Annotated in this window: 46 protein-coding genes; 16 read left to right on the forward strand and 30 right to left on the reverse strand. The window is 26.7% G+C overall.

Annotation, left to right across the window (positions count from 1 at the left end; all coding sequences use genetic code 4):
• Nucleotides 1–286, forward strand: a 286-nt coding sequence (locus ACW95P_RS03335; protein ID WP_457961818.1) for a transposase, incomplete at its 5' end; no start/stop codon positions are given.
• A 110-nt stretch (nucleotides 287–396) separates the two neighbouring features.
• Entirely contained in the window at nucleotides 397–555 is a 159-nt protein-coding gene (locus ACW95P_RS03340) for a hypothetical protein (RefSeq protein WP_457961819.1), read from the forward strand.
• A 153-nt stretch (nucleotides 556–708) separates the two neighbouring features.
• Here the strand turns inward: ACW95P_RS03340 and nrdE are convergent, their stop codons facing one another.
• From nrdE to ACW95P_RS03405, 13 genes are all read right to left on the reverse strand, one after another.
• Entirely contained in the window at nucleotides 709–2,880 is a 2,172-nt protein-coding gene (gene nrdE / locus ACW95P_RS03345; RefSeq protein WP_457961820.1) for a class 1b ribonucleoside-diphosphate reductase subunit alpha, read from the reverse strand.
• Between the two features lie 22 nt (nucleotides 2,881–2,902).
• On the reverse strand, nucleotides 2,903–3,364 hold the full coding sequence (gene nrdI, locus ACW95P_RS03350; protein ID WP_457961821.1) for a class Ib ribonucleoside-diphosphate reductase assembly flavoprotein NrdI: 462 nt from the start codon (nucleotides 3,362–3,364) through the stop codon (nucleotides 2,903–2,905).
• Nucleotides 3,364–4,386, reverse strand: a complete 1,023-nt coding sequence (nrdF, locus tag ACW95P_RS03355; RefSeq protein WP_457961822.1) for a class 1b ribonucleoside-diphosphate reductase subunit beta — start codon at nucleotides 4,384–4,386, stop codon at nucleotides 3,364–3,366. The genes nrdI and nrdF overlap by 1 nt, the downstream gene beginning before the upstream one ends.
• A gap of 408 nt (nucleotides 4,387–4,794) precedes the next feature.
• Entirely contained in the window at nucleotides 4,795–5,805 is a 1,011-nt protein-coding gene (locus ACW95P_RS03360; RefSeq protein ID WP_457961823.1) for a substrate-binding domain-containing protein, read from the reverse strand.
• Nucleotides 5,805–7,526, reverse strand: a complete 1,722-nt coding sequence (locus ACW95P_RS03365) for an ABC transporter permease (protein WP_457961824.1) — start codon at nucleotides 7,524–7,526, stop codon at nucleotides 5,805–5,807. Before ACW95P_RS03365 ends, ACW95P_RS03360 begins: the two co-directional genes overlap by 1 nt.
• A complete protein-coding gene (locus tag ACW95P_RS03370; protein WP_457961825.1) occupies nucleotides 7,519–9,024 on the reverse strand; it encodes a sugar ABC transporter ATP-binding protein in 1,506 nt (501 codons plus the stop codon). Before ACW95P_RS03370 ends, ACW95P_RS03365 begins: the two co-directional genes overlap by 8 nt.
• Nucleotides 9,024–9,449, reverse strand: coding sequence for a D-ribose pyranase (gene rbsD, locus ACW95P_RS03375; RefSeq protein ID WP_457961826.1), 426 nt, complete (start codon nucleotides 9,447–9,449; stop codon nucleotides 9,024–9,026). The genes ACW95P_RS03370 and rbsD overlap by 1 nt, the downstream gene beginning before the upstream one ends.
• Nucleotides 9,442–10,362, reverse strand: a complete 921-nt coding sequence (rbsK, locus tag ACW95P_RS03380; protein ID WP_457961827.1) for a ribokinase — start codon at nucleotides 10,360–10,362, stop codon at nucleotides 9,442–9,444. The genes rbsD and rbsK overlap by 8 nt, the downstream gene beginning before the upstream one ends.
• Before the next feature lie 99 nt (nucleotides 10,363–10,461).
• Nucleotides 10,462–11,271 carry a MurR/RpiR family transcriptional regulator gene (locus ACW95P_RS03385; protein WP_457961828.1) on the reverse strand — a complete coding sequence of 270 codons (810 nt, stop codon included), beginning with the start codon at nucleotides 11,269–11,271 and terminating at the stop codon, nucleotides 10,462–10,464.
• A 287-nt stretch (nucleotides 11,272–11,558) separates the two neighbouring features.
• On the reverse strand, nucleotides 11,559–12,851 hold the full coding sequence (locus tag ACW95P_RS03390; RefSeq protein ID WP_457961829.1) for a hypothetical protein: 1,293 nt from the start codon (nucleotides 12,849–12,851) through the stop codon (nucleotides 11,559–11,561).
• A 60-nt stretch (nucleotides 12,852–12,911) separates the two neighbouring features.
• Nucleotides 12,912–14,222, reverse strand: a complete 1,311-nt coding sequence (locus ACW95P_RS03395; protein WP_457961830.1) for a hypothetical protein — start codon at nucleotides 14,220–14,222, stop codon at nucleotides 12,912–12,914.
• Nucleotides 14,223–14,605: 383 nt separating this feature from the next.
• A complete protein-coding gene (locus ACW95P_RS03400) occupies nucleotides 14,606–15,133 on the reverse strand; it encodes a 3'-5' exonuclease (protein WP_457961831.1) in 528 nt (175 codons plus the stop codon).
• Nucleotides 15,134–15,136: 3 nt separating this feature from the next.
• On the reverse strand, nucleotides 15,137–16,750 hold the full coding sequence (locus tag ACW95P_RS03405) for an ABC-F family ATP-binding cassette domain-containing protein (protein WP_457961832.1): 1,614 nt from the start codon (nucleotides 16,748–16,750) through the stop codon (nucleotides 15,137–15,139).
• Nucleotides 16,751–16,892: 142 nt separating this feature from the next.
• Here ACW95P_RS03405 and ACW95P_RS03410 point away from each other — a divergent pair, with 142 nt between their 5' ends.
• The gene (locus ACW95P_RS03410; protein ID WP_457961833.1) at nucleotides 16,893–18,458 is read left to right on the forward strand and encodes an MATE family efflux transporter; all 1,566 of its coding nucleotides are present in this window, start codon (nucleotides 16,893–16,895) and stop codon (nucleotides 18,456–18,458) included.
• 10 nt (nucleotides 18,459–18,468) lie between these two features.
• The gene (metK, locus tag ACW95P_RS03415) at nucleotides 18,469–19,593 is read left to right on the forward strand and encodes a methionine adenosyltransferase (protein ID WP_457961834.1); all 1,125 of its coding nucleotides are present in this window, start codon (nucleotides 18,469–18,471) and stop codon (nucleotides 19,591–19,593) included.
• 4 nt (nucleotides 19,594–19,597) lie between these two features.
• Here the strand turns inward: metK and ACW95P_RS03420 are convergent, their stop codons facing one another.
• From ACW95P_RS03420 to ACW95P_RS03475, 12 genes are all read right to left on the reverse strand, one after another.
• A complete protein-coding gene (locus ACW95P_RS03420) occupies nucleotides 19,598–20,251 on the reverse strand; it encodes a winged helix-turn-helix domain-containing protein (protein WP_457961835.1) in 654 nt (217 codons plus the stop codon).
• Between the two features lie 75 nt (nucleotides 20,252–20,326).
• Entirely contained in the window at nucleotides 20,327–21,799 is a 1,473-nt protein-coding gene (locus ACW95P_RS03425; RefSeq protein ID WP_457961836.1) for an ABC transporter substrate-binding protein, read from the reverse strand.
• Between the two features lie 31 nt (nucleotides 21,800–21,830).
• Nucleotides 21,831–23,552 carry an ABC transporter ATP-binding protein gene (locus ACW95P_RS03430; RefSeq protein WP_457961837.1) on the reverse strand — a complete coding sequence of 574 codons (1,722 nt, stop codon included), beginning with the start codon at nucleotides 23,550–23,552 and terminating at the stop codon, nucleotides 21,831–21,833.
• An 18-nt stretch (nucleotides 23,553–23,570) separates the two neighbouring features.
• Entirely contained in the window at nucleotides 23,571–24,488 is a 918-nt protein-coding gene (locus ACW95P_RS03435) for a carbohydrate ABC transporter permease (protein ID WP_457961838.1), read from the reverse strand.
• Nucleotides 24,488–25,342, reverse strand: coding sequence for a carbohydrate ABC transporter permease (locus ACW95P_RS03440; protein WP_457961839.1), 855 nt, complete (start codon nucleotides 25,340–25,342; stop codon nucleotides 24,488–24,490). Before ACW95P_RS03440 ends, ACW95P_RS03435 begins: the two co-directional genes overlap by 1 nt.
• A 163-nt stretch (nucleotides 25,343–25,505) precedes the next feature.
• Nucleotides 25,506–25,973, reverse strand: a complete 468-nt coding sequence (locus ACW95P_RS03445; RefSeq protein WP_457961840.1) for a hypothetical protein — start codon at nucleotides 25,971–25,973, stop codon at nucleotides 25,506–25,508.
• A gap of 119 nt (nucleotides 25,974–26,092) precedes the next feature.
• A complete protein-coding gene (locus tag ACW95P_RS03450) occupies nucleotides 26,093–27,292 on the reverse strand; it encodes an ABC transporter ATP-binding protein (RefSeq protein WP_457961841.1) in 1,200 nt (399 codons plus the stop codon).
• A gap of 3 nt (nucleotides 27,293–27,295) precedes the next feature.
• Nucleotides 27,296–28,234 (reverse strand): sugar ABC transporter permease, encoded by a 939-nt coding sequence (locus tag ACW95P_RS03455; protein WP_457961842.1) that lies wholly within the window; start codon nucleotides 28,232–28,234, stop codon nucleotides 27,296–27,298.
• A gap of 1 nt (nucleotide 28,235) precedes the next feature.
• Nucleotides 28,236–31,328, reverse strand: a complete 3,093-nt coding sequence (locus ACW95P_RS03460; RefSeq protein ID WP_457961843.1) for an ABC transporter permease subunit — start codon at nucleotides 31,326–31,328, stop codon at nucleotides 28,236–28,238.
• Between the two features lie 6 nt (nucleotides 31,329–31,334).
• The gene (locus ACW95P_RS03465; protein ID WP_457961844.1) at nucleotides 31,335–31,760 is read right to left on the reverse strand and encodes a hypothetical protein; all 426 of its coding nucleotides are present in this window, start codon (nucleotides 31,758–31,760) and stop codon (nucleotides 31,335–31,337) included.
• Between the two features lie 74 nt (nucleotides 31,761–31,834).
• Nucleotides 31,835–34,144, reverse strand: a complete 2,310-nt coding sequence (locus ACW95P_RS03470; RefSeq protein ID WP_457961845.1) for a type 2 periplasmic-binding domain-containing protein — start codon at nucleotides 34,142–34,144, stop codon at nucleotides 31,835–31,837.
• A gap of 25 nt (nucleotides 34,145–34,169) precedes the next feature.
• Nucleotides 34,170–34,562 carry a hypothetical protein gene (locus tag ACW95P_RS03475; RefSeq protein ID WP_457961846.1) on the reverse strand — a complete coding sequence of 131 codons (393 nt, stop codon included), beginning with the start codon at nucleotides 34,560–34,562 and terminating at the stop codon, nucleotides 34,170–34,172.
• Nucleotides 34,563–34,830: 268 nt separating this feature from the next.
• Here ACW95P_RS03475 and ACW95P_RS03480 point away from each other — a divergent pair, with 268 nt between their 5' ends.
• The 4 genes from ACW95P_RS03480 to pgmB are packed head-to-tail and all read left to right on the forward strand — an operon-like array spanning nucleotide 34,831 to nucleotide 41,529.
• Nucleotides 34,831–36,843, forward strand: a complete 2,013-nt coding sequence (locus ACW95P_RS03480) for an alpha-amylase family glycosyl hydrolase (RefSeq protein WP_457961847.1) — start codon at nucleotides 34,831–34,833, stop codon at nucleotides 36,841–36,843.
• Nucleotides 36,844–36,847: 4 nt separating this feature from the next.
• Entirely contained in the window at nucleotides 36,848–38,476 is a 1,629-nt protein-coding gene (locus ACW95P_RS03485) for an alpha-amylase family glycosyl hydrolase (protein WP_457961848.1), read from the forward strand.
• A gap of 18 nt (nucleotides 38,477–38,494) precedes the next feature.
• Nucleotides 38,495–40,849, forward strand: a complete 2,355-nt coding sequence (locus ACW95P_RS03490) for a glycosyl hydrolase family 65 domain-containing protein (protein WP_457961849.1) — start codon at nucleotides 38,495–38,497, stop codon at nucleotides 40,847–40,849.
• Nucleotides 40,843–41,529 (forward strand): beta-phosphoglucomutase, encoded by a 687-nt coding sequence (pgmB, locus tag ACW95P_RS03495; protein WP_457961850.1) that lies wholly within the window; start codon nucleotides 40,843–40,845, stop codon nucleotides 41,527–41,529. Before ACW95P_RS03490 ends, pgmB begins: the two co-directional genes overlap by 7 nt.
• A gap of 189 nt (nucleotides 41,530–41,718) precedes the next feature.
• Here the strand turns inward: pgmB and ACW95P_RS03500 are convergent, their stop codons facing one another.
• Nucleotides 41,719–42,564 carry a MurR/RpiR family transcriptional regulator gene (locus ACW95P_RS03500; protein ID WP_457961851.1) on the reverse strand — a complete coding sequence of 282 codons (846 nt, stop codon included), beginning with the start codon at nucleotides 42,562–42,564 and terminating at the stop codon, nucleotides 41,719–41,721.
• Between the two features lie 147 nt (nucleotides 42,565–42,711).
• Here ACW95P_RS03500 and ACW95P_RS03505 point away from each other — a divergent pair, with 147 nt between their 5' ends.
• From ACW95P_RS03505 to ACW95P_RS03540, 8 genes are all read left to right on the forward strand, one after another.
• Entirely contained in the window at nucleotides 42,712–43,320 is a 609-nt protein-coding gene (locus ACW95P_RS03505; protein WP_457961852.1) for a hypothetical protein, read from the forward strand.
• A gap of 137 nt (nucleotides 43,321–43,457) precedes the next feature.
• Entirely contained in the window at nucleotides 43,458–43,979 is a 522-nt protein-coding gene (locus tag ACW95P_RS03510) for a hypothetical protein (protein ID WP_457961853.1), read from the forward strand.
• Complete coding sequence (locus ACW95P_RS03515; RefSeq protein ID WP_457961854.1) at nucleotides 43,969–44,271, forward strand: hypothetical protein; 303 nt, start codon at nucleotides 43,969–43,971, stop codon at nucleotides 44,269–44,271. Before ACW95P_RS03510 ends, ACW95P_RS03515 begins: the two co-directional genes overlap by 11 nt.
• A gap of 3 nt (nucleotides 44,272–44,274) precedes the next feature.
• The gene (locus ACW95P_RS03520) at nucleotides 44,275–44,721 is read left to right on the forward strand and encodes a PTS sugar transporter subunit IIA (RefSeq protein ID WP_457961855.1); all 447 of its coding nucleotides are present in this window, start codon (nucleotides 44,275–44,277) and stop codon (nucleotides 44,719–44,721) included.
• Nucleotides 44,722–44,994 carry a PTS sugar transporter subunit IIB gene (locus ACW95P_RS03525; RefSeq protein WP_457961856.1) on the forward strand — a complete coding sequence of 91 codons (273 nt, stop codon included), beginning with the start codon at nucleotides 44,722–44,724 and terminating at the stop codon, nucleotides 44,992–44,994.
• A gap of 21 nt (nucleotides 44,995–45,015) precedes the next feature.
• Nucleotides 45,016–45,588: a PTS transporter subunit IIC gene (locus tag ACW95P_RS03530; protein ID WP_457961857.1), complete on the forward strand. Its 573-nt coding sequence runs from the start codon at nucleotides 45,016–45,018 to the stop codon at nucleotides 45,586–45,588.
• Nucleotides 45,519–46,574: a PTS transporter subunit IIC gene (locus ACW95P_RS03535; protein ID WP_457961863.1), complete on the forward strand. Its 1,056-nt coding sequence runs from the start codon at nucleotides 45,519–45,521 to the stop codon at nucleotides 46,572–46,574. The genes ACW95P_RS03530 and ACW95P_RS03535 overlap by 70 nt, the downstream gene beginning before the upstream one ends.
• Nucleotides 46,564–48,516: a transketolase-like TK C-terminal-containing protein gene (locus ACW95P_RS03540; protein ID WP_457961858.1), complete on the forward strand. Its 1,953-nt coding sequence runs from the start codon at nucleotides 46,564–46,566 to the stop codon at nucleotides 48,514–48,516. Before ACW95P_RS03535 ends, ACW95P_RS03540 begins: the two co-directional genes overlap by 11 nt.
• A gap of 62 nt (nucleotides 48,517–48,578) precedes the next feature.
• Here ACW95P_RS03540 and ACW95P_RS03545 read toward each other — a convergent pair whose 3' ends face one another.
• The 4 genes from ACW95P_RS03545 to ACW95P_RS03560 all read right to left on the reverse strand — a co-directional run.
• The gene (locus ACW95P_RS03545) at nucleotides 48,579–49,805 is read right to left on the reverse strand and encodes a hypothetical protein (RefSeq protein WP_457961859.1); all 1,227 of its coding nucleotides are present in this window, start codon (nucleotides 49,803–49,805) and stop codon (nucleotides 48,579–48,581) included.
• A 22-nt stretch (nucleotides 49,806–49,827) separates the two neighbouring features.
• Complete coding sequence (locus tag ACW95P_RS03550; RefSeq protein ID WP_457961860.1) at nucleotides 49,828–51,096, reverse strand: hypothetical protein; 1,269 nt, start codon at nucleotides 51,094–51,096, stop codon at nucleotides 49,828–49,830.
• A gap of 295 nt (nucleotides 51,097–51,391) precedes the next feature.
• Complete coding sequence (locus ACW95P_RS03555) at nucleotides 51,392–52,672, reverse strand: hypothetical protein (RefSeq protein ID WP_457961861.1); 1,281 nt, start codon at nucleotides 52,670–52,672, stop codon at nucleotides 51,392–51,394.
• A 51-nt stretch (nucleotides 52,673–52,723) separates the two neighbouring features.
• A partial coding sequence (locus tag ACW95P_RS03560; protein ID WP_457961862.1) for an aspartate--ammonia ligase occupies nucleotides 52,724–53,603 on the reverse strand: 880 nt, incomplete at its 5' end.

A 53,603-nucleotide genomic window follows, 5' to 3' on the forward strand; every position in this document is an offset into this window, starting at 1 on the left:
TCAAGGCTGACAATATCAAATGAAAAAATATCAAAATGCTTTAGAAGAAAAAGGGATTATTCAATCAATGTCAAGAAAAGGGAATTGCTTAGATAATTCAATTATGGAAAACTTTTTTGGAATCCTAAAAAGAGAAATGTTTTATGGACATGAACATGAATTTGAGGATATTGAAGATTTAATTAAAGCAATAGAAAACTACATTGAATATTATAATAACCAAAGGATATCAATTAGATTAAATAAAATGACCCCTGCAGAATTCAGGGATCATTCAAATACTTAAAATTTATAAGTCCAACTTTTGGGGCGCATAGCAAAACTCATAATAAAAAAATAGAAAAAACAAATAAAAATATAAAAAAATATATTAATACATTTTTAGCATTTTTATCTGTGATTCTTCCGGCATTAATTGCAGTTTTTTCATTAATTCAATTAGGTAAAGAAGTAGAAGTCTGACAAATATTTTTAGCTGCCTTAGGGTTAATTGTTGCAGTTTTTGGGTTAGTTATGCTAACTTTTTGACTTTACAATAAAGAAACAAAAAAATAAAAATATTATCATATAAAGTAAAAATAAACTAGGGTAAAAAGTGAACCATAAAAGATTAAACACGCCTGAATATTGAGGCGGGCGAAACTTGGAGGTTCACTTTTTTTGTCCTAGTTTAAAACCTCATTATGAGGTTTTTCATTTATTAATTTTTTAAACTACACAAGATTCACATTCATCATATTTTTCACTATCTTCTAAAATGTCTTGCCTTACCCGAACATAATAAATTGAAGAACATCCTTGTTTGAAAGCATTAATATAAGCTCTATTTAAATCACGAGTTGTTGCAGTGTCTTTCATAAATAAAGTTAGCGAAATTGCTTGATCGACATGTTGCTGTGCAGCAGCTGCAATGTTAATAATTGGATCCGGCCCTAATTCATAAGCGCCTTCTGCATAATATCCCATATTATCTCAATTAATTTTATAAGCCGGAACATAAACTCTTCCTAATTTCCCCTCTTTACGCACTTCAACTGGTGCTACAACCGGTTGTAAGCTTGGGGTACATGAACTTAAGTAACTAATTGAACCCGTTGGAGCAACTGCCATAAGATGTGAATTAGCTAAACCGGTTTTTTTAATTTCTTCAACAAGCTTAATTCAATCTTGTTGTGTTGGAATTTCAACATTGTACTGTTTAAATAAAGTTTTAATTTTTTCGGTTGCAAAAGTTCATTTATCTGGTGCTACTTTTGTGTATTTATCAAAGTAACTTCCATCAGCATAAGTTGATTTATTAAAGTTGGCATAAACTCCAACTTTTTTAGCTAATTCATTTGATGAACGGTAGGCATGATAAGCTACAGTATAGAAAAACATATTTGTGAAATCAACTGCTTCTGGTGAATTATAAAAAATGTGATTTGTTGCTAAAAATCCATGTAAATTCATTGCTCCTAATCCAATAGCGTGATTTAAACGATTTCCTTTTTCAATTGAAGGCGAAGAAGAGATATCTGTATATCTCGAAATTCTATCAAGCGCATAAACAGAATCCTCAATTAATTCACCAAATTCTGCGCCACTTTCCATAGCTTTTGCTATATTTAAACTTCCTAAATTACAGCAAATATCTTCTCCTGTTTTAGTAAAACTTAAATCTGTTGAATATTCTGAAGGTGTTGAAACTTGCACAATTTCACTACATAAATTTGACATCACAATTCTTCCGTAAGGATGAGGATTTCTTTTATTAACTGTGTCATCAAATAATAAATATGGGTATCCACTTTCAAAGTGTAATTCTGCAATTGTTTGAAATAATTTTCGAGCATTAATTCAAGTTTTTTTAATTTTTGGGTTGTTGACTAAATTGTAATATTCTTCAGTAATTGAAATATCACTCATTGCTTTTTTGTATTCTTTTTCTACATCATAAGGACTAAAAAGTGCCATATCTTCATTATTTTTAGCTAATTGAAAAGTAATATCAGGAATTACAACTCCTAAAGATAAAGATTTAATACGAATTTTTTCATCAGCATTTTCACGTTTAGTATCTAAAAAAGTCATAATTTCAGGGTGGTGAACATTTAAATAAACGGCTCCAGCACCTTGTCTTTGACCTAATTGATTTGCATAAGAAAATGAATCTTCTAAAATTTTCATAACAGGAACAATTCCTGTGGCTTGATTTTCAATTTTCTTAATTGGGGCACCAAATTCACGTAAGTTAGTTAAACATAACGCTACTCCACCACCACGTTTTGAAAGTTGTAATGATGTTGTAACTGCTCTACCAATTGATTCCATGTTGTCTTCAATTCTTAATAGATAGCAAGAAATAAATTCTCCACGTTGTTTTTTACCGGCATTTAAAAAAGTTGGTGTGGCAGGTTGGTAGCGTCCTAACATAATTTGTTTTAAAACTTTTTGAGCTTTATCGAATTCACCTTGAGCTAAAAATAAAGCATTCATCACACAGCGATCTTCAAAATTTTCTAAATACTGCGAATCATCAAACGATTTTAAAGCATAAGCATTATAAAACTTTAAAACTCCCATAAAGCTTGGAAAAGTATGGTTGTAGCTTTTGGCTTGATTTCAAATTTCTTTTAATTGCTTATCTGAATATTTATTTAAAACATTTTGGTCATAGTAATCATTTTCAACTAGATATGCTAGTTTTTCTTTTAATGTTTCAAAACGTTTTAAACGCGGTAAAACATGATTATGTAAATATTTATCCACTGCTTCTAAATCTAATTTTAGATTATTTTCATCAGCTAAAAACATTTTAGCTTTAGCATTTAATGCAATGTATTCATCATTACCAAATTGGCTTTCAGTTGTGTTTTTTACTAAATCTTTTTCTTTCATTTTGAGCTCACTCTCTTGATTATTATGCTTCTTTTGCTCAGAATTTTTTTAAAATGTTCTGAATATTTTCAACATCAGCTTGTGTTCCTAATAATTCAAATTGGAATAAAAGCGGAACGTTTAATTTTTTTGATAGAATTGGTCCGGCAATTGCAAAAGTATTGCCAAAATTAGTATTGCCAGAAGCAATTACTCCCCGGCACAATTCACGGTTGTTTTTATTATTTAAAAATTTAATTACTTGCTTTGGTACAGCACCAGAAGTGTGCTCGCCACCACCGCTATAAGTTGGCACAATTAAGACATATTCTTTATTAACTTTTAAATCTTGGTCAATATCATAAGGGATTCGCGCATTTTCAAATCCTAATTTTTGGATAAAACGATGTGTATTATTTGAAATTGAAGAAAAATAAACTACAAATATTTCTCCAGAAGGTTTTATAACTTGATCATCACTAATTTTAATAACATCATGATGCATTAGAATTCTCAATCCTCATCTTCGGTTTCTTCAGTTACACCCATAATATATGAAGAACCATTACCTGAAAAGAAATCGTGATTTTCATCAGCGCGAGCTGAAAGTTGAGCAAAAATTTCTGGTTGAATTCTTGTTTCTTCTTCAGTAAAAGGTGAATCATAACCTAAATTTTGTAAGAATTTTCCAGCATTGTAGACACTAAAACGAATTGCATCTTCAGCAATTCCGAAGCCATCATATAACTCATACAAATAAGCTTTTTCTAGATCAATTAATTTGTATAACAAGTCAAAAACAAATTCTTTCATTTCTGCTTGTTCTTCGGGGCTTAATTTTTCAACCTTTTTTTGGAACTTATAGCCACTATAATAGTTATGAATGACTTTATCACGCAAGATCAATCTTATAATGTCAGAAGTATTCGGTAATTTTCCTCTAGCTGATAAATAAAACGGCAAGTAGAATCCACCATATAACAAAAATCCTGGCATTAAAGCTGCAGCAACTTTAGATTTTAAGGAATTTTTTTCAACATAGTAAGGAATTAAAACATTTGCTCTTTCTTGCAATGTTTTAGTATTAATTACTCATTCATGAGCTTCTTCAATTTGTTCACTTGAACATAATGTTGAAAAAATTGTTCCATATGAACGGGCATGTACTGCCACCATAAAGGCAAAATTAGTGTAAATAACTTGTTCATGATCAGTTAGTGAAAATGGGATTTGAGCTACATCTCCTACAGTTGCTTGCACCGTATCTAACAAAGTTAGTCCAGTAAAAGTTCTTGTAATTAACTGTTGTCATTCAGGAGTTAATGTTTTTCAAGACATTAAATCATTTGATACAGGAATTTTTTCTGGTAATCAAAAGTTTTGCGTAATTCGGTTTCAAACTTCTAAATCTTTAGGATCATTAATTACGTTTCAATTAACTGAACGCATTTTACCTTTAAAGCCATTTAAAGCATATTCTAGTGGGGAAACAGATTCATTATAGTATTGATTTTTAACTTTAGACATTAGTGCTCCTTTGATAAAAATTAAGTTTGGCTTTTTATTATACTATTTTTAAAAACTAAAAAAACAAAATATAACACTTGTATAACAGTTTATTTTTTAGCTGTTTTTTTAGTTTGTTAAATTAATATATAACATTTTTAAAATTCATAAAGCAAAAAGTTTTTTTGTTGCAAAATTTTCAGTTTTATTCAAATAAAAAGCTACTAATTAACCAGAAGTTCCTAATAAAATTTTATAAATTTGAATTCTTAATAATATTTTCTCTTTTATTTTATAGTGATGCTAAACACATATATTTAATTGTAAATATTTAAAATATTATTTGGCAGTTTTAATAAAAAACACATTCATTAGTTTATTTAAAAACTTTTGAATGTGTTTTTTTATTTAATCATTATCTTTGAAATTTTATTTCAAATATTGATCAATATTTTCAATTGAAACTACAACTGTGGCGGCATCTACTTTATTTAGTATTTCTTTACCATTTAAAATATCAAGCACACTTTCTACAGCAATTTTGCCCATTAATGCTGGTTGTTGAATAACCGTTGCTGCCATTTTGCCCTCTTTAATTAGTTTTAAAGCATCCTCTGTTCCATCAAATCCTAAAACATAATATTTTAGTGGTTTGGGATCATAGGGCTTGGTATTAATTGCTTCATATTTTTTAGCTTCAATAGCATTGATAGCACCAACAGCCATTTCATCATTATCAGCAAAAATTATATTAAATGCTTCAGAGTCTGAAGATAAAATGGTTCCAGTTTTTTCAATTGCTTGTGCCCGATTAAAGTTAGCAATTTGATTTCTCCAGTAAGGTTTTCCAAATCCTTGCTCAAAACCAGCTTTTCTATCAATTGCAGCTTGTGCTCCAGCTACTCCTTCAAGGTGAAAAACATTTGAATTTTCTGAACCAACATATGTTTTTTTAAATCATTCAGCAATATCTTTAGCGCCTAAAACATTATTAGAAGCAATTGTTTGGTTAATTTTAACATCATCCCCTGAAATGACGCGGTCAACAGCAATTACTGGGATATTTTTTGACACAGCATCTTTTAACCCGCCATTTCAAGCTGTTTGTGAATTAATTACATTAATAATGATCGCTTTTGAATTAAGTGCAATTGCATTTTTAATATTTTCAGTTTGCTTATTATCATCTTCTTGTGAATCTAAAACATTTAGTTCATATTCGTTATTATCTGCCAATTCTTTTCTAGCAGCATTTTCAATACTATTAAAAAATGGGTTAGTTCTTGTTGATAAAATTAATGAAATTACTTGCTTTTGTTGTGGTCGATTTGCAATAGCGATACCCGCCCCAATTCCTGTAATAATGGATAAAAAAGCTATTACAAATAAACCGCTTTTTCAAAATTTATTTCATGATTGACTAAGTCTAATTTTTAGCATTAGTACCCACGCACCCTAGTTAAAATATTTACAAATTTACTTTTTACATTAAATTGATTATCAAATAATACAGCAAGCAAAATAATTACCCCACGAAATACAAGTTGCATATTTGAATCAACTCTTAAGAAAACAAGAGCATTATTAAGAATGCTAATTAATAATCAACCAATAATTGTTTTGCCAATACTTCCTTTACCGCCACTTAGTGAGGTTCCTCCTAAAACTACTGCAGCAATTGCAGAAAGCTCATACCCAACACCAGTTTGTGGTTCAATAGATTTAACATTTCCAATGTATCCTAGCGAAGCTAGAAATATCATTAATCCAGAAATGCCAAATACACTTGTGATAATTAGTTTAGTTTTAATCCCGCTTGCTTTTGATGCAACTTTATTTGTTCCTGTTGCATAAACATATCTTCCAAATTTTGTTCATTTTAAAATAAACATTAAAATTAAAGTCACAATTATAAAGATAAATACCATTGAAGGAATTGCTAAAATTGTGCCATTACCTAAAAAATTAATAAATTCATTTCCTCTTATTGAAACTGGCTTTCCTTCTAAAACAACATTTAAAATCCCTCTAAATACTAATAAACCAACAAGAGTTACAATAAATGATTGTAATTTGCCATAAGAACTTAAAAATCCCATTGCTAAACTTAAGGCCAACGCAATTATTAACCCTATAATTAATGACAATCCCAATGATAATTCATTAGTTGTATGTAAGTATAATGCTATACCACCCGAAAGTGCCATTGTTGATCCAACAGATAAATCAATTGACCCTGTTAAAATAATGAATGTCATTCCAATAGCAAGTAAACCAACAACAACATTTTGTTGCAAGATATTATTTAATCAGTTTTCTAAGTAAAAAAACCTTGGATAAATTGAACCCACAATTAAGGCAAAAATTAAAATTAAGAAAATTAGTTTATTTTTAAATATTCAATTTAAAAGCGAATTATCTACTTTTTTATAAAAAGCAATATTTTTAAAATTATTTAAATAATTTGAAGTTTTTACTGGTTGTAAAAGTTTATTTTCTGTTTTTTGATGTTGTAATTTTAGTTTATTTTCTAAACCATCATATTTGTGATTTATTAATAATAATTGTTTTGAAAAAATTAGTGAATCTTGTTTTTTGATGGCATTAATTTCTTCTGTTTTTTGATTATGTAAATCTTGCAAAGCTTTTTGATATTGCTCATTATTTTGTGCTATTTCTAATTTTAAATTTTTATATTTAATGTTTTGTTGCTGCAAAATTTGCTCATTTTTTTCAGTGATTTTTTGAGCTAATTGTATTTCTTTGTTTTGAGCATATTTTTCAAAAATTATAATTTGTTGCTTAATTTTTTGACTATAATTTTGCAACTTAGTTTCTAAAATTTTTTCCTGTTGTACTAGTTTAGTTTTTAGTTTTTCAGCTTTAGTTTTATAACTTAATGTAGTTTCAGCAATTGCACTTTTTGTTTGATTATCTAAAAGCATTTTAGCTTGAATATCAATTATTTTATTTTCTAAATTGTTAATCTTGTTTTTTAAATAATTGTTTTTGTCTTGATATAAAACTGCTCTTTTACGAACTTTATCCAGATGTTTTTCAATTGTGATTTGATTTTCGAATTTTAAATCTTTTAGGCGTTCTTCATTTTCATGAATTGGCTTATAAATTAAATTATCAATATAATCTAATGATTTACTCATTTGCACCTTCCCTTAAACCTAATGCATAATTCATAATTTGCTTTTGATTTAATTTTTCTTTTGTATCTACTTCTATTTTTCCTTCGTGCATAACTATTAAACGATCAGCTATCCCAATGATTTCTGGTAAATCAGATGAAATTACAACAACAGCTTTTCCAGAATTTTTCAATTGCTCAATAATTTCATAAATTTCTCTTCTAGCGCCTACATCCACTCCGCGTGTTGGTTCATCAAAAATAATTATTTGAGGGTCTGAAAGTAATGCTTTTGAAATTGCTACTTTTTGCTGATTACCACCAGAAAGGTTTTTAACAAGTTGATTTAAAGAATTTCTTTTTACTCGTAATTGATTATTAATATTTTCATTAACTATTTGTTCACGATTAGGATAAATAAACAATCCTTTAGCTAAACTTATTTTATCAATTGCAGAAATTGAGTCATTAAAACTAATTGATTTTTCTAAAAATAGTCCTTCTTGCTTACGATCTTCGGAAATGTAGTAGATATGGTTTTTAATTGCTTCACTTGGAGAATTAAAAACTATTTTTTTATTATTTAAATAAATCGATCCTGAAGTTATAGGTTCGTATCCTAAAAGTGCTTTAAATAATTCAGTTCTTTTAGCTCCTACCAATCCGGCAAATCCCAAAATTTCATGAGTGTTAATTTCAAAATTAATATTTTTAACATTTTTATTATTTAAGTTTTGAATTTTCAAAATTGGAATTTTTTCAAAAGTGTTATTTTTTAATGGAAATTGACTTTCCAATTTTCTTCCAACCATCAACTCAATTATTTCGGAATTTGTAGTTTGTAAATAAGACATTTCTTGGATATATTTCCCATCTCGATAAACAGTTATGTAATCACCAATTTTTTCTAATTCTTCCATTCTGTGGGTAATATAAAGAATTGCAATTTTTTCTTTTTTTAATTTTTCAATAATTTCAAAAAACTTAATTGTTTCCTTTAATCCAATTGAGGAAGTAGGTTCATCAAAAATAATTACTTTCGATTTTTGTGATAAGGCTTTAGCAATTTCAACAATTTGTTTTTCTGCAATGGTTAATTTTTCAGCTTTTGTTCTAACATCTAATTTGGGATCAAGTTGATTAATAATTTCTTGAGCTAAATTATTAATTTCTGAATAATTGATGATCCCGAATTTATTAGTTTTTTCACGCCCTAAAAAAATATTTTCTGCAATTGTCAAAGTATCAACTAATTTAATTTCTTGATGCACAATTGCGACTCCCATTTTTTGAAATTCTTTAATTCCTTGAGCTGTAACTTTTTTGCCTTCGAAAAATATTTCTCCTTGATCTGGGGCTAAATTACCAGAAATAATATTCATGATAGTTGATTTACCAGCTCCGTTTTCGCCCATCAAAATATTAGCTTTACCAGCATAAGCTCTGATTTCTACTTTATCTAAGGCCAAAACTTTGCCAAAAGCTTTTTTAATGTTTTTAGCTTCTAAAATAACATTCATTAGAAATTAACTCCAGCAACTAAAATTGCATTAGCATAAGGTGTTGTTTCGCCAGTTCTAATAAAAGCTTTTGCTTTTTTAGTTTGTGTTTTAAAATTTTCGTGATTTATTTTTTCTAGCTTGATTTCAGGATAATCCTGTAATGCTTCTTTCATTTCATTAAAAATGCGGTTTGAATCATTTGAATGATTAAACATTTCACTAGCTACAACAATTTTTTCAACTGCCATGTATTCCACAACAGCTTGAAAAACATCAATAAATTCAGGAATTCCCGGAATTAATGATAAATCAATAATTTGAGGGTTATTATCTTTAGGAATTGGTAATCCAGCATCGCAAATAACAATTTCATCAAAATGCCCCAATTGCGCAATTAAGTGATTAATTGCTGGATTTAAAATAAAGTTTGGATATCTAAACATTTTTTATAACCTCCTCATAAATTGGAATTGATGTTGCAGCACCTTGGCGAGTTATTGAAATGCTTGCTGCACTAATTCCAAACTTAATTGCTTCTTCTAGTGTAGATCCAAGTGATATTTGTGATAAAAATCCACCAATAAAACTATCACCAGCACCAGTTGTATCAACTACATTAACATTCTTTTTAGCAGGCACGTTAACTAATTGTTTTTCTGAATTAATATAGTAAACGCCTTTAGCTCCAAAAGTTACAATTAAATTTGTGTGCGGGTGTGTTTTTTGAGTTTCTAAAAGTAACTGATGAATTTCTTCTTCACTACCCACAGGCTCCCGATCAAAGATTGTTGCTAATTCTGTTTCATTTGGAATTATGTAATCGCATAATTGCAAAATTTCATCAGGAATTTTTTTAGCAGGAGCGGGATTTAAAATCACTTTTTTACCATATTGTTTTGCTAACTGAATTAAATCAAAAACAAATTCATGATTAATTTCTAATTGAAATAGTAAATAATCATAGGGTTTAATAATTTCTACTCATTTATTTCAATCTTGATTGACAAAATCGTGGTTAGCTCCTGGCATCAACACAATTGTATTTTCGCCATTAGCTGAAACATAAATGGAAGCAATTCCAGTTACATTATTAGTTTGTTCGATGTGATTAATATCAATACCGTGTTTTTGCAATTCAGTTAAAGCAAAATTGGCTTCTTGGTCTTTTCCTACTTTGCCGATGAAATCAACTGTTGCATTAAGTTTTTTTAACGCAATTGCTTGATTAGATCCTTTACCACCCAAAAAAGTTTTTTTATTAGACGAATAAATAGTTTCCCCATTTTTTGGAAAGTTTTTCATTTGCAAAACTTGATCTACATTAACTGACCCAACAACTAAAATTTTTGATTGCATAATTTCACCTCATATTAAATTTATATAAGTAAATTATTATGATTTTTGTGCAAAATTTAAACTTAAAGAAAAAAAATAACATTTTTTATTTTTAAAATGTTATTTTTTTTCTTTTGTATTTCATTCATTAATTGTGGTTTTACATTCTTTAAAATTAAGTTTAACTTTTAAATATTCAACAATTACATCAATGATATAGTGCTGAGAAATAGAGTTATTAATTGAATTATTAACTCAAATGTCATTTATTTCATAGATTAAGACTCATTTATTAGTTTTAATTAATTCTGGGTTTGCAGTAATCAAAATAAAATCAATATTTTTATTTTTTAAAACATCTATTAAAAAATCAATTTCTTTACTTTTTCCTGAATGAGAAAATAAAATAAATAATTCTTGTTGTGAAAGGTGATCAATTTTTGCTAATAAATTAGAAAAATCTTGTTCTACAATTGCAGTTTTTCCAATTGATTCTAATTTTAAATTTAACAATTGACAAGAAATTAATGATTGTTTATTGCCATATAAACGAATTACTGAAGCTTCAATGATTCTTTGAATAGCATCAACAAAAATTTGATTATTCAAATTTTCAACAATTTTATTAATAGCATAAATATAAGTGTTAGTAATTTTTTGAGCAAAGTTTTTTGGCGTTTTTGATTCAACTTCTTCATTAATAAAGTTATTTGTTATAACTTTATAATGCACATAAAATTGCATGTCGCGCAATGAATTAAAGCCAATTTTTATGTAAAGCCGCGAAATAACTCCGGAAGATACTGCGCAAACATCAGCAATTTTATTAATAGAAAAATTAACAAAATCCATTGGTTTTTTGTTAATAAATTCAATGACATCTTTTTCATAGTTAGTTAAAATATTGTATTTGTCCTCAAAAAATTTCATATTTAAATTATAGTTCTTAAAAATTTTATCTATTGAAAAAACTAAAACAAAAAAATTTAACGTTTTTGAATAGTGTAAGCATCTTAGCGATTTTTGGTGGCGATTTAAAATTAATTGAATTAACTGTTTTTATATTAATTAATGTATGTTTTTATTTGTTTTAAAATCTTGATAAGTAAAGGGATATCAATAAAACTTAATTATTCTAATAGTTTTGGATATTTTAACATAATAAAAAAGCAAACTTCTCATTTTTAAGGGCTTGCTTTTTTAGTTATATTTAATTTTTATCTATTGAGAAATCAATTAAATTTTTGATTTATTTCTCTAATTTTAGAAAATAATTTTTCATAAAATATAGCTTTATTTTTATCATCATAAAAACGAGAAACATTAGCAGGAATTATAATTTTGTAATAAGGTTTTTGAAAATTTCTTTGATCTCAAATTAAAATTGGTCAATCAATGATTTTGCTTATAATAATATTTTCTTTAAAGGCAAATTCTTTTGAGTTTTCATAATAATTAACATGCTCAACTTCTGAATCATATAAATCATTAATTTTGTAATTATTTTTTAAATGCTTTTCATTTTTTTGAAATAAATTTTCAATTTCTAAATATTTTTTAGTTAGCACAAAATATTTTAAATACTTAGAATTTTCATCATTTCAAAAAGCATAAAAAGGTTTAGTAAAATTTAACTTAATGTATTTTCAACCTTTTTTGTGATAATAGTTTTGCTCTTTAATTGTTGAATCAGTGTTTATTTTACTTAAATTAAACAAAAAGTCATTGTCAATAAAATCTTCACTAATTTTTCTACAATAATTTCTTTTTAATTTTAAAAAATTAATTTGTTTTAAATTATTTTCTTTAACAAATTTATTAAATAAAATTTCAATATTAGCAAAATTATTTTTTCATTCATTGCTTTTAAAAATAATGGAATCATTATTGTAATTAATGATTGGCCAACCAAAAATTTTTTTAATAAATTTTTCAATTTTACTTGCATATAAATTTTGTGTTGAATCGAATTCACCATATACCACACTTCAATATTCGGAATTTTTAAAAAAGAATTGCGCTTTTGAGTTCACCGGCTTATTTTTGACTAAAATTAATGTTTGTTTAACTTTATCCAAGTAATACTGGGTATCAAAAAAAGGATATTCAATATTTGAAATATCATAATTATCAAAAATATTAATTTTATAAGAATCAAAACCGAAATATTCATTTTTTAAAATGTATAAGTCATAATCTTCATCGAATTCATCAAAATTCTTATATTTAGAAAATTCTTTTTCAGGAAATATTTCATAGTTATTATTAATATTTTCTAAGTTAAATTCTTTTTCATAACCATCGCATAATTGTCCTCAATCTTTTTCAGAAAAATTAAAAATTGAAACTTTATCAGCGAATGATAATTTTTCATTATTAATAATTTTTTTAGAGCCGCTTGTTTTATTTAAATAAATTTCACTAAAATTAATTTTGCTTAATTTAGTTTTAACTAAATTAGAATTATTTAAATTGGCTATTACTTTATCGAAATTTTTTTTGCTTATCATATAATCTTCTACATTTATAGACACATGTTAGTGTAATTTATATTTTAATTTATGATTATTTTACTCATTAAAAATAGTTCAAAACAACTCAAAATAATTGTTAACTTCTTTTATTTTTTGAAGCGCTTTTTCAAAAAATTTTTTAGAATCGTTTTTATTATAAAAATTATTTATGCTTAATGGAAAAATAAATTTATAAAATGGTTTTCTGAAATTTCTTTGATCTCAAACTAAAATAGGTCAAATTATATTTTTAGTAAAAATGATATTTTTTTCAAAAGCTAATTGTTGTAATTCTGTTTTGTAAGCGAAATGAAACTCATAAGAAAAATCATGTTTAGAAGGATTAAATTTTTGTTGCAAATGCTTAACATTTAAAAAATCTTCATCTAACTTAAAAAATTTTAGATATGGTACATCGCTATCTTTTCAAAAATTATAATATTCATGATTTTTTTTCGTCAATGGATAATTTTTGGACTCATTTAAAAAATATAGTTTTATTTCACTAATATCTTTCATTAGATTTCCTTCCTGATTTCTTATGCCAGTTATTAATGGATTATAAATATTCATTTCAGGATAGTCTAACACAAGATTTTTTCATTCAATATATTCAGAAGGATAAATAGAATAATTATTTAAAATAAATGAGTAATCAATTTCTTGCAAATCATTTTTTTTAATGAATTTTTCAAATGATGTTTCACCATCCGATAATGAATATCTTCCAATATCATATGAATTTTTTTCGAAAAAACGATAGTTAATAATAGGTCAACCAAAAATTTCTTTAATTATTCCCTCAATTTTATTAATAAAAGTTTTTGTTTTTGGAGTTTCCCCATAAACAATTTCGCAATAATTAGAATGTTTTACATAAAATTCTGCTTTGCCATTATTTGGTGTATTTTTTACTAAAATAAAAGTTTGTTTAAATCCTTTATAATTATTCATTTCAAAAATAGGGTATTTTAAAAACTCTTTTTTACCTAACTCTAAAAATTCTATTTTGCTAGAATCATATCCAAAATGCTCATTTTTTAAAATATAGAGATCATATTCACTATCAAATTTTTTGGAATCATCATCATACATATAATTTTCAAAAAAAATATTAGTAGGGTATTCAGAATTAAAATTTTCATAAGGTGTTTCACCATCATTTCAACAAACTTCATAAGGAGTATCGTAAAAATTAAATAAATCTAATTTTTCAGAAAAATAAAATTTTTCTGCATTAGTTTCAAATGGCAAATCATCTAGATTTAAATAAATATCTTCAAATTTTAATTTTCCTAATTTAGTTTTTTCTAATTTGTATTTTTTTAAATTCTCAATTACATCATTGAAATTTTTTTCACTTATCATGCTACTCTACTTTGATTTTAATTCTTTTCACATTTGTAATTAAAATTAGTTTTCCCATACAAAATATCATTTTTTTTCTTACATTCCATTTTAAAATCCCTTTTTATATTTGAAATCACTAATAAAATTATAATGTAAAATTTATATCTGTGTTTTAAACTAAAGAATTATAGAATTTTAAAATAATAATTTTTATAAGATTAAAATTTATATATAACTAAATAAATCTTAATATTGCTTGACTAATTATAAGTTCAAAAATATCTAAACTTATGCAAATATATAAAAAAATAATATTTAAAAATTTTAGTTCAATTCAATATTCAAACAAGTTAAAATTAGATTTTTTGTGGCCTTTTAAATTTTTTGTTAAAAATATATTATTACTTAGCTATTTTTAAAATTGATTTGAAAACTTCATTTGTGGTTCAACAATCACCTAGTGCACGGTGTGCATTAGGATTGCTAATATTTAAATTTTTAGAAACTGTTTCTAATCTATAGTTACTAAGACTAAAAAATTTTCTAGATAAAACTAGTACATCTATAGTTTTGAAAGAAATTTTTTTAGATAAGTGTTTTTCAATATTATATATTAAAAATTTTTGATCAAAATTAGTAATGTTGTAGCCAACTATTCGGGCATCGCCGATGAAATCTAGAAACTTTTGCAAAACTTCTTTAGGGTGCGGAGCATTTTGAACCATTTCATTAGTTATTCCAGTTTTTTTTAAAATAAAATGTGGAATTAGTGATGTTCCGGTATTTAATAAACTACTAAATCTTGCTGCTTCTTCACCATTAACATATTTGATAGCGCCAATTTCTGTGATTTTATCTCTTGAAGGGTCTAAACCTGTAGTTTCGATATCGACAACAACATATTCTTGTAAATTATATTTGTTTCACATTATTTAGTATCCCATTGCTTCTTCATATTCATCTAATGTTCCTTTAAAGATGAATGAAGAATCTGTTTTAATTTCCAAAATTACATTTGCTACTTCTTTTACAAAAGCACGGTTGTAAGTTGTAAAAATTACTCCGGAATCATAATATTTTAATCCTTCAATTACAGAATCGATTGATTCTGTATCAAGGTGATCAAGTGGTTGATCAAAAATTAAAAAGTTAGACTCAGTTAGCATCATTCTTGAAAACATTAAACGTGCTTTTTCTCCTCCCGAAGTCACACTTGCATTTTTGAATACAGATTCACCACTAAAAAGCATTCTTCCTAAAAAACCACGCATTCTTTGGTCTGAATTATCCTTATTAGCTTCGGTAGTATTGTAAGAAGGTCATTTGCTAATTCAATCTAAAATAGTTTCTGAAGTTTGAAAATAACTTGTGTTATCAGAAGGGAAATAAGTGGGTTGAATTGTGCTTCCTCATTTTACAGTTCCAGTTGTTGGCTTTTCTAGACCCATTAAAACTTCTAATAATTTAGTTTTAGCAATATCATCTTCACCTAATAGTGCCATTTTTTCACCTGGTGCTAATGTGAAAGATAAGTTACTAAATAATGTTTCACCAGTTTGACTTACGTAACTTAAATTTTCAACTTCTAAAATTTGTTTACCTGGTTTTGGAAAAACTTCAAATCGAATAAATGGATATTTTCTTGTTGACGGTTTAATGTCTTCTAAAACAATTTTTTCTAACGCTTTTTTCCGCGAAGTAGCTTGTGAAGATTTTGAAGCATTAGCTGAAAAACGCGCTACAAAAGCTTGCAACTTAGCAATTTGTTCTTCTTTTTTGGCATTAGCATTTTTGACCATGTCCCGCATTAGTTCTGAAGATTGTTTTCAAAAACTATAGTTTCCAGCAAACATTCTTGCTTCTCCAAAATCAATATCAACAATATCAGTACAAATTTGATCTAAGAAATCACTATCGTGAGAAACAACGATCACAATATTTTCATAATCAATTAAAAAATTTTCTAATCATTTGATTGACTTTAAATCCAGGTGGTTAGTTGGCTCATCCATAATTAAAACATCAGGATTACCAAATAAAGCTTTAGCTAATAAAACTTTAACTTTTTCTGAAGCTTTTAAATCTTTCATTTCTCAGCTTCATTTTTCTTTTTCAATCCCTAAACCTGATAACAAAATTTGAGCATCATTTTCTGCATTTCAGCCACCCATCATTCCAAATTGCTCTTCCAATTCACTTGCACGGGTATAATCATCTTCCGTTGATTCAGGATCCATATAAATTTTATTTTTTTCTTCTTGGATTTTGTATAGTTGTTCATTACCCATAATTACAACATCAGTTACGTTATGATTGTTGTAAATGTTATGATCTTGAGATAATACTGAAATTCTTTGGTCTTTGCCAAGTGCTACTTCACCTGATGAAGCTTCTATTTGACCTGATAGAATTTTTAAAAATGTCGATTTCCCAGCTCCATTAGCACCAATAATTCCGTATGTATTACCTTCTGTAAATTTTAAATTTACATTTTCAAATAATTTTTTATCTGAAAAAATTTTTGATAAGTTTCTAACTTCCAGCATTTTTACCTCATATATATAAAAAAATAATTATTTTTATTATAATTTAAAAAATTTTTAAATCAAACAAAGGTTTAAAACAAAACTAAGTTAATTATTATTTTTGATATTATTTCACATTAAAAAACATTAGAAAAGAAAATTTATGTCGGAGAGCAAATCTAAAATTCACAATATTTTTAGCAGACAATCAATTGCTGCTTGGTTTAAAGAACACTTCTTTTTTTCAAAAAGCGAATTCAAAATGTTTTTGTTTTTTACAACACCAATCATTTTGTCATCGTTTTTTTATTCATTGAATGGTTTTATTGATAACTTTATGGTCACTCACATTCCAGGAGGTTTGACAGCATTAAATTATGCTAATGGCTGAACCGGAATTCTTTATTCCATTTACATTGGAATTAACATTGTCGGAAGTATGCTTTATGGGCAATTTAGAGGAATGAATAATGAATCATATATTAAATCATTGACAAGATTACGTTATTTTTTATCCTTTTTTATATCTGCTGTTTTTTGTATTTTTGCATCAATCATGCCTGAACGCTTTATTCATGTTTTTTCAGGTAACAAAGCAGGTCATTTAGATGTTGAAGGAATTGAAAATGGGATTATTTATATCCGTTATATTGCTTTTGTGTGATTAATCACTTCAATAACTTTTGTTAACACTAACATTATGCGTGAAATTGGTGTAAGCAAATTTGTGCTATATGCAATTTTAATTTCTATTACAACTAATGTTGTTCTAAATTATTTATTTATGCATGTGTGAAAATATGGTGTCAATGGTGCTGCGATTGCAACAATAATTTCACAAAGTATTTTTGCTATCACTAATACAATCTTTTTATTTTTTAAAAAAAGATTTTTTCTTGTAAATTTCTTATTAATTTGAAAAATTGATCGTGCTGTTTGAATGTATTATTTAAAAAGAGTTTTTACTGTCGTTATTGCTTCGGCAAGTATCATTTTTGTAGCTTTGCGAACAGCGATTTGATCAAGGGGGTTGCCCGCTGGATCAATTGGTGCTACACAATGAAATTTAGGGGCAGCTGCAGTTTTGGCAATGACATCAACAATTACAAATATTTTGACAGCTTCTTATCCTTCGATCAGCTCTACAATTTCCACTTTTGTAGGTAAAAATTTGGGTAATAATAAATTAGATAAAGCAATGTATAATGCTAAAAAAATTCGGGGGTTTAACTTCATCTTTTCCACATTTTTTTCAATTACATTTATAATTATCTTAATTGTCATCCCCTACATCACATACTTTTCTTCCGGCTTCACAAAAGAAGTGCAGAATAATTTACAAAATACAGGTTTAACTGAAGCGGAAATATCCAGCCAAGTCCAAGAAGCTGGGGATTTTTATATGAAACAAATTCAGTTAACATTAATTCCAATTTTATTTTTTAATCCTTTTTGAATTTGAGTAATTGCTACAAGTCGTATTTTAGGCTCTGGTGGGCAAACTAATAAAATTGCAATTATTGATATGTCATTCAATGGAATTCACTTTTTATTTTTAGTATTTTTATCTTTTGTGGTCGCCGAGCCACTAAAAAATAATGTCGCAAGTGAATCGTTATTACCATTATTAGTTTTTTTCTTTTTTGCATTTGAAGTAGTCTTCAAAACTGTAATTTATGAAATTTTATTCCACAAAATTAAATGAAATAAAAAATTAGAAAATAAATAGGAGAAAATATATGTACAAAAAATTATTTACATCAGAATCCGTAGGAAGAGGGCATCCTGATAAAATTTGTGATCAAATTAGTGATGCGATTTTAGATGCGATTTTAGCAAAAGATCCAGAAGCAAGAGTGGCTTGTGAGGTTTTTGCTTCAAATCACCTTATTGTAATTGGTGGTGAAATTACTACTGTAAGTAAAGTTGATGTTATTGCTGTAGCTTGAGAAGTTTTAGAGTCACTAGGGTATAAAAAGGGTGATTTTGAAATTATCCCAAATATTAATCATCAATCACCTGACATTAGTCAAGGAATCGTTTTAGAAGATGGACAAATTGGAGCCGGAGACCAAGGCATTATGTTTGGTTATGCAACTAATGAAACACCTGAATATATGCCTTTACCAATTGTTTTAGCACATGCCTTAGCAAAAGAGGCCGAAACTTTAAGAAGTAAAAAACAATTTCCTTATGCAAAAGCCGATATGAAAACACAAGTAACAATTGATTATACAAATGCTAAGCCACAAATTCATACTGTATTAATGTCTGTGCAGCATGATGAAAGTTATAATGAAGCAGAATTCAAAGATTTTATTAAAAATAATATTATTTACAAAATTGCTGAAAAATATAATTTAAATAAAAATTTTAGAGTTTTAATTAATCCGACTGGAAAATTTGTAATTGGAGGACCAATTGGAGATGCGGGATTAACTGGAAGAAAAATTATAGTTGATACTTACGGCGGAGCTGCCAAACATGGTGGAGGCGCTTTTTCCGGAAAAGACGCTACCAAAGTGGATCGTTCAGCTGCTTATGCAGCACGATGAGTTGCTAAAAATTTAGTTGCTGCTGGTGTGGCTGATCGCTTAGAAATTCAATTATCCTATGCTATTGGTTGGCCAGAACCGATCTCAATTGCTGTTGATACTTTTGATACAGGAAAAATTAGTGATGAGTGTATTTTAGAAATTATTAATCATGTTTTTAATTTAACTCCTAAAGGTATTATTGAAACTTTAGAATTAAAAAAACCAATTTATAAACACACCGCTTACTTTGGCCACTTCGGAAGAAATGATTTAGATCTTCCTTGAGAAAGGTTAAATAAAGTAGATGAAATTAAAGCATTAATATAAACTATTAATTTAGCGAAAATTCTTGATGAGTGAAGTAAAAATCATCTGGGTGGATCCAGTATCGCCCAGCAATACAAATACCTTCATCATCATAACCATATAAATAAACTACAACCAATTTTTGATACTCAGGTCAAAAATTGGTTTTTTCATATTGTAAATGATAAACTGTATTTTTTAAAACTTTTCTTTTTAAGAAAAATTCAATAATATTAGTTTCTGCAGCAACTTCAGGAAGTGAATATTTTTTTGAGACGAAATATTCAGCATGCATAATTAAAGTGTTTTGCTTAAAATATTTTTTAATATAACTATCATAACCATAAGTAAAAATAATTTTGTGTTTAGCAAATCAATCAGGTTCAGCTAAATCTACTTTTTGAATTTTTGAATTTTCACTATTAATTTTTGCAGAAATAGGTTCAATAATATTGCATAAATTTTCAGCTACAAAACGCCCTTTTTTAGGAACTGTATAAACGTACCCTAATTGCTCTAACTTTTTGTAAGCTGAAATGACAGTAATTCTAGATGAACCAAATTTTTCAATTAAAAAGTTTTCACTCGGAAGAATTTGGTTAGTCTTCACTTTTTTACTTTCAATTAAATTAATTAAATAATTAATAATTTCTTCAACTTTATTGATTTTTTCTTGCATGTTGGATATATTATAGTGTTTTTTGTAAAAATAAAAGCAACTCTAGTATCAGAGTTACCTTATAAGCAAATTAAATTATTTTTTAGCGTCAACAAGTTTTTTGTATTCAGCAATCAATCTATTTAAAGTATCAGTAGCTTCAAAACCACCATTTGTCACATTAACTAGAACTTCATCTCCATTATTAAACCCAGAAACTAAATAATTATCAACAGCAGAAGAAATATCTTCATCATTATAATTACTTGAAGAATTTAACAATGGGTCTTTAATATCAAAGTTTGCATTAGTTGGTACATTGTATGGTGTTGTAAATCCCATTGTATTTGTAGCATATTCTAAACCACTTTTTGTTTGGTATAAAAATCTTAAAAATAATTGCGCTGTTTTTAGTTTAGCAGCATCGCTTGCTAAATTAGTCACTCCTCATCATTGGCTTACACCTTTAAAAATTAGCGCTGTTTCATCATCATTGTCATAAACCGGCATTGGTAAGAAACCAATATTAACATCTTTATTAGCTGCTTTAATTTGCGGTGTTGCTCATGTCCCGTTTTGCGACATTCCAAAAGCTCCCACAGCTACACTTTGCATTGCTTTATCAACTGTATTTGAAATTGCGTTATATGGTTTATTGTGTCCATAAATTTCTAATGCTTTTTTCATACTTTCGATTAATGCTGGAGTAATTACTGAGTTTGGATCCATTAATTTATCACTATCAAATGATAAATTATTTTTCACAGCAATTGTTGCTCCTAAAAGGTGATTTGTAACTGGTCAAATATTTGATCTTGTTGTTTTAGATGTTGTATAAATTGGCTTAACATTTTTTTCTTCTAATCATTTATTTAAAGCTTCATGTCCAGGTCTTTTTAAATCATCTGTGAAAACATATAATTTATTTTCAAAAACAATTGTTCCATTATAGTCTGTAGGTTTTTGTAATCCAACTGGCTTATCTGTTGCTTCTTCAAATTTTTTACCCTCAAAGACAACAATATTTTTTTGGGTAAATAAATCTTTATTGTAAATTAATCCAAATGTTTCTAATGTTGCTGGCATAAATTTTTTGTTATTAACACTAATTTGTTGTTTTACATCAGTAATATTGCTTAATAATTCTTCAACCGGCGAAGATTTCATTTGACTATCAATTTGTCGATAAGCATTTGCGCTACCTGCTCCGACCAGTAAAACATTGCCCGTTCCATTAGCGAATTTAGTAGTTAAAAAAGTTCCATAGTCTTGAGCACCACCAATTTGGGTAAATGATAATTTAGTTCCATAAAATGCATTAAACTCTTCAATTAATTTTCTAGAATCAGCACTAATTTCTTGTTTGTTGGCGATAATTTCCATTGGTTCTGTTGAATATCCACTTAATGTTGTTTTTAATGCAACAGCTAGTGGATCTGATTCCATTGATTTATATAATTCTGATTTTCCAGCTTCTGTAGCATTTGCGCCACAGGCCACCACTGTAGCAATGGGGAATGTTGCAGCAATCGAAAGTAATAATTTTGATTTTATTGATTTTTTAAACATAAGTATTTTCCTTTATTTCTTTATTTAAAATCTATTTTTTAACCTTATTTTTGATCATTTTTATAATTTTTGATAATAACGATTTTCTTTGGCCTTTTTCTTTAGATTTTTCTAAAAGCTTGCGTCGAATTTCAATTTTATCATTTGAGCTAATTCAGTTTTTTAATGCTTGAATTGTTTCTAGATTAAATTCTGAGGATAGCGATACTGTTGTTTCTTGATCAAAAATGTGCATTCTTGATAATATAGGATAAATTGTTACTGTTTGATTAATTTCAAAATCTTCATAAGAACTTGTTATGAATGTAATCTCTTCTCCAAAAGAATTTTCTGAATCTCCCAAAATTTTTGCACGGTATAAATATTCATTCCCTAGCATTTCTTTTTCTTGAGAAATTTTTACCTTTAATGAGTAATCATAAGCTTCTCCGACTTCTTTAATAGTTGAAAAATCAGTTGGACGTAATCCAATAACAATTTTTTGACCTTCCTCTAAATTGTTTGTTTTATATTGTGGAATTTTTATTTTTATCCCTTTATCGCTATGGATATATCCTTTAGAATATTTCCCATAAATTAAGTTAATTGCTGGAGTTCCAACGAATGAAGCCACAAAGATTGTTGAAGGGTTTCTGTAAATTTCATTTGGTGTACCATACTGCAAAACAAATCCGTCTGTCATTACTGCAATTTTATCCGCCATTGTCATTGCTTCAATTTGATCGTGAGTAACATAAATAGTTCCGGAATTAACCTTATGATGCAGACTTCTAATTTCTTTACGCATCGTTGCTCTTAATTTAGCATCTAAGTTAGATAGTGGTTCATCCATTAAAAATAATGTGGGATTACTTACAATAGAGCGACCTAATGCAACCCTTTGTCTTTGACCACCCGATAAGGCTGCTGGTTTTTGATTTAAATAATATTCCAATCCTAAAATTTTTGCAGCTTCAGCAACTTTTTCTTCAATAATCTTTTTATTATTTTGTTCTTTTAATGCTTGCTTCAATTCTGGTTTAAGTTTTGCTATTGACAATTTTAAATTTAAAGCTTTTTTCATATAATCGGGTAAGTCATCTTTGTTGGCAATTGTTTTAGCAATTTTGCGTTCTGAATTTTGAATGAAAGTAGCCATACTAATTGCTTTAATATTTAAATTTTCATACTTTTGCGATTTCGGGTTTACCAACTTTAATTTGTTGTGTAATTTTTCAAGTTTTCGTTGATATTTTTTAATTTTTAAAGCATTTTTATCAATGTTTTTAATTTCAAAAATTCGATTTTTATTAGCTAAAAAATCATTTTCTAAAACCTTAATTTGTCGAAAAATTTCTCCAGCTTTTCCTAGTTTATTTTTATTAGCTTTTAAACCAAAAGCTATATTATTTTTTACACTTAAATGCGGGAATAGGGCATAATTTTGAAAAACCATTGTTAGATTTCTAGCTGCTGGTTCAGAATTAGTGACATTAACATTATTTATTAGGATCTCACCTTGTGATACCTCTTCTAAACCTGCAATAATTCTTAATGTTGTTGTTTTCCCACAACCTGAAGGGCCTAATAATGCTAAAAATTCACCTTTTTCTAATTTAATATTTGTTCCAAAAACAGCTTGAAAACCATTATCATAAATTTTGTCCACATTATTTAATTCCAAAACATAGTTGGAATTATTTTTTTGGATTGTATTTTTTAATTGCCTTTCTAAATCATTAATAAAATCAGGCAATTTTAATTCTTTGCTCATTTTTTGCATTGCTCCTTGTTATTTTACAGCTCCGTTTGTAATACCACTAACAATGTTTTTCTGCATAAATACAAAAAAGACTGTAATTGGAATAATTAAAATTGTTAGTCCTGCCATCAACGCTGTATAATCTGTACCGTATGTTCCAAATAATCCTTTATATAAATTAACAACTGCCGTTGTTCACCCATTAGGATTTGCTTGATAAACTAGATAAGGAAGTAAAAAATCATTTCAGATTGCCATTGTATTTAAAATTATTACAGTTGTAATTATTGGTTTTAATAGTGGCAAAATAATTTTGAAATAAATTCTTAAAGGCCCATATCCTTCTACTTTAGCAGCCTCCTCTAATGAAAGAGGTATGCCCGATAAAAATCCATGCATGATGAAGATTGAAAAACTCATTCCAAACCCTGTGTACATAAAAATTAATCCAGGAATATTTAGTAAACTCATTTTGCCAACAATCACCATAAGCGGCAGCATTAAAGCTTGAAACGGAACAATCATGACTATTAAAAACATATAGAAAATTGCTTTAGAATATCATTTATTCATTCTTGCTAGTTGTCATGCTGCAAGTGATGAAAAGAAAACGATAAAAAAATTTGATGCTACAGTGATTAATAATGTTGTAAAAAAAGAATTTGCAAAATCTAATTCTCTTCAAGCATTTTGATAAGTCACAACTGAATAGGGATTGGGACTTGAAAAAATGCTTTCTGTAATAATCTGTCTAATATCTTTAAAAGAAGTGTTAATCATGAAAGCGAAAGGTAGTAATCAAGCAACGGCAATAATTAAAATTAATAGAAAAGATGAAAATTTTAAACTAAATTTAAAAGCATCTTTTTTTGTAGCTAAACTTAAACGCTTTTGATTTTCAAAATAATTTCTAAAATAATCCATTAGGTTAAATAATTTATTTTTCATTATGACTTAACCTCAAATCTTTTTGCAATATACACCTGTGTAATACCAATTGCTGCAACCAAAATAGTAAATATAAAAGATTTAGCCTGTGCAATTCCCAAGGTTTGCAGCAACGAAGGATTAAAGGCTGCATCATAAATATCGAAAGAAATTAATTTTGAATTATTATGGCCATCAGTTAATGCTAAGTTTTGATCAAACATTTTAAATGCGCCACTGATTGATAAAAATACAGAAATTGTAATTGCTGGCATAACCGAAGGGATAATCACACTACGTAAAATTCTCCATTTACTTGCACCTTCAATTTTAGCTGCTTCTAATAAACTTTTATTTACATTTTGTAAAGCTGCTAAATAAATTAACATTACATAGCCGGCCATTTGTCAAGCAAAAACAATCGCCATTGCTAGCATTGCTTCTCAACGACCAGAAAGCCTTAAAGTTTCTCCTCCAAAAATAGCTTTGAAAACTTCATCAAACATTAATCTTCATAAATAACCTAAGATTAACCCACCGATTAAATTCGGAATAAAGAAAACACTCCTAAAAAGATTTCTCCCTCTAAAAGCTCTTGATAATGCAAAAGCTAATCCAAAACCAATCACATTGACAAAAATTACTGATAAGATGCCAAATACTGCCGTATATCCTATAGATTCTCCAAAACTACCATTTTCAAAAGCGGCTTTATAATTTCAGAAACCAATTCACCCTGAAGAAAACATTTCTTCACCAGTTTTTCAGTCTGTGAAGGATAGCACTATCCCCAATATTGAAGGAACTAAAAGCACTACCGTAAACACAAAAAGTGATGGTAATAAAAGAATAAAAAATCATTTTTTGTTATACATATTTTTTAAAGCTCTTTTCTCATTTAAATTTTTCTTAAATTGTTCCTCTAAAATTATAAAAACAAATAAATTATTAAAAATTTATTTCTTGATATATCAAGAAATAAAAAAACTTTACTAGGTTAAATTTTCCAAGTAAAGTTAGAAAAAACAATTCCAATTTTTATTTTAGAAATGGATTTTTATTTTTGGCTGTTTTTCATTTTGTTAAAAAAATATCTTTCGTTACGTATCCATATTCTCTTCTTGTTAAGCCTGAAAAAAAGAAAATTGTAATCGAAAAAAGAATTATTAATCAACCATAAATATATTTAGCTGGTTCTAAAATTGTTTCTAAAACAAAACCATTTTCTAAGGTTGATTCCTTTGTGCTTTTACCTGGTTGCATCGCAACTAAAGTCATTGTCAAGAAAAAAGGAATAATAGCTAAGTAAGTATTTGCTTTTAAAAATGAATAACCATTATTTGTGTCTTTAATATATTGGATTAATGCCAGCAAGCTAATTATTAAAATTACACTAAAAACTAACACACTTAAACTATTAAAAACTATAAAAATGTTTTTTTGTTCATTTCCTGCCGATTCTTCGATACTCCCTGTAAACTTTATTTCTCTATCAATAAAATCCAAAAAATTAAAAATTCATAATATTCCAAAAATTATAGACAATAATGATAGAAAAATTGTTAAAAGGATGCCAATTTTTCGCTTAGGATAAATGTTAAAAAAATTTTGAATTTTTAACATAATTAATTAATTCTTTCTTCAGTTTTTTCATCAAAGAAATGAGCTCTTTCATAATCAAAATCTAAATGCACCATGTCATATAAATTAAAATTAATATTATTGAGTGTTGTTGACACAAATTCTATATCCGTATTTACATTCACAATAATAGTTTGATCTTTACCTAAAGGTTCGATATTACTAATCTTTCCTTTTAATAATGATGGATTTTTAGAATCTTGAATAATTTTTACATCTTCACTTCTAAATCCTAGCACTACTTTTTGCCCTTCTTTTACTAATTTAAGCATTTCTGGGCTTAATTTTATTTTTCAATTAAATTCACTAGCATTTCAATGCTTGTTAATTATTTCACCTTTAAATAAATTCATTGTGGGTGAACCAATGAATTTAGCAACAAAAATGTTTTTAGGATGAAAGTATAATTCTTTACTTGTTCCATCTTGTTGGATTTTACTCTCATTAATAACAACAATTTGATCTCCCATTGTCATTGCTTCTAATTGATCATGCGTTACATAAATTGAAGTTGTTTTTAACATTCGGTGAATTTCCACTAATTCACGACGCATTTTTTCACGTAATTTGGCATCAAGATTAGAAAGTGGTTCATCCATTAAAAATGTTGAAGGTTTGCGAACAATCGCACGGCCGATAGCAACACGTTGTTTTTGACCGCCGGATAAATCACGAGGTTTGGAATAAAGGTGATTATCAATTTTTAAAATTTTAGCGACATCTTTTACTCTTTGGTCGATGATGTCTTTCCTTTCTTTTGCAATTTTTAAAGCAAAAGAAATGTTGTTATAAACATTCATGTGGGGATATAAAGCATATGATTGGAAAACCATAGCAATATTACGTTCTGAAGGGCTTAAATTGTTAAATCTTTTTCCGTTAAATAATAAGTCGCCCTTAGTAATTGAATTTAAACCAGCAATCATTCTTAAAATTGTGGTTTTTCCACTTCCTGAAGGTCCTAGAAAAATACAAAATGTTCCAGATTTAATTTTTAGATTAATATCTTCAAGTGTATATTTATCATTTCCTTCATATTTTTTAGAAACATTAACAAGCTCAATTTCTGCACCTTTTTGTTCATTTTGTGCTTTACCAATATTTTGAATCATGTCGTCTAAATTTAAATCATCAAATGTTAGCTCATCAAAATCTAATTCATCATTTTTTATTTTCTCATCCATATCTTATCCTTTGACTGAACCTTCCTGTAATCTTCCTGTAATAAATTTCTGTAAAAACATAAATAATGCAAATGTTGGAATGGAAGCTAAAATCGATCCTGCAGAATAAGCTCCTGCATTCACATCTTTTGGCGCCGTATTAATAAAGGTATCCAATCCCACTGGTAAAGTAAAATCTTTTAAGTCAAATAAAATAAACTTTGGTAAAACTACATCTCCAAATGGTGTTAAAAAAGACCATAAAGCAATAATAGCTAACATCGGCTTTGCAATCGGCAAAATTAAACGTATAAATAGTGTTCAATTATTGCAGCCATCAATCTTGCCACTATCATCCAAATCCCGAGAAATTGTGTCTAAATAACCTTTAAAAATAAATGTGTTTCCAGCTATTGACATTCCAGAATAAATTATCACAAGCATAATTAATGGGCTAAATGAAATCTGTTTACCAATATTAACAATAATATACAACGAAATTAATGATGCAGTTACAGGTATCATTTGGACAACCATAATAAATGATAATGATCATTTTGATCCCCTAAACTTAAATCTTGAATAAGCATAACCATTTAAGGCCACAAAAACAGTGGAAATTACCATTGTAGAAACTGCTATGATAATTGTATTAATGTATCAGTGGCCAAAAAAAGATCTTTCAGAATTAAATAAGTAATCAAAGTTATCTCAACCAAATCTAAAAGGTGTTAAAGTTACAAATCTTGGGTTGAAAATATTAAAAGATGAAACTAAAAGCGAAACAACAGGAAACAAAATAATAAATGATCACATAATTAAAATTAAGTAATTAAAAAATAAAAATAAAACTTCTAAAGCATTTAAGGGTTTTGTATCTAATTCATGAATTTTTATTTTTTGATTTTTTAATTTAGAAAAATCAATTTTAACTTGTTCTGTTTTTAATTTATATGCATTCATTTTATCTGTCTCCTCTAGCTACAGATTTAGCAAATCCGTAAGCTGAAAAACTTATTGAAATTAAGGCTGCCACAATTGTCATTGCTGCTGCAAACCCTGTATTTCCATCAATTTGTGCGATTGATGTTGTCAATTTATAAACTCAAGAAATAAGAATATCTGTTCCACCCTCTAAAAAAGGAGTTGGATCAGCATATGCTGGCCCTCCGCCTGAGAACAAGGAAATAATTGCAAAATTATTGAATGTGAAAGAAAATTGTGTGATTAGAAGCGGCGCTATACCAGCCAGTAATGCAGGTACTGTTAAATATCTAAACATTTGACTTCGCCTCGCTCCATCAATTGAACCAGCTTCATAAATATCTTTTGGAATTGACTGAATGTTACCAGTGACTAATAAAAAGATATAAGAGTGACCCAACCACACTTGAATTACAATTAAAAGTATTCTAATTGTTCAAATACTACTTCATCAGTTAATTGGTTCTTGAATAATTCCTGTCTTTAATAAAATTAGGTTGATTAATGAATCTGAGTCTGCTAAGAAAGCTGATTTTAAAAAAATTATTGTAACAAAAGCAGGAATTGCTCAAGGAATAATATAAATCATTCTGAAAAGTTTTTTCATTTTAATTCTTTGATTGTTTGCCAATATTGCAAATAATGTTCCAACACCTATAACTAGCGGAGTTGTCACTAATGTTCAAATTATTGTTCAAGATAAAACTCTAAATAATGATAAAGCCATTCCCACATCTTTGAATCTTCATCATTTTCCATATTGATTTAACCCTTCTCAATCCACAACCTTACCTGGCGGTTCGTGGTTGAATCCCATATTTGTAAATGAAATTAATAAAGAAGTAACAATAGGTGAAATAACAATAAATACAATCAAAAATCAACCTGGTAATGAAATAATTCATGGAAAGCCATTTGTTTGCAATTGCTTTTTAAAATTACTTCAAACAGAAGGTCTTAATCCTTGAACTAGATCACGTGCTGTTTTATAAGCACCAATTGAAGACACAATATTAAAAGCAACTAACATAGTTAACATAAATACAGAAATTACACCACCAAATAAATAATATCTAGCATCAGGTACAATTCCGGCACTAAAATCATGAATTCCTGCCCCTAAATCAATTAACCCTTGAACTCCACCAATTTTTGTATAAGTTAACCCTAATGAAAAAGGTAAGAATACTGCATATAAAAATACAGAAACAAGCATTAGCATAATACCTTTTTTAAATTGTTTAAAAAATAACAATTCAGAGATTCCTGGTAAAACTAAATTTAAAATTGGAGCAATAAATTTAAGATTTTTGTTCGTTTCTTTAGGAATAGTTTTAGAGCTCTCAGTTACTTTTGATTCATAAATTTTGTAAGCGATTTTTCGTTTAGCTAAATACCTTGGAAGAATTGTTTTTAAAATATTTTTAGTTTTGGTAACTTCATTTTTTATTTTAAGCTCAGAAATACTTTCTTTATAAAGTATTTTTTGATAATTACGAGCATTAATATAAGCTTTTTTAGCTAATTCTTTGTTTTTATAATTATTTTTTAATTTTAAAATTTTGGATTTATATTGTTGTTTTAACTTATGTTTTTCTTCTTTTAAAATCTTTGTTTGATTTTGATATTCATTTCCCGATTTTAGTAAATTTATTTTATTAATTGCTGTTTTAAATTCATGATCATAAATAGCAATATTTTCTTGCATATTCTTTACATATTCATGACCAAACTCAGCCTTATTTTGGTAAAAATCAGAATCATATGAAACATCTTTATATAACTTAGAATAGTGTAAGTATTTTTGATTAGCTAATTTTTTTATAGATAAAGAATATTTATTAAATTTAGAAACTAATTTATAAGGATGAAAGCTTTTTTCAATTTTTTTATTTTTAAAAAGTATTGTTTTTAAATCTTTAAGATCTTGCTTTATTTCCTTTTTTTTATTTTTAATTTTTGGATTTTTGAAATTGCTTTGTGCTATTTCAGCATAATTTCTTTTTATATTAGTAAATAAATTAGTAACTGCTGTTTTGTCTTTGTTATTATCTAAATTATATTTTTCAATTAATAGTTGTGTTTTAATAATTTTTAAATTAATAAAAATTTTTTTTCAAAAACTTTTATTAATTTTTTTCTTTTCTAGTTTTATTTTATTTAAATGATCCTTATATTTTTGACCACTATTATTTTTAAATTCACTAATTTTATTATTGATATTTTTTAACTTTTGTTTTAATTCTGTTTTTTCTTGCTTAATATCATTAAGCTTTTGATCCATTTCTTGACTAAAACTATATTCATTTTCTAAAATTGCAGCTTTAGAATTATTTTTTATTGTTTGCAACTCATTTTTATATTGAATTTTTTTAGTGCTTTTAGATTTTAAATATTCTGCTTTAATTTCTTTTTTTCTATTTAAAAGTTCTTTTTGTTTATGAACCAAGGCTAAATTTAAGTTAATAAGTTGTTGATAAGAAAAGTGATTGCTATTTAAAAAATTCTTTTCTTCACTTTCTAAATTTAAACTTTGTATTTTATCTAAAACAAAATTTTCATTAGGATATTTTTTATGAAACTTATATAAGATCATTAAATACAATTTATTAACAAGAATTTTAATTTCTTTTTTTCTTGTTTTTTCTTTTAAATCAGTAATATTTTTAACCTTAGAATTATAACTGTCTGCTGTATTTTTAATAAATTTAAAATAATTATCTAAATATGCAACTAATTCTTTTTGTTCTTGGTCAAGTTTTTTTATTTCATAATTAATAAAATCTAAAATATTATTAGCAAATTTTAAATTATGAATCGATTCTTTTAAAACTTTTTTATTTAATTTATATTGTGTTTTTAATGTAGCAATTTCTTTTTTGCGTTTATCTTCTAAATTAGTTTTTGCCTTGATAAATAAGATTTTTTGATTTTTCTTATGTTCTTTTAATGCGGTTAATTTACGATTATACAAATTATTAATTTGTGTTTTATAAGACTTGCTTTGTTCAAGGAAATCTACTTTAACATCAAATTCATGTCCATATCAATTATATAATTTTTGTTTTTTCATTTCTTTTTATTTTCCTTGATGAATTTTGTAATATTCATATTTAGCTAAATTTCTTTTCAATCTCACTTGCCTCATAAATCATAATAACCCTGTAACAAGCAAAGCATAAAAAATAGTAATTAATATGCTTAATGTAAGTCGTAAATCATCTTGCTCTAAATGATAAAAACTATTAATGTGGGGGCTAGCAGCTAGCCCAATTAATAAAATTATTCAAATAAAACTAAATAAATAACCAAGGGGCAAACGATTTTTCCCTAAAATTAAATAAACTAAAAAACCTATAATTAAACTAACGTTTGTTACATAAGAAATAATTTTCCCTACAAAAAATTCATTTAATTTAGCAGCCTTATCCTCTTGAGGTAATCGATCATATATATTTGTATTAAAAACAATATTTTGAATTAAATAAATTGAATAAAATATCATAATCAAAAAAAGAATCATAATATTGAAATAAAAATAGTTTTTACTAATTTTTACTTTTACTTTTTTCATTTTTGTTAAATTCTTACTTTAACCTTATCACTTGAACCATCAGTTTTATCTAAAACAGAAATAGTTTTTTCGAATAATGAATCTAATTTATCTTCAATAGCCTTAATAAATTGAGCTTCTGTAGAATTTTTATTGATTTGTGATAAAAATACCGAATTACCGAATGTATTATCATTTCAGTTTCCTCACGAAGGACCAAATTGAGGGTTTAAGTTATCAAATCTTCCAGATTGAGTTTTTAGTTCTCCAAGCCCTTGAGGTAATTTTTGTGTAGAAGTTAAAACATTCATTACAATATCAAAAACAGATCCTCTTTCACGCACTTTAATCATTGTACTTACTTCTAAATTAGTTTTTGCTGAATCTGTGCCATCTTTCTTTTTGAAAACTAATGAATAAAAAATTGGTTGATATTCTTCAACTAGTTTATCTCATGCTGCTTTGTTCTTAATATTATTGAAATATAAAGTAACAATTCTTGTAATATCTTCTTTAGAAAGCTCAACTTTACTGTATTTTTTATTGAAAGTAATAGCATTTTTAATTGTTTCATCTAAAACTTTTTGGAATCCTTGTTTGTTCACTTTATCAATCAGTGCTTTTAACTCATCTTGAGAATCTCCGTTTTGTCCAAAAATTAATTTTTCTAATTTACGCATGTGTGCTGTATTTTTTTCTTGATTTTGAACTTCAGTTTCTTCTCATTGAACTCCAGGCTTAATAACTTCAGATCCTACTTGTCAAGTTTGTCCGTCGCCCTTAAGATCTTCTATTTTTTCTAAGCCCAATAAAGCTGCTATAGCATTTCTAAGTCCAATTGTTTTTTCAAATTGTAAATTACTTAATTTTTCAAGAATTGCTGGAGTTGCTCCAACTAATAAATCTGCACTAGGTTTTTTTGGAGCTGCCGTGATTGCTGCATCAGCAAGCGGGTCGCCTTCTGTACTTGATTGTCAATTTCCACCCGAACTTGGTACAGCTTCATTTAAAATTTTTTCAACAGCACTAAATCTATCATTAAATGTTTTTAATAATTCTGCATAGTCTGCAAAACCAGCTTCTATAGCAAATTTATTTGATTGTTCTGTAATTTCATTTAGTTCTTTTTCTGTTTCTTTTTTAATTAAGTCTTGAATATGCTTAATATATGGAACTTTTGAATCTACTTTAAAGTATTCATAATAAGATTGTTTTTTGAAAATTAAATCTAAAACTTGTTCAATAGCTTCTTTTCTTTCTTTAGAAACCGCATTATTTCTTGCATTTAATAAATATGATCATGATCCAGGGGCTTGTAAATAATTTGTAACATCATTTACTTTCGGAACATTAACAAAGCTATCAACACCTTTATTTACAGAATTGAAAATGTCTCATGAGCCAACAAGGGCATATTCTAATTTTTTATCATTTAAAAGTTGCAATACTTTGTTTTGTACTGCATCCATATTATTGCCCATTAATACCCGCATATCACTTGCATCAATTTTTCCAAAATATGGTGATTTTTCTGGATTTGCGGAATATCCTAATTGTCATGCTGGATATCATAATTTAGCTGCTGATGTAATGGCTTTTAGGTATTGTGTGTGGTTAGGATCTTTTTTCAAAAATCCGGAAGATCATTTAGTTCCATTTTTGTATAAAATATTTCTCACTAGTTCCGAACCAAATGTACCAGCTAATAAACCATTACCATACCAAAAATCTTGAATACGGAAAAAACCTTTACCTGCATCCACTAGTTCTTGTAATGAATCTGTTGAGACATTGCTTAATTCATTTTTAACATCCACAAGCGGCTTGTTAGACATCATAACAATACCTTCAATGTTGTGTGGTAAGGCGTAAAATCTTGTTTCTGTTGCAGAAACAGGTACATTACCAAAAGAAGCTATTTTTTGTTTTTCAGCTTCTGTAGCTTGTTCGGAATTTAAAATTTTGTTAATTGTTTCTTGATTTCATGATGTGATTGAATTTGATTGTAGTAAACTGGTAACTCTATCTTGCGGAGCATAAAATAAGTCTGGAACTTTTTCATCAGGAAAACCAAAAACTCCTACACGATCTAAGGCTCCAAAAACATCAACATTAATTAATTCTAATCTAAAACCTTGTTTGTAACTTTCTGTTTTAGCAAATTCCTTTGACACTTCGTCATAAAATTCTTTTTGTTTTCCATCTACTGCAAGCACAATTTTTTTAGAATCTGCTCATTCATTTTTGGCTGTAGAACAAGCTACTGCAACTAACGAAGTCCCCATTACTGAAAAAGATGCAAAAAATTTAAGTAATTTCTTTTTTTTGAAAATCATAATGAAATTCTCCTTGTTAATTTATTTATAAATAAACTAATTCATTGTATTTAAGCGCTAATATAGCAAATATAATTGCAAGAAATGTTGTTACAAAAAGCAAGGCAAAAATAATTTCAAATATTACAAAAATTTTGCCTTCTTCTGTTTTTTTGTTTCAATAAATAACTCGAAAACTTGCTCATAAAATTGTTAAGTAACTAAACAACATAACAACTACGATTGCTCTTCCATACAAACTATTTAAAAAATCTCAAAGTTTTTGCAATGGATCTGAGCTATCTTTAAATACTTTTAAGAAAAAAAGCATTAAGCAAACAGTAATTGTGATTGAAGCAAAAACTATATAAAGATGCTCAACTAATTTAGGTGCATAAGTTCTTTTATCTGGTGATTTACCTTTTAATTTTTTCCACATAAATAAACTCATTTCTAACTAACCATTTATTGAAATTATTTTAGTAATAAATACTTTTAATAATATTTGCTAATGTTTAAATTATATTAATTTTAAATAGCACAAAATTTATTTTCTTGATATATCAAGCATAAGTAAAAAATAATTTTTTACTTTTAAAACCAAAAATATTTTCAAAAATTTTTAACGTAATTGTTTTATTAAAAAGCTTTTGATATATCAAGATTTTTAAAACATAAAAAAAGCTTTTATATAAAATAAGCATGCAATGAAAACAAATGTTAAACAAAAAAATATTTTCGATTTCTACAATGACAAAGAAACTCAAAAAATTAATTTTAAGTTAGGGATTGAATACAAAAATAATCAGTATGATTTTTATTTTTGACAACCTATTGCTCAAAAAGTGGAATTAGTTGTTAATGATCAACAAGAAAAACAAACATTTGTTTTTCAAATGAAAAAAAATAAAAACAATGTTTGAAAAACAAAATTAACTAAAAAATACACTGACTGATATTACCAATATAGAATTACCCATCAAGATGGTTCAGTAACTCAAATTCTTGATCCTTATGCAAAAGCAACTGCACCTTTTAACTGAGAAGGGCAAACTGAAAAGCATCCTTGAGGAATTATTTTTGATGAAAATTCACCGAAATTAAAATATCAAAAAATAACTTTAGAGAATAACTCAAAAATAATGCCTTTGATTTATGAATTAAATATAAGAGATTTTTCATTTAGAAATGTTGCAGGCAAAAAATTAATCGGAACATTTAATAGTGCAATTCAAAATAAAATTTTTGAATATGCAAAAAAAATAGGAGTAAATTACATTCAATTACTGCCATTGCAAGCAACTTATTCATTAGATGATACTAAGCAAGAATACTTAGATTATGGTATGGGAAAAGGATGAAGCACTAATTATAACTGAGGCTATGATCCTTATAACTACTTTAGTTTAAATAAAATTTATACAGAAAATCCGCAAGATCACTATGCAGTAATTAAAGAATTTAAAAAATTTGTTGCTAAAGCGCACAAAAAAGGTATTGGAATTATTGTGGATGTTGTCTACAATCATGTAATGACAAACATGCTTTTTGATGATATTCTAAAAAATTATTATTTTAGGGATAGTGCAAAAGTTACTCCAGTAGATTCGCCACCACTTGATTCAACAAAAAAACATGTTAGAAAATTAATTATTGATTCTTTAAAATATTGGGTAGAACAATATGATGTTGATGGTTTTAGATTTGATTTATCTTGTTTTCTTGATAAAGAAACATTAGATGAAGTTTACAAGGAATTAAAAAAAATTAAAAAAGGGTTAATTTTACACGGGGAGGCGTGACCTTTTAGTGATTTAAAATATGAACAATCATATATTAAAGGTGTCAATGCTGCAAAGTGGAATTTCGGATATTTTAATGATAGTATTAGAAACGCTATTAAAGGTGTTGATGAAATTGAAAATTTACAAAATGGATTAGTTGTTGAATACTCAAAAGCAAATTTTGATGCATTTTTACAATCGATTCCAGGAAACATAAAATGAGATTTTTCAAATATTAAAAATTACAAAGTAAAAACTAATGTTTATCACCAATTTTCTAATAGCCCTAAAATGACTTTACAATATTTAAGTTGTCATGATGACTTTACACTTTGAGATAAGTTAAATATAACTTCCGAAAAAACAAATTTTGAAGAAATGCTAGAAATTTATCGTCAAGCATTAATAACTCAAATCACTTCACAAGGAAAACATTTATTTTTAGCAGGTACAGAGTTATTACAAAGTAAACCTACTGATGGGTCAGGGCAAGACTGGGATAAATCTATTAATATTCCTGTAGAAAAAGATTTTTTTAATGAAAATAAAAATGATTTAGGCTTTAACAAAAATACATATAAAACAACTGATTATGTTAATCAAGTTAAGTTTCAACATCTTGAAAATAAACTAGTAAAAAAATACATTTTTAATTTTTTTAAAAAATTATTAGCTTTTAAAAAAAGATACTTGCATTTTAATTTTCAAACTGCAGAACAAATTTATAAACATTTACGTTTTATAAAAATTCAACCAGGCTATGTTGAGTTTGAAATTAGTTATAAAACAATTACATTTGTAATTATTCACAATTTTATTAATAAAGAATTTGCAAAAAATTTAACAGAATACAAAGTTTTCTTTAATTCCAAATTATCAAAATTTAATTCTAAAAAAGTTTTAGCAAAACAATCATTAATTTTAGAAAAGAAGTAAAAATATGAACAATAAAGATTTAAGAAAAAAAGTTTTTTATCAAATTTTCCCTAGATCATTTAAAGATTACAATAATGATGGTAATGGTGATTTAAAAGGCATTATTGAAAAATTAGATTACATTAAATCACTTAATATTGATGCTATTTGATTATGTCCTGTTTATGAAACTGAATTTAAAGATGCTGGGTATGATGTTTTAGATTATTTTAAAATCTGATCTCAATTTGGAACAATTGAAGATTTTAAACAATTAGTTGCAGAAGCTAAAAAAAGAAACATAGATATTATGATGGACATTGTTTTAAATCACACTTCTACAAATCATGTTTGATTTCAAAAAGCGATTGAAAATGTTGATAATCCTGAGCACGATTACTACATTTGAGCCAATACACCTTCAAAAGCGGAATCTATTTTTGGAGGGAGCGCTTGAGAATATGTTCCTTCTGTAAAAAAGTACTACTTACACTTATTTGCTAAAGAACAAGCAGACTTAAATTGAGGAAATAAAGCAACAGTTAAGGCAATGGCGGAAGTAATTGACTTTTGGTACCAATTAGGTGTGCGTTATTTTAGATTAGATGCTGTACAACATGTTGCTAAAGATTTTCTTGGTGATCAGATGCAGCATAGTTTTGCTACTCATATGCTTCAATATCTACAAAACTTTGTAGATATGGCTTTTAAAGATAAACCTGATGCTTACCTAATTGGTGAAGCTACCGGAATTAATAATCAACAAATTATTGATTTTAGTCAAGGTAAAAATCAAATTATGTCTGCTTTTTACAATTTTAATATTTGATGGGTTGGTTGAGGTAAAGAAACCGGAAGAAATGGTTATGATCCCAATTGAAAAATCACTCAATTGACTAATAGTAATAATTTAGATATACAAAATAACCCCAATATTAAAGGTGATTATGTAACAAACTTTTTATCTAATCACGATACGTCTCGAGCAATTTCTAGATGGGGTGATGAAAAGTTTTTTTGAAAAGAAAGTGCTAAATCATTAGCTTTATTTCAATTTAGCTTAAAGGGTTCACAAGTTGTATATTATGGAGAAGAAATCGGTATGACTAATCCTAATTTTTTAAATCGTAATGAATTTAGGGATGTTGATGCACTAAATTCTTACAAAATTTTTGTCGATGAGCAAAAGCGATATTCTGAGGAAGAAATGACAACTTTTCATAACATTAACGGGCGTGACAATACTAGATATCCAATGAAGTGAGATGATACAATAAATTTCGGTTTTAATAAAGGGACTAAAACTTGAATTAAAACTGGCACTTCCAAAAATCCTGACAATGTTGCTAAACAAGAAAAAGATAAAACTTCTATTTTGAATTTTTATCGTGAATTAATTAATTTTAAAAAAAATGAATCTTATGCTGATTTTTGGAATACAGATGATACTGAATTTAGAGTTTTAGAAAATAATGTTTTTCAAGTAATAAAAAAATATCAAAATAAAGAATTAATCATATTAATTAATTTGACGCCTTATAATAAAGAAATTTTTAAAATTTCTTATACAAAAACTCATTTGAGAAGTTATACAGATAATAAAAAAATCACCACTTATTTACGCCCATATGAGTCAGTAGTTTTTGAAAAATAAATAAAAAGGGGGGTGGCTATGCCAAAATTAATTTACAACACTAAAAACAAAACTATTACTCAAGAAGGTTATAGTTATTGAACAACTAAAAAAACAGAATCTATTTTTACGCAAGGAAATGGTTATTTAGGGCTACGCGCCGTCGATGAAGAACGAGTAACTCAAAATAAAGAAGATTTTTTTATTAATGGACTTTTTAATAAAGGTGATAATAATGAATCTACAGAATTAGCAAATTTAGCAGACTCATTGCAAACTACAATTATTATTGACAATGAAATTTTTAGCATTACTGATAAAACAAAATACAGAAAAACTTTAGATTTAAAAAATGGAGTTTTGACTCGTGAAGTTTTTTGGAATTTAAAAAATAAAAAATTTAAATTTTTATTTGAAAGAATTGTTGATCAAAAAAATAAAAATTTGTATGCTCAAAAAATTACTATTACCCAATTAAGTGGTGAGCCTGCAAATTTAATGATTTTCCCGATGATTAATGCCCAAACAACAAATAGTGGTGTGCAGCATTTTAATGAAGGTACAAAGCACTTAATTGATATCAATACCATACAATGTCGTGAAGTAACTAATCAATCTAATGATTATGTTGTTCACACTATGTATTTAAAAGTGTGCAATGGGAGCCAAATGTTGCATAATGGTAATGATGACTTTGTTATTAAAATGGCAAGGCGTCAAGTGGGTTTCCAAATTAAAGCCAAACTACAACCAAACCAAGCTTTTGTTTTAGAAAAAATTATGTCGGTTTTCACAACTGTGGATAAAGATACGCAGTATGATTGTAAGGTAATTGATAAATCATTAGATTTTTATGAAACTACAATGCGAGAAATATCTTTTGACAAATTAGTAGTAGAAAATAAAAAATATTGGGATAAAATTTACAAACAATTTGATATTAAAATTTCTGGAACTAGCAAAGATGCTAAATATGATCAGTTAGCTTTAATGTTTAGTATTTATCACCTAAATCATTTTGTTGCCAAAGATAATTCTAATGTTTCTGTAGGAGCTAAAGGTCTATCTGGCGAGGGTTACCAAGGGCATGCTTATTGAGATACAGAATTTTTTATTATGCCTAATTATTTATTTACTGAACCACATGTTGCCAGAAATATGTTGGAATACCGTTATAAGGGAATAGATGGAGCAAGAAAAAAAGCGGCTGAAAAAAATTTAAAGGGAGCTCAATATCCTTGAGAAATGGCTCGTCCGGAAGACGGTGAAGTTACACCATATTGAGGTCAACCTGATATTAAAACTGGTGAACAAGTGCCCATTGCTTCGCGCGAACAAGAAATTCACGTTTCTGGGGATATTGCTTATGCTGTTGAACAATATTATCAAGTTACTAAAGATCAACAATTTATGGATGAAATAGGTTATGAAATGATAATCGATACAGCTATTTTTTGAGCTGAAAGAGCAGAAAAAATAAGTGATAAATATCAAATAACAAATGTTATGGGTCCTAATGAATATAAAGGTAATATTGACAATAATAACTTTATTAATTTAATTGCAAGAAATAACTTATTATTAGCAATTAAATATTTAAAATTATTAAATAGTACGACAAAAGGCAAAGAATTATTAGCTAAAATTAACAACAAAATCCCTTACTATTATTCAATTGATAAAATGCAAGATGTTGCTGATAATTTAGTGCAGCAACTACCAAATAAAGATTTAGTAGTTGCAGAAAATGACCAATTTTTACACTTACCCTTAAATGATGTTTCCAATTTTCAGATGTTAGGGGATGCTGGTAAAAAACTATTTTCTACAGAAGCTGGTTACAAGCTTTTAGGATCGCAGCTAGTAAAACAAGCTGATGTTGTTTTGAGTATGTATATTTTTAGTCACTTATTTGATTTAAAAACAATTGAAGCTAACTTTAATTATTATGAGCCAATTACAACTCACGATTCCTCTCTAAGTGCAACAACTTATGCTATTATTGCGATTATGCTAAGAAAAATGGATATTGCTTACAAGTTATTTAAATATTCAATTGATGTTGATTTGGGAACAAACTTTTTTTCTTCTGATGCTGGAATACACGCTGGCTCTTTAGCTGCTATTTGGCAAACAACTGTGTTTGGTTATGGTGGGATGAAGTATAGTGATGGAAATCTGCATTTTGATCCTATTTTGCCAGAGCAATGAAATAAATTAGAATATTCTATTATTTATCAAGGCTATAAAATTGCTGTTGTAGTAAATCGGGATGATTTTGCTTTAAAACTTGTTTCTAAAAATAATAAATCTAAAGTAAAAGTTTTTGTAAATAATGAGATAATTACATTAACTAATAAATTACAAAATTTCAAGGTAGTGAAAAAATGATAAAAGGTTTTATTTTTGATTTAGATGGTGTAATTACAGAAACTGCTCACTTACATTATTTAGCTTGGAAAAATGAGGTAGCCAAAATTGGGATTGATTTAACTGAAGAACAAAATCAAACAATCAAAGGTTTATCTAGAGAAAAAACTTTGGAAGCTATTTTAAAAATGTTTGATAAAACCATTGATAAAAATTTATTTGCTAAAATAGCCAAAGACAAAAATAAGGCTTATAAAAAAATGCTAAAAACAGAAATTTCTAGTAAAAATATTTTTCCGGGAATTAAAAGTTTTTTAATTGAAGCGAAAACAAATGGTATTAAATTGGCGCTTGCTTCAAGTTCTCATAATGCTTCAACTATTTTAAAAAAATTGCGATTATATGACTACTTCGATTTCATCGTTAATGCCAAAGATGTCGTTGAAGGTAAACCTAACCCTGAGATTTTTTTAAGAGCTGCAGTAGGATTAAAATTAGATCCTAGTCAATGTGTTGGCTTTGAAGACGCTCCTGCAGGATTACAAGCTATTAAAGCCGCAAAAATGTTTGCAATTTGTGTGTGTGATCCAGAAAATGAAAAGTTATTTTCTGGAGCTGATTTAATTTTCCATAATACAAAGGATTTTGATTTTCAAAAAATTATTAATGATTTTGAAAGTAATGAACAAAAATCTTTTTTTTAAAATAACCCAAATAAAAAAGCAAAACATGTATTTTTATCTTATAGCTCATGAGCTTTTAAATAAATTTTTAAATGTTTGCTTTTTTTATGTAAATTTTTATTGTATTTATCGATATTATAAAAATACTTATTAGGATTACATTTTTATCAATAGCTTTTAAATCATTTTTTATAATTTAAAATTAAAATTCTATTTAATAAATCTTCTTCATTTTTCAATTATTTTATCAGTTTCTTTTAAAAGCATTTTATATTCTGGATCCATATCTAAAATAATATGGAATAAATAATCAATAATAATAAAAGATGAAAGTCGAGAACCTAAAGGTACAACTTTTTGAGGGTCATGAATTTTTTTAAAAATAAACTTAATTGCAATTTTATCTTCTAAAAAATTTCCGCTATGTGAAGTTAACAAAACAATTTTAGCACCTCGTTTATAAATTTCATTAATTGCAAAAATAATTTCTTGATTTTCAAGGTTATTAGAAATAAAAAAAGCAATATCATCTTTATTTAAGGTTGGAATCAATGGAAACAAAACATGAAAATCATAATCAGAAATTACATTGATGCCAATTTTTTGTAAATTAGAAGCAAATTCATTGATAACTTTATTCGAAGTGCCTAAACCTAATAAAAAAATTTTTTTTGATTTGTGAATTAATTTTGCAATTTTTTGAATTAACTCAAAATTCATATAATCTACAGTGTTTTGAAATGCAAAATTCTGTGTTTCAAAAATAATTTTAAAACTATCATTTTTTTCTTGATTTAAAAAATTGGTATCATGATAAAAATCATAAAATTGACTATTAACATAAATTAAAAATTCTCGATAGGAATTAAATCCATATTTTTTAACAAAACGCGAAATTGTTGCTTCACTACAAAAACATTTATTCGCTAATTCTTTAGAACTTAAATTAAAAATTTCTTGATCATATGAATTAATAAAATTTAAAATAATGTTTTCTGAGTAGGATAAATTTTTCTTTTTTCCCAAAATAGGTTTTTCAATATTGCTATTTTTCATGTCTATCTCCTTATGCAAAAATTATACAATTTTACTGTAATTATGAAATTAACTTTCATAAACATGAAATGCTTTTTCAATAAATTTATAATTTAAAATGGTTTAGATAATACTTCTAAGCCAAACAATTTTCAGAGGTTTAAATCGATGATATTAAAAATTTCTTTATATGCTTTAATCGGGATTTTACTTTTAATTTTATTTATTGCCTTAGTCTGAAGAATTGTAACTAGTAAGAAACCTGAAAAAAATAATAAACTAGGTGTTGTATCGCCAAAAACAATTAGTAAATTTGAAGTTTTAGCTAAAACTAATAATTGAAATATTTTAGTAAATTTACTTGTAAATAATAAATATGCTAAGCAAAAATTTTCACAAATTCCTGGTGTAATTGTTACAGAGCAAAAGTTATATTTTCTTTCCGATCATATTATTAATGGTAAGGCTATTGAAACAGTAATTCCTGCAAGAAATTTTATTAAAATTCAAACTTCTAAAAATTTAAAGCAAACCACTTGAAATTGCCGTTGGTATTTAGAAATTGCAAAATGAGCTCAAAATTTTGATAAGGCTAGTGAAATGATTTTGCTTGTAGAAAATGCAAATAACATTATTAATGAATCTAATTTACGAGCTTTAACAATTGCACAATTAGAAACAGAAATTTCGGCATTAAAAGATAGTGAGCAAATTATTTATCCTCAAAATGTGATTAAAAAATTAAAGAAATTGAACGTTTGACAAAGGCCTAAATAATGTGGGAAGTAAAATTTAATTATTATGGCTTATCATTTTTTATAATTATTTTAATTATTAATGTTTTTATTAAGTGAATTTATAATGAAAATTTGTTTTATAAGTATTCCAAAATTAATTTAGCTAATTTTTCAAGCTTGCATTATTTTAAACAAAACTATAAAAGAAATGATGATATTTTACTCAATGATAATTGATGAATCAATCCCAATCAATTACAAAAGCAAAAACTTTACTTTAATTCTCGAGAAACAAACAAAGATATTTATGGATTTGTAAATGTTATTTATCGTAAAAATTTACTTTCTATTTTCCCGCAAAAATATACACAAAAGCAACACTGAATTAAAATTTTGCAGCTATTTTTATTAACAAATGTTTTTTGAACTTGAATTACTAATTTATGAATTTTAACAATTATATTTGGCTGTTTTTGGTTTTTGATTTTTGTAGTTGATTGTTTTATTTTTCTTTTAAAACAAAAGCATATTTTGAGCCAGACAAAAAATGATTTAGAACAACTATTTCCAAATAACAATGATTGAAAAAAATATTTTAAATATAAAAAAATTATTTTTTTATACAATCATTTCATTTTTATAGAAAGTTTGACAGATTTATATTTTTTAATTAAAAATTGAGGTAATGATGACATCTAAACGAGATAAAAATCGCGAAATTTTAATTGAGATTTACCAATATTCTTCTGATGAAGTAGCAAAACTTAGCGATGAAGAAGTTGCTAATGAGATTTCGCACATGCAAGATAAAGATTTGCAAAAAGCTAAAAATCCAAATGCTTTTTGAATGATAAAAGGGATGCCTACTCCAAAAATCATTAAGACAAAAACGAAAGCATCTGCTGGTATTTGGGTTTTCATTGCTTTTATTTTTGTTTTTGTTTTATTTTTTATTTTAATGATGATTTTAGCATTTAAAGCGAATGGATAAGATATGAAATTATTTAACCAAAAACTAACAAGATGGGAATCACAAGTAACTAATTGGCAAGAAGCAATTCAATTAGGTGTAAATATCTTAATTGAAAATGGCTATGCAACTCATGGCTTATACAATGCAATTCTAGATTCAACTACCCAATTTGGTGCCTATTATGTTTTGGAGCCAGGAATTGCGCTAGTTCACGCTCCTGCTGGTGATTATGCCTTGAAGCCTGGAGTGTCACTTGTGGTTTTAGATCAAAATATTACTTTTAATAATCAAGCTGATAAACAAGCAAGATTAATTTTCACTTTATCAGCTCCCAATAATGTTGATCATATTGAATTAATTCAACAATTTGGAACATACTTTACTAACCCAACATTTAAAACTGCAATTTTAAATGTTAAAAACAGCGATGAATTATGAAAAATTATTGCTGAATACAAGGAGTCTTAAATGAAAATAGCATGTGTTTGTGGTTCTGGTTTAGGTTCATCTCTTTTAATGGAGATGAATGTTAAATCAATGCTAGACAAACTAAAAATCGATTATGAAACTGTTGAACACACAAATATTTCATCATTCAATGGTGCTAATTATAATTTTATTGTAATTGGTGCTGATGTTGCCCCTGCTTTGGATTATCCACAAGAAAAAATGGTAGTTTTAACAAACATTCTTTCTTTAGATGAATTAGAGACAAAATTAAAAGCATTTTTAAAAATTTAAGGTTAACTTAATTTGTAGATTATGTGATTTTTATTTTTCCTACGTGATTTTGTTGCTGTTCCAGCTTTCTTGGTAGCAATTTTCACATTAATCGGAGCCCTAATTCAGAAAAAGAAAGCTGGGCAAACTATTATTAGTGTTTTCAAAGTTATTATTGATTTTTTAATTTTAGGTGGTGGAGCTGGTGTTTTAGTTGGCTCACTAACTAAATTTCAAGTTGCCTTTGAAGCAACGTATGGTTTAAATGGAGTAATTCCTAATAATGATGCTTTTGCCGGATTGTTAGCAAAAGCATTGCCAGCAATTACTTCGCTTGGATCATTGATTATGATTGTGGGAATGATTTTAAACATTTTCTTAGCAGCATTCTCACGTCTAAAATATGTATATCTTTCAGGGCATGTTTTATATTATATGTCACTAATGCTGGCTACTGTAATGTATGCAGCTGGATTAGATTTTCAAAATAATGCTGGTGATTATGCTGTTTCTTTAATTTCTGGAGCAGCATTAATGCCGTGTATATGGTGATTTCACCAGCAACCCAACAAAGATATATGCGTCAAATTGTTGGTAATAATGAAATTGGATTAGGTCACACTGGTGGATTCGGATATGCTGTAAGTGGTCTAATTGGTGAAGGGATTGCAAAAATTTCTAAGAAAAAAATCTTATCAACTGAAGAAATTAAATTTCCTCAATCACTATTCTTTTTTAGAAATACCTTAGTGTCAATTTCCTTGACTTTATTCTTATTTTATTTATTTGCTTTCTTACCTGCAGGAATTATGTTTGAAATGGGTAAATTCCATCAAGAAGTTGATGGCCAAATGGTAGTGATCGAAACTAAAAAGGCTGTAGTTGAAGTTCTAACACAACAAAATTGATTAGTTACAATGTTAGTTCAAGCATTTACTTTCACTGCTGGAGTAGAGATTATTCTATCAGGAGTAAGAATGTTTGTTGGTGAATTAGTTCCAATGTTTAAAGGAATTAGTGATAAATTCATCAAAAATGCTAAAGCAGCTGTAGACTGTCCGGTTGTTTATCCATATGCACCAAATGCTGTAATCATTGGTTTTATTAGTTCTTTTTTAGGTGGGATTGTTGGAATGTTTATTACTATTGGATTAAATCAAGGAAGTTTAATTGGTGCAGTGATTTTGCCGGGATTAGTTCCTCATTTCTTTTTAGGAGCAACTCAAGGAGTATTTGGAAACGTTAAAGGCGGGATTATTGGAGCTGTTTTAGGTTCGTTTATTATGGGAATTTTTATTACTTTTGTGCCTGTAATATTTATGGCAGGAAAATGAGTGCCGGGATCAAATGATGCTCTAGTTGACCTTGCTTTACAAAATGGTGTAAGCAAAAATGACTTAGTTTCTTTAAATTGAGGTGATACTGACTATATTTTTGGAATAATTCCAGGGTTATTCGGCTTAATTAGCAAATGAGCAATACTTGCGGTTTCATTAGTGATGTTTATCGCTGTATTGCTAGATGGAGTTTTTGCAAAATTTGTACCTTGATGACCAAAAGGAAGAAAACCAAAAACAGAAAGCATAGCTCATGCTGCATAATAAAAATCTTGATCAAAAATTAATTGCAGCAATGCGAGGTATTTCACTTGATGCAATTAATAAAGCTAAACAAGGTCATATTGGCATGGCGCTAGGTGCTACAGCAATAGTTCAAAATTTACTTTGCCATCATTTAAATTTTGTAAATGAAACAAAATGAATTAATCGTGATAAGTTGGTTTTATCAGCTGGCCACGGTTCAATGTTGCTTTATTCTCTATATCATTTTATGGGATTTTTAAGTATTGATGACCTTAAAAATCACAAAATTTTAAACTCTAAAACCCCTTCCCACCCCGAAATTGATAAATTAGATTTAGTTGATGCTTCAACAGGACCCTTAGGACAAGGCGTTGCTATGGGCGTAGGAATGGCTTTAAGTCAAGAATTTTTAAAACAACGTTTTAATAAGCCAGAATTTGAATTATTTAATCACAAAATTTATGTTATAGCTGGTGATGGTGATTTACAAGAAGGAGTTGCTCTAGAAGCATTACAATTAGCAGGAACTTGAAAATTAAAAGATTTAATCATTATTCAGGATTACAATGGTTATCAAATTGATTCAACGGCCCAAGAAGTAAACAATATTAACTATCCTCAATATTTTGAAGCTCAAAATTTTAATGTGATCATTTTAGATAATGATGATCTTGAAGCAATTAATCAAGCAATTTTAAAAGCTCAAAATGCTGATCGCCCTACTTTTATTCAAGTAAAAACTCAAATTGCTTTTGGCACAAAAGTTGCCAATACTTCTATGGGGCACAATGGAATTTTGGATCCCGAAGCTACAGCAGAATATAAAAAACAACAAAAATTACAAACTTTAACTCCGTTTGAATATGATCAAGAAATTTATGATCACGCTCAAAGTTTTTTAGCAACTAAAGTAGAAAAATTTAGAGTGTGAAGTAAATTATTAGAAGAATACAAATTACAATATCCTGAATTATTTCAAGAGTTACAAGCTTTAATTTCAAATCAAATGCCGGAATATAAGTTAGATGTAAATTTTGAAAAAAATAATTTAGCAACTAGAGAATACACTGGTGCAATTATGAAATACATTGAAGCTAATTACTGAAATGTTATTGGCGGATCAGCTGATTTACATGTTGCTACTAGAGTAGGATTTAGTAAAAGCATTTTTGCTAATGGTCATAATATTAAATATGGAATTCGTGAATTTGCAATGGCAGCCATTAATAACGGAATTGCTTTAGCGAGTAATTTAAAAGCAATTAGTTCCACTTTCTTAGTTTTTAGTGATTATGCAAAATCAGCATTGCGTTTAGGAGCGATGATGGAATTACCTAATATTTATGTTTTTAGTCATGATTCATATCAAGTTGGCGGCGATGGTCCAACTCACCAGCCGATTGAACAAATTACAGCACTAAGGGCAATTCCAAACTTTAAAGTAATTCGTCCTTGTGATGAATCGGAAACAGTCGCCGCTTTTGAACTTGCTTTAAATAGCAAAATAACACCGCATGCAATTATTACTTGCCGACAAAATTTACCTTCTCTGAATTTAGCTACCAAACCTTTACAACCAGCTTATGTAGTAAGTGATCCAAATATTAAAAATTATGATTTAAATTTATTAGCTTCAGGAAGTGAAGTGGAGTTAGCATTCAAAGTAAATAAATTACTAAAACAGCATAATATAACTGCTCAAGTAATTTCTGTGCCAATTTTACAAGATTTAGTTGAAAATGAATTTTTAATTAAGCAATTAAAACTTGCAGAAAAATCGCTTTTTGTAATTGAAGCTACTAACGATCCCTTGTGATATAAATTAGCTACTTTCACAAGAATGCAAGGTCATTTTTCTAAAGCATACGGTGCTTCCGCTGATGGAGAAATTGTTTACCAGCTTCATGGTTTTGAATCAAAAAGTATTGCAGAAAAAATTTTTAACTGATTTAAAAAATAAATAAATTTAATGTATAAAAATATTCCTTGCTTTGATACAGGGAATATTTTTCATATATTCATCTATTCTCAAAATATTTTTCAGTAAGGTGCAAATTGTTGATTTACATTTTCAATTTTTTCAAAAATTTTTTTATATAATTTTTTTATATCTTTTAAATTTTTTAAAAAATTTATATGACTAGGAATAATAAATTTATAAAATGGCTTGCGAAAATTTCTTTGATCTCAAATTAAAATTGGCCATTTAATATCCTCCACAACAATGATATTTTTTTTAAAAGCTAAGTCTTTTAAAGAAAAAGTATTCCAATAATTATTTTCATAAGAATTTCATTTATTTTTAAATTTTGCATTTTTATCAATTGTATCTATATTAAAAAAACTTTCTTCTAAAATAAAAAATTTTAAATATTTTAAATCTTTATATTCTCAAAAATTATAACGAGTAAATTTGTTATTTGTTGTTAAAAAATTGCAATAAACAGGGTAAATTATTTTGCTTATTTTTTCTAAAAAATTTTTTTTATTAATTTCACTATATTTAAGTTTAGGATCTATAAAATTTTTTAAAATATAGTTGTATTTTACCTCTTTTATATTCTCATTTTTAATAAAAATATTGAATTTAGTTTCCGCATCTAAAAGAAAGTATTTCTGATCATCATAAGATTCTTCTAAAAGTCTATAATTAATTATCGGCCATCCAAAAATATTTTTAATTACTTCACCAATATTTTTTGTAAAAGAACTTGTTTTAGGAGAGTCTCCATAAATCATGTGACAATAATTTGATGATTGAAAATGAAATTCAGCTTTAGAATCCACAGGGCTTGTTTTTACTAAAATAAATGTTTGTCTAAATCCTTCAAAATTTGCTATTTCAAAAAAAGGATATTTTAGAAAAATTTTTTTTCCGTTATCTAATAAATTTATTTTATTAGAGTCATATCCAAAATATTCATTTTTTAAAATATAAAGATTATAATCTTTATCAAACTGTTCCAATTCATAATCATTTATGTATTTTTCGAAATCTGGTTGCATTGGGTAATTATCATTCTTATTTTGAAAATCAATTTTTTTTAAATTAAAACTAACTTCATTCAATATAAAAATATAATAAAAAAGCTCTAATTTTTCAATAAAAACCATTTTTTTAAATTTATTTTCATTTTTTATTGATTCTAAATAAATATCATTTAATTTTAATTTGCTTAATTTAGTTTTAATTAATTTGTACTTTTCTAAATTTGATATTACCTCTTCAAAACTTTTTTCACTTATCATGTTTTAACCTCTTTTCAAAAATTTATTTTTCCTTTTTTCAATATGGTGCAAAATCTTCATTTATTTCTTCAATTGAATTAAATAATTTTTGAAAAAAAACATTAAAAGATTTTTTGTATAATGTTTTTTTTAAATTTCGTGGAACGATAAATTTATAAAAAGGCTTAAGAAAACTTCTTTGATCCCAAACTAAAATTGGTCATTTTATATGTTTTGTAATGATAATATTTTTTTCAAAAGCTAAATTTTGTAAATTTATATCTTGATTAAAATCAAATTCTGTTTTAATTTTTGTATTTTCTCAAAAACCTTCTTTTAAAACAAAAAATTTTAAATAAGATAAATCATCATCACTTCAAAAATTGTAATAAATATAATTTTTATCTTTAATTTCACTTTTGTTAAAAAAATACATTTTAATTGTGCTTATATCTTTAATAAAGTCTTTATGGCCTATTTTTATTTCTTCAAATGGGGGAAAATATTCATTACCATATTCAAAATCTTTTCATGGATTGTTTTCATTTTTTAAATAATCTTTTTTATTAACTGAATAGTTATTAATAATTTCTGCATATTCAAACTCATTTAATTGATTTTTCTCAATGAAAAAATTAAAAGTTTTTTCAGCATCAATTAAATTATATTTTTTAATGTGTGTATCAATGTCTTGAAATAAACGATAATTAATAATGGGTCATCCAAAAATTTTTTTAATAAATTCGCCAATTGATTTTATAAAATCAATAGTGATATCAGTTTCTCCGTAAACCATTTGACAATAATCTGAATATTTAAAATAAAATTCAGCTTTTGAATTTGTAGGTTCTGTTTTAACTAAAATGAAAGTTTGTTTTGCCCCTTCAACATTTTCTATTTCAAAAAAAGGATATTTTAATGCTGAATTCCTGAACTTCTGCAAAAAGTTTAATTTTTTTGAGTCAAAACCAAAATGCTCATTTTTTAAAATATAAAGATCATAGTCTTTATCAAAATTTTCTAAATTAATCTCTTCGGAATATTTTTTAAAAGGCGGTTGCAAAAGATATTTCTTGTCATAATTTTCAAAATCAAAATAACGATATCTACAGAAATATGTGTAATGCTCAATAGGTAAATTAAATAAAAATAATTTTTCTGCATGGAATAAATTTGTTGACTTCTCTTTAGGGAAAATATTGTTTGGATAAACATACATATCTTCCATTTTTAATTTACTTAATTTTGTTTTTTTTAATTTGTATTTTTCTAAATTAGCAATTACTTCTTCAAAACTTTTTTCACTTATCATTTTGCCACCTTTTAAATAAGATAAATAAATTATAAAAGTAAAGGATTCAAATTTGTAATGATTTTATATTTTTCTTAGATCACTCATTTTAATAATATATAAAACTATTCAAATAAAAAATTTTTTAATAAAATATAACTGATTTTACTAAACTATTTGAATATATAAAAAATGCAAATTTTAAAATTGCTTTATGAAATTTATAAATATTTTTAAAATTCTTAAACAAAAATACAAAACTATTTTTCATGGTTTTGATTTTAAAATTGCTTTGATATATAAATAAGTAATATAACTAATCCCAATAAGACGCAAAAAATTTATTCATTTTTCTTACTTTTTCAAGGAATCTTTCAAAAAATATTTTTGAATTTTCTATATTATAAAAAGTACTTATACTAAAAGGGGAAATTATTTTGTAAAAAGGCTTTTGAAAATTTTTTTGATCTCAAACTAAAATAGGCCAAGTAATATTTTTATTAAAAATAATATTTTCTGCAAAAGCATATTTTTCAAGTGAATAAGAATCATCGAATTCCATTTTATATAAATTTTCTGTCTTAAAAATTCGTGTTTTTATTCTTAAATTTTTAACATTTAAAAAATTGGTATCTAAAATATAAAATTTTAAATATGGTAAATCTTCTTCATTTCAAAAACTATAAGATTGACGAATAGCTTTTCCAAATTTTTCTTTTTCAGAAAAATTGATAAAAATTTCATTCATTAAATATAAGTAATCTATTCAAGAAGCATTTTCTTTTAATATTGTTTTTTTGTTATTTTTAATTTTATTAAAACTTTTAACTTTAAAATCAATTAATTCAGGAGAAAAATTTGTAAAATTTTGTAAAACATATTGATAATCAACTTCTTTTAATTTATTTTTTTTAATAAATTTACTAAACGTTGTTTCTGCATCGATTCTTTTTTCTCTTTTTATAACATCACTACCCATTGGTTGGCAATCATTCTTTTTTGAACCAAATATTTCTTTAATAACAAAACAAATGTTTTTTTTAAAATTATTGGTTTTCGGTGAAAAACCATACATAAAATCACAATATTTTGAAGTTTTAAAATAAAATTCTGCTTTTGAATTTGTAGGTGTTGTTTTAACCAAAATAAATGTTTGTTTAAACCCGCTAAGGTAATTTATATCAAAAAAAGGGTATTTTAAAAACTGCATTTTCGATTCTTTTGAAAATTCCACTTTTTTAGAATCATAGCCAAAATGTTCGTTTTCTAAAATATAAAGATCAAAATCATTATCAAAATTTTTTAAATTTTCATCTTTCATATATTTTTCAAAGGGAGTGTTCATTATATACGTGTCTATGTAAGCGCAACCTAGAAAATCTGGTGTTAAATTTTTTATGCAAAATTCACTTGCTGGCGATTCCGTTGTAAAAGAAACTAATTTTTGTCTTTCATTTTTAAGTGAACAGTATTCCGAGGATAAGTAACTAAGATTTAAATAAATATCTTTTAAATTTATTTGACTTAGTTTAGTTTTCTTTAATTTATATTTTTCTAAATTGGCAACTACTTCTTCAAAGCTTTTTTCACTTATCATATTTACCCCTTTTTATAATTTTATTAAATTATAAAAGTTAATGGAATAAATTTATAATAATTTAATTCCTTTAGCTTTTGCTTTTTTATATACTGATTCATCTCAATAAGAAACTTGCACTTCACCAATATGTAATTTTTCTAGTAAAAATAAACATAAACGACTTTGACCAATTCCACCACCAATTGAAAATGGAATTGTTTCTTCTAAAATTGCTTTATGAAATGGTGAAACTCTCGTCAGGTCTTCTTCAGTCATTTTACTTTGTTTTAAAATTGCTTTAGCATCTACCCTAATTCCCATCGATGATAGTTCAAGCGCTTTATCACTAATATAATCATAAACAATTAAATCTCCATTCAATTTTCAGTCATCATAATCAAATGCCCTTGCAAAATGGACTACACCCGATTTTAGCGGTCAACCAACTTGCTTAACAAAAAATGCATGATGTTTTCTAGCAAATTCAGTTTCTCTTTGTTCCGGGCTTAATTCAGGGTATAGATCTTCCAATTCTTGCGAAGTTACAAACTTAATCTCTGATGGCAACTTAATTTTTAATTGTGGAAATAAACTTACAATTTTATTTTCCATGTCTTTGATAGCTTGATAAATTTTTTTAACTGTTTTTTCTAAGAAAATATCGGTTCTATCAGCTTTTATGATTGCTTTTTCCCAATCTCATTGATCAACATAAAAGGAATGATAATATGATAAATTTTCTTCTTTACGAATGGCATTCATATCCGCATATAGCCCTTCACCAACTTCGAAATGATATTTTGCTAAAGCAGCTCTTTTTCATTTTGCTAAAGAATGTACAACTTCTAATTTTTTAGTTATCCCTTTTGGCTGAAATTGTACAGCTTGTTCCCCATTTAATCCATCATTTAGTCCCGTAGAGGGTTCTACAAATAAAGGTGCACTTACT

This window comes from Mycoplasma pogonae, assembly GCF_054170725.1.